This is a genomic window from Paenibacillus sp. HB172176, assembly GCF_011947265.1.
GTDB lineage: Bacteria > Bacillota > Bacilli > Paenibacillales > Paenibacillaceae > Pristimantibacillus.
This window is the reverse complement of the sequence record NZ_JAATHD010000029.1, coordinates 1-57,671: the sequence shown is the minus strand read 5'-3', so window position 1 is coordinate 57,671 and position 57,671 is coordinate 1. Positions and strand designations below refer to the sequence as shown.

The following is a 57,671-nucleotide window of genomic DNA, read 5'->3' as shown; positions in this document are numbered from 1 at the left end:
CTCTCTTGCAGCGCGCTCATGATATGCTTGCTGCTGGCGATCAAGACGGCCTGTCCGATCTCGTTGGTCAGATTGACTCTCGGATAGACAAGATGCTGACGAAACGCTCCGAGGTAGGGGCGAAGGTCAATCGTGTAGACATTATCCAGAATCGTCTCGATGATATTAATATTAATCTGCAAACCGTTCAAGCGAAGACGGAGGACGCGGATATTGCCGAAGTCATTACGAATATGAAGACGGAAGAGAATGTGTATGAGGCTTCTCTGTCGGTCGGAGCTCAGCTTATTCGTCCCAGCTTGGTCGACTTCTTGAAATAGGAGGCCACTATGCAAATTCCTCAAATTCAGATGACGGTGCAGAATGCGCTGCTTTCCATTGACGCTGACGCGGGTGTTCAGCATATTCAGCAGCCGCGCGCGACAATAGATATGAAGCAAATTCGTCCGGAGCAGCAATTTGAAACAACCCAGAGTCGGCTTGAAGTCGATCAGGACAAGGCATGGGACGCTCTCGCATTAGGGAATAATCTGGAGACGATGAGCAAGATCTATTCCATGGCTTCCGATATGGCGCTTCGAGGCTTAGCTCGCATCGTGGAGAAGGGGAATCGGATGGCGGCTATTCATGAGGGAGGCAATCCTATCGCGGAGAATGCGAGGGATTGGCAAAGGACTTTCCCGGAATTTGATTTCCGCGGTCCTGCATCCTGTGATAATGTGGATATTCATTTCACGCAGGGAGGAGTAACCATTAATACGATTCCAGGCAGGGTTGAGATGAATGTTCAGGTTAATAAGCCAATTCTGGATTATGATCGCGGGAAATTGGACATGTATGTAAGCCAGTATGGCAAAGTTACCATCACACCGCCTCAAATTGATCAATATAGGTAGACATTCAAACGGATTGATAACTATAGATTTTTTGCGCTCGACGCATAAGGTCTGTAGTTTTTATTTTTTGTTGCGTGATCAAATTTTTGTGGGAGGTAATCAAGTGAGCGCAGATTTAACGAAATACAACTTTGAGGCAGGCATTCCGGGCTTTGAACAGCTTCGTCATTTCGTATTCGAGGACGTAGGCGATGAGCTCCCGATGAAGCTGATGAAGGCTGAAGAGGATCCGAACATCTCCCTGCTGGTTGTCAGTCCCTTTCTCTTCTATCCGGAATACGAGTGGGAGCTGGCTGAATCAGTCAAACAGGAGCTGGATATTAGAGAGCAAGGGGATGTGGAGATATGGTCTATTATCACCATCCCGACTGATCCGTCCAAGGCGACGATTAATTTGCTGGCGCCGATCTTGTTGAACACCAGAATGCAACGCGGCAAACAACTTATTCTGCATGATCATGCTTACAGCACTCGCGCGCCGCTGGCTCGCCCATAAGGAGGGGAAGGTTATGCTCGTTCTATCCAGGAAGAATCAAGAGTCGATTATAATCGGCTCTAATATCGAGATCGTAGTTGTAGGCATCGAAGGCGATCAGGTCAAGCTTGGCATTCGCGCTCCGAAAGATGTGGAAATTCATCGAAAAGAGATTTATATCGCCATTCAAGAAGAGAACCGCGCAGCGGCCAGTCAGACCTTCTCGCTTGCGGATGTGTCGAAGCTTTTCAAAAAATAAATTTTCGGCAAAGCTATAAACATTCCCTTGAATAATCCGATAAATGTATTAGCGCGGTAATAGGGCGGCCGACCTGTTACCAGTGGCTTCCGCAAGGATGCGGAAAATCGAACATTTCAGGGAGGAAATATTTCATGATTATCAACCACAATATCGCAGCTTTGAACACTTCGCGTCAACTAGGGATCAATGGAGCAAACTCATCCAAAAACTTGGAGAAATTGTCTTCCGGTCTTCGTATCAACCGTGCCGGCGATGATGCAGCAGGCCTTGCCATCTCCGAGAAAATGCGCGGTCAAATTCGCGGCTTGGATCAAGCGACTCGCAATGCGCAAGACAGCATTTCCCTTATCCAAACTGGCGAGGGCGCTATGAACGAAACACACAGCATCTTGCAGCGTATGCGCGAGCTGGCAGTTCAATCCTCCAATGATACGAATACAACTGCGGATCGTGAAGAGCTTCAGAAGGAAATGAACCAATTAACTTCTGAAATCAATCGTATTGGTAACACGACTGAATTTAATACGAAAAAATTACTTAACGGTGATTTGTCGGCAACTGCTGTTGTTTCCAATCCTGCAACAACTGCGGTGGATGATCAAACTATTACGATTCAATATGCTACTGGCATTACATTCACAGGCACTGGAACGCAACCGAATATTCAAAACAGTGGAACGGATAATCAAGTTGCTATCGCGGCTAATGATGGAGCTTCTTTTGATTGGGATAATATTGATGATGCTGAAACAAACGCAATTACTATCACTAAGAATGGTGATAATATTTCGGTAACCATTCAAGGTACAGATGGTGATGGAGATACACTAGATATTACTGATGCTTTCATGACTCATACAGAAGGTTCAGATTACACATTTGATGCTCATGGTGTCAGCTTCTCGATCTCGGAAGAAGATTTTGCTGCTATGGACGATGGAGATAGCGTTGAAATTGATCTGTCAGCCATTGCAACTGCTGCAAGTGATACTGATGTATCAGGTACGCAAGGTACATCTTCGAACTACTCGGCTTACACTACAACAGATGCAACCGCATTGTTCTCGGATGTAACTGTTACTGGTACTGATATGGATCCTAACGCAGCAACAATCGATATCTCGCTAAGTGCTGCTGATGAACTAACAGTAACGATTAAAGATGCTGACGGCAACAATATCTCCGAAGATATCATAGGTGCTACAGATTTCAATTCATATACGTACGATAACCATGGTGTTTCCTTCTCTATTAACGGGACTTGGACTACTGGTGATATCATGACACTTAATACCATTGATTTGGCTACAACAACGACCAACAATGATACCACTTCAGATAACTCCTTGAATTTCCAAATTGGTGCCAATCAGAATCAAACAATGGCTTTGAGTATTTCTGATATGCGTGCGGCGGCACTTGGTATTACAGGTACTGGAACTGGCTTCTCTGATGCAGCTAATGTAACAGACGGTACTAATAATACTTCTGTAGAGAATGCGTTGGATGTTACGACTGCAGCGAATGCAGCGAATGCAATTACAGTTCTAGATTCGGCCATTGCGAAAGTATCGTCAGAACGTTCCAAATTGGGTGCTTCGCAGAACCGTCTTGAGCACACCATCAACAACCTTGGAACTTCCTCCGAGAACCTGACAGCTGCAGAATCCCGTATCCGCGATGTGGATATGGCGAAAGAAATGATGGAGTTCACGAAGAACAACATCCTCTCCCAAGCTGCTCAAGCGATGCTTGCTCAAGCGAACCAACAGCCGCAAGGCGTTCTGCAATTGCTTCGTTAATACCTGGTTTTCTCAAGGAGACTCTAGACCTTCTAGAGTCTCCTTTCTACTTTCTGCAATTAGAGGAGTTGACTGATTTATGAACAAGTACCAAGAGAGCATGGAGCAGACATTGACCTTGTCAGATACCTGTCTGGAAGGAATCGATCATATAAAGAGACGTTTAAGTGAAGGGACACTAGAGAGTACTGTCCCATTATTTAGCGATTTAGTCGAAGCGTTTTTTCAAATGGAAAGATCTATATCTGTGTTTAAGGAGCAGCTGCCTCCCAATCATCTGGCAGAACGGTCTGACGAGCTGCGCGAAGCGATCGATCATGTTGTGACTTCGTATGAATCCAGTGATTCGGCAAAGGCGAAGGAGTTGATTCATTTCAATCTTTATCCGTGTTTCAAGAAGTGGAAGCGGGAACTGCATGATGCGCTTGAGGCGTAACAGGTTAGGAGGGGAATAGCGAGTTAAATAGAAGAATTGAATTTGATATCTACATTTCTGTCGAAGCTTTTCCGATATACATAATAAATAACTATTGGCGAAGGCAGGAATGGCGATGAATACTCCTATTTCAAATTCTGGTCAAGGCAATTCAGTGGAACGCGTGACGCCAGTCAGCACGGGAAGCAGCTCATCAAGCACGGTCAGCCATGAAACTTCATTTTCATCCAAGACGGCAACAGGAATAACGAACATAGACGATCTGAAGCTGGCGGAGCTTCGTGGAGACGGAATCACTTTAAGCGATGAGCAGGCGGTCAAGACAGTGGAACGCGCCATTAAAGCCATGCAAGGAAGAGCGACGAATCTGCAATTCTCTGTACACAAAGAGACGAATCTGATTGCTGTGAAGATTGTAGACAGCGAGTCAGGCGAGGTGCTTAAAGAGATTCCACCGGAGAAATCATTGGATTTTGTCGCAAAGCTATGGGAAATGGCAGGCATTTTCGTAGATAAGAAAGGTTAACAGTGTGATGAGAAGAAAGGAGAATAAAGCATGAGCATTAGAATTAGCGGTCTCGCGTCAGGCATTGATACCGATACTATGGTAAAGCAGTTGATGGCTGCAGCGCGTCTTCCCATGGACAAGCTGGTTCAGAAGCAACAAACGCTGGAGTGGAAACGAGATAGCTATCGGGAGCTGAACAATAAGATTCTTGATTTCAAGAATGCGGCATTCGACATGAAGCTGCAATCGGGTTATTTGGCCAAGAAGGTAAGCTCTTCCTTGGATAGCGTAGTATCTGTAACGGGAAGTGCGAATGCGAATGAGGGGCAGTATACGTTTGAGGTAGTGAAGCTGGCCAAGGCTGCTGGTTTTAGTACCGGCGCATTAGGCGCAGGCGACGGGACTGCGACCATTGGCGAGAAGCTAGCTCTTACAGGAACAGACAATAAGCTTACGATTGCCGGGGCCAAAGGAACTGCTGAAATTACATTGGATGAAGATTATACTTTAAATGAAATGATCGCGAATATTAACAGTAAATCCAATGAGACAGGCGTTAAAGCGGCCTATGATTCTACGATGAATCGAATATTCTTCACAACGACTCAAACAGGAGAAGATTCTAAAATTGATTTGACTCTGACCAATTCTTCCGGTACTGAAACGGATTTAAACTCTATCTTCAACATGAGCGATACCAACAAGAGCATTACAGGCGAAGATGTTACCCCGGCCAGTGCCAATACGATTAATATTAAGGGATTGGACGCCACAATCAAGTTTAATGGCATTCAAACTACCTATCCTTCCAATACGATGACGATTGCGGGATTAACTTTCACAGCCAAACAAGAAAGCACCGAAATTGCAACGGTTGAGGTTTCTCAAGATATAGACAGCATTGTTGATAAGATAAAGAATTTCGTCGATAAATATAATTCCTTGATAAGCGATGTAGACGCAAAGGTTTCAGAAAAGCGTGATCGTGATTATGCCCCGCTTACAGATGCACAACGCGAGGAAATGAGCGAGGATGAGATTAAGCGATGGGAAGAGAAGGCGAAAGCGGGTATGCTTTCCAATGATTCGATTCTCTCTGGCGGTATGAATGCATTACGAAGAGTTTTGACCGATACAGTTGGAGGGTTGCCATCAGGTCAATTGAACAGCTTGGCTGCTATTGGCATTTCCAATACGAATATTGTTGGGTCGACCATTTCGGGAAGCTATGCCGACGGCGGAAAGTTGTATATCGACGAGACGAAGCTTAAGGCTGCTCTGGCGGATAATCCGGATGAAGTAATGGCGCTGTTTACAACAGATGTAACGGATTCAGCTAACGACGGAATAGCGGCTAAGTTATACGACAAAGCCTCAAACTTGTTCCAGCAAATTACGGATAAAGCCGGAGCCTCGACCTCAATTGAAAGCAATTATTTGCTGGGGAAGGAAAATTTGCAAATTGCCGATCAAATTACAAGTTTGACTACCAGATTGCAAGATCTTGAGGATCGTTACTACAAGCAGTTCACCGCAATGGAAACTTATATTAATCAAATGAATTCACAAAGCAATTGGCTTGCTCAACAATTTAGTACTTCCTAGGAGGTAACAACATGCAACAGCTTCAACAACGGAACAAGTACTTGGAGACGACCATTCAGACTGCATCCCCTGCTCAACTACTCATTATGCTGAATGATGCGGCTATTCGATTCTGTAGACAAGGCATTGCAGCTATCGGAGAGAGAAACTTCGACGAGGCCAATCGGAATTTGCAGAAAGTACAAAATATTGTTTCGGAGTGGATGATAACGATTGATAGATCCTCTCCGTTGGCCGATAATTTGTTGAGCTTATACGAGTACTTTAACAATCGTCTAGCCGAGGCGAATATGAAGAAGGCTGTTGAACCTGCCGAGGAAGTGCTGGGCTATCTGATCGAGCTGAAAGAAACCTGGCTGCAAGCTGCCAAACAATCTAACGGGCAAGCGGGGCAAGCGAATGGAAGCACAGTTAAACAAACTCATTCAACTGTCGTCTAATCTCATTGAGAAGATGGAAAGCAGCGATTTGCAATCCATAGAGGAATATATGACACAACGTGACAAATTATTTGCAGATCTGCAGCAGTTGCCGGTCGAACGATATGAGGCTGATGCTCTGCAGCCATTAATTGAACGCATTACGAAGCAAGATTCCGTCATTATACGTACAATGGCTGCTCTGAAGCATGCCGCATTTGTGGAGATTGAGAAGATTAATCGAGGGAAACGCTCGAAATCGGTCTACGAAAGCTCGTCGTATGGAGATGATAGTTTATTCTTCGACCGCAGACGTTAGTATATTCATTCACTTGTGTTTGGCAGCCGTCCTTATTGGGCGGCTATTTTGTTGCAAGAGGTCTTGTGATGACAAAAGGAGAAACCAGCAACATCAACTATGTATTCGCTTTCAAAAAATTGTTTGACAATTTGATGGCGATGGTGGTATAGTCGAAATGTGGGCCAGACCTATAAACGTCTCACAGCATTTTGAAGATGAAGGGAATGTTTGCAGATGCAAGGAAAAGTGAAATGGTTTAACGCAGAGAAAGGCTATGGATTTATCGAGACTGAACAAGGCGGCGACGTATTCGTTCATTTCTCCGCGATCCAATCCGAAGGCTTCAAAACTCTCGAAGAAGGCCAAGCGGTTGAATTCGATATCGTTGAAGGCGCACGCGGTCCACAAGCTGCAAATGTAGTCAAACTGTAATCATCGGTTGAATAATAACCACTTATAGATGGTTCGCTTGACAGTGGCTAAACTTATTAAAGCTCCGGGAAACCGGGGCTTTTTTCTGTCAATTTTAATGTCAGGAAATCTAACATAAGAAGCGCTGGATGATAATGTTAATAATTCTGAAAATTCTAAATTAATAATTAACTATTTTGAAATGGGCACTCGCATATGATATACTAAGTTCATGTAAAGGAGGTTTGCCCATGCAATATATCATTCGAGGACAACACTTTCAGGTGACTGACGCTTTGAGAGATTACGTCGAGAAGAAGTTAAGCCGATTGGAGAAGTATTTCGACGAACCAATCGCCTCCGACATGAACGTTACCTTATCGGTAACAAAGGGACAACACAAGGTTGAGGTGACAATCCCATTATTAGGTGCGATACTTAGAGCCGAGGAGAAGAGCGAAGACATGTATGCGTCCATCGATCTCGTGGTGGATAAGCTGGAGAGGCAAATTCGCAAACATAAGACGAAGATGAACAAGAAGTTCAAAGGCGGAAGCGGTGTCAAAGCCTTGTTCCGCGAAGAAGGCTCGGCCGTCAGCGTGTTGGAGGAAGAAGAAGACCTTGAGCTCGTGCGCAAGAAGAGCTTTAAGATGAAGCCGATGGATGTGGAGGAAGCGATTCTGCAGATGAATATGGTTGGTCATAATTTCTTCGTGTTCTCCAACGTCGACAACAAAGAAGTGAATGTTGTGTACAAACGAAGCGACGGCAAATATGGATTAATTGAACAAGAATAATTCGAACTTCTATTATATATAATGTGGATGTACGCCCCGGCCTGCTTCATGGTCGGGGCGTAAGTTCGTCCGCGTAGGACATACATTGCGGCAGTGGCTGCAAACTGATACAATTTAAAACAAATAGACCTACTACCGAAAGGGGAAAACCATGCTCGGACTAGTAAAGAAGATATTCGGAGACGCCAATGAGCGCGAAGTGAAGCGGCTTATGCGCACGGTAGAAGAAATTAATGGCATGGAGTCCAAGTTTGTTGCGTTGTCCGACGAGGAGCTTCGCGCCAAGACGGATGAATTCAAAGCGCGTATAGAGAAGGGCGAGGAGCTTGACGATTTGCTGCCGGAAGCCTTCGCTACCGTTCGTGAAGCGTCGAAGCGTACGCTAGGCATGCGTCATTTCGATGTACAGCTGCTCGGAGGTATGGTGCTGCATGAGGGCACGATCGCAGAGATGAAGACCGGTGAAGGTAAGACGCTGGTTGCGACTCTTGCCGTATATTTGAATGCGCTGCTGGGGCGCGGGGTTCATGTCGTGACGGTGAATAATTATCTGGCTCAGCGTGACAGCGAGTTGATGGGACAATTGTACACGTTCCTCGGGCTTACGGTCGGCTGTAATCTGCATGGCTTGACTCATGCGGAGAAGCAAGAGGCTTACGCATGCGATATTACGTATGGAACGAACAATGAGTTCGGCTTCGATTATCTTCGCGACAATATGGTGCTGTACAAAGAGCAGATGGTTCAGCGTCCGCTCTATTACGCGATTATTGATGAAGTTGACTCCATTCTGGTCGATGAGGCGAGAACGCCGCTCATTATTTCCGGACAAGCAGCAAAGTCGACGGAGCTATACTATGCGGCGGATCGATTTGTCAGCCGTCTAAAGGTTGAAGAGGATTATACGATCGACGTAAAATTGCGTAATGTGATTCTGACGGATTCGGGCGTTGAGAAGGCGGAGCGCGCGTTCAGCATAGAGAATTTGTTCGATCATGCGAATGTGCTGATTAACCATCATATTCAGCAAGCGCTGAAGGCGAATTGCATTATGAAACGCGATGTCGACTATGTCGTTCAAGAGGACGAGGTTGTCATTGTCGATGAGTTCACGGGCCGTCTCATGTCCGGTCGCCGTTACAGCGATGGTCTTCATCAAGCGATTGAAGCGAAGGAGCAGCTTAAGGTTCAGAACGAGAGCATGACTCTGGCGACGATTACGTTCCAGAATTACTTCCGCATGTATCGCAAGCTTGCGGGCATGACGGGTACGGCGAAGACGGAGGAAGAGGAATTCCGCCGCATCTACGGCCTGGATGTTATTCAAGTGCCGACGAACCGTCCGTTGATTCGGAAGGATATGTCGGATGTGGTCTACAAGACCGAGAACGGCAAATTCAACGCAGTCGTGGATGAGATTGTAGAGCGTCACAGCCGCAATCAGCCGGTTCTGGTAGGTACGATTTCCATTGAAAATTCGGAGAAGCTGTCCGACATGCTGAAGCGCAAGGGGATTGCGCATAAGGTGCTGAATGCGAAGTTCCATGCCGAAGAGGCGGAGATTATCTCCAAGGCTGGACAAGCAGGAGCAGTAACGATCGCCACGAACATGGCTGGCCGCGGTACGGATATTTTGCTGGGCGATTCGGTCGAGGAGCTGGGCGGGCTACATATTATCGGCACGGAGCGGCATGAGAGCCGCCGTATCGATAATCAGCTGCGCGGCCGCGCGGGACGTCAGGGGGATCCGGGTTCGACGCAATTCTATCTATCCTTGTCGGATGAATTGATGCGCAGATTCGGCTCGGAGAATATTATGGTGATGATGGACCGTCTGGGACTGGAAGAGGATCAGCCGATCGAGAGCAAGATGATCTCGAGAGCGGTGGAATCGGCTCAGAAGCGCGTGGAAGGAAGCAACTTCGACACGCGGAAGGTTGTCCTTCAATATGATGATGTGATGAATCAGCAGCGCGAGGTTATTTATAAGCAAAGACGCGCAATCTTGGAGTCCGATGATATTCGCAGCGAAGTGATGGAGATGATAGGGCCGGTCATCGAACGCATCGTGGACGCGCATTGCGCCGAGGATATTCCGGAGGAATGGGATCTTCAAGCAATCGCGGACTTTGTGCATGCCACCTTCCTCGAGGAAGGTGCCGTGACGAAGGACAATCTGTGGGGCAAGGAGAAGGAAGAGATTAACGCCTTCATTCTGGAGAAGGTTGTTGCCTACTACGATCAACGTGAAGCTGAGCTTGGCGCTGAGACGATGCGCGAGTTCGAGAAGGTTGTCGTACTGAGAGCGGTAGACAGCAAGTGGATGGATCATATCGATGCGATGGATCAGCTGCGCCAGGGCATTCATCTCCGCGCTTACGGCGGAACAGATCCTCTTCGCGAATATCAATTCGAGGGCTTCGAGATGTTCAAGGAAATGATCGAGAGCATCCAGGAGGAAGTTTCGAAATATATTATGAAAGCGCGCGTTGAGAACAATATGGAGCGTCAAGAGGTTGTGAAGGGCCAGACGACTTCTACCAGCGGCGGCGGGGAATCGCAAGAGAAGCGGCCGGTCAGACGCGATGATCGCGTCGGCCGCAATGATCCTTGTCCTTGCGGAAGCGGCAAGAAATACAAGCAGTGCCACGGGCAGTAATGACAATATCATTTTGAGGTGAAGCGACAGCTATGTTAGATATATCGGTAAAACAGGATTTAAGGGAAATGGCGAAGCGAATCCAAGAACTTAGGGGGTCTCTTTGACCTCGATCTGAAGCAAGAGATGATCGCCAATTTCGAGGAAAAGATGTCATCGCCCGATTTCTGGGACGACAATGAACGGGCGCAGGGGGTTATTTCGGAGCTGAATGCGGTGAAATCCGTTGTAGAGCAGTACGAGAAGCTGAGCGGAGAGCAAGAGGAGCTTGGGATGATGCTGGAGCTTGCGGAGGAAGAGGAAGATCAGTCCCTCGAGGCCGAGCTTGTCGAAGGAGTTGCAGCGCTGCTCACCAAGGTTAGCGATTTCGAGCTGCAGTTGCTGCTGAATCAGCCTTATGACCGGTTGAACGCCATTCTGGAGCTGCATCCCGGCGCTGGCGGCACGGAGTCACAGGATTGGGGTCTCATGTTGTACAGGATGTATACGCGCTGGGCGGAGAAGCGCGGCTTCAAGGTTGAGGTGCTGGACTACCAGGACGGCGATGAAGCCGGTCTGAAGAGCGTCTCCATCCTGATCAAAGGCTATAATGCCTATGGGTATCTCAAAGCGGAGAAGGGCGTGCATCGTTTGGTGCGAATATCGCCCTTTGATTCGGCGGGCAGACGGCATACGTCATTCGCGTCCTGCGATGTCATGCCGGAGATTGACGACACGATCGAAATCGAGATTCGCTCCGAAGATCTTAAGGTGGATACGTACCGGGCGAGCGGCGCCGGCGGACAGCATGTCAATAAGACGGAATCGGCGATACGGATTACGCATATTCCGACAGGCATCATTGTTGCATGTCAGCAAGAACGCTCACAGATTGCGAACCGCGACCGGGCGATGAAAATGCTGAAGTCGAAGCTCTACGAACGGAAGATTGAGGAGCAGATGCAGCAGTTGGCGGAAATTCGCGGCGAGCAGTCGGATATTGCATGGGGCAGTCAAATTCGCTCCTATGTGTTCCATCCATACAGCATGGTCAAGGATCATCGGACTTCCGTCGAAACAGGGAACGTCGGCGCGGTGATGGACGGCGATCTCGACGCTTTCATCGACGGTTATCTTCGCAATCAAATACGGCATGAATAGGATTCATGCATAGGATGACAGGAGAGTTCCAACACTGTTACAGTGGGGGACTCTCCTTTTGTATGCTTATTATTTTCGGCGGAATAGGTCTCGGCAAATATACATAATCGTGCATATTATGGATGAGAAGGTGGTAGATCGAAATGGCGGTTGCGACAAAAAGGAAGCGCGGAGTTGGAATGTACCGCAGAAATCCCGGTGCTATGATGGTCTGGAATGCTCTGCAATTAATGATTGGTTCCGTCGTTGTCGCCTTGAGCTTCAATATGTTCCTGGTGCCTAACGGGATTGCTTCCGGCGGCGTATCGGGCGTCTCCATACTCGTACAGCGGCTGACGGACATTCCACCTGCCTATACGCAGTGGGCCATTAACATTCCCTTATTCCTTGTAGGCTTGATGCTGTTGGGACGTAAATTTGGAGCCAAGACGGCGTTAGGGACAGTCATGCTGCCGCTATTTGTACTTTTGACGTCCTCTGTTCCTGTGCCGACGAGCAATCCGCTGCTGGCGGCTATCTACGGCGGCATCGGGGTTGGTCTTGGGCTTGGTCTTGTGTTTCGGGGCGGAGGCTCGACAGGTGGTCTGGATTTGGCTGCGCAAATGCTGCATCGTTATACAGGCATGCCGTACAGCCTGGCTATTGTATGCTTCGACGGCTGCGTCATTACGGCTGCGGGGTTCATTATTTCGCCGGAGATATCGCTGTATGCGCTTATTGGGCTTTTCGTGACGAGCAAGACGATCGATTTTGTGCAAAATGGTCTTCAGCTCTCCAAGGTGGCTTTCGTGATCAGCAATCATACGGAAGCGGTGGCCGAGGCGATTCTGAATGATCTTGATCGCGGCTTGACTCGACTTGACGGCCATGGCGGGTTCACGGGCGAAGGCCGAACGATTCTCATGGTTGTTGTCGATCAGAACGAGGTGCCGAAGCTGAAGCAGCTCGTGAGAGGCATCGATTCAGGGGCTTTTGTCATTATCAGCAACACAGCCGAAGTGTTGGGGCAGGGATTTAAGCTCGAAGGATAGGGAATGACGGAATTACGGATAGCGATACATGATAGTTAAGGGGATTTGCTTGTAAAAAAAGCCCAGCTCAATGAATGCTAGTTATTCGATGAACTGGGCATGTTAAGAATTATTTTTTGAGATGCTTGTTAATTTCATTTAAAGGAAGATCCAAGGTCTTCGATACATCTTCCGGGCTGAAGCCTTTGCCTAAAAGCTTCTGAATTGTCGACTGACGCTCCAAAACGATGCCCTCTTCTCTGCCTTCCTCTCTGCCTTCCTCATAGCCCCAACGCTTCCAAGCTGGCATTAGTTCCATAATCGTCACCTCGTACTCAGGGTATTGTTCGCTAAGATCTCGCAGGATTAATTCATCTGTCGCGGGATCGGGTTTAAAATATAAGTCTGCAACTGACATTAAGAGCGAAAGTTTTGCTTGATCGAGCTTTTGTTGCAGCTGTAATATCATTCGGAGATAAGTCTTTCTGACTTCTCGGGCTTCCTCTTCATTATAACCCATTTTGGCCAATAATGCCGCAGCTATCGGGTTGTCAGAATCGATAAATTGTCTCCAATTCTGATTGCGAAGCTCAAGCTTGAGAAACTGGAAGTGAAGAATGATGTGGCCGGGGATCTCCATCGAAAAGGTATCAGGTTCGTAATGGACTTGATCTGCAGTGAAAATGGCAATTGGAATAATAAGCTTATGCTCTTTGCGATGGCGCTCTACCAAGCGGCTGAAATAGATAAACATTCGCTCATTGAAATTGGCTTGTTTGTAGGACTGAGGCTCAAGGTGAATAATGACATAGGCGTCCAATGATTTATATTTGGTTTCAAGCAACAAGTCAACGCTTCTCCGTTCTTCGCCAACAATATCAACAAGGAGTTCTTGCATCAAAAAGCGAGTATGGGAGTGATCAAGCAGTGCATTCACTTCAGGGAAGAAGAGCTCCAGGAACTCTGCGAAGAAGGTTTGAAGAAGCTTTTTGAAAGCCTCATCATGTGAGACGTTGGATGAATCAGTGTAATTAGTCATAAAGGCCCCCTTGACTAGAACGTATGTTCTATTTTATCATGAGGAGGTTACAAATGTAAATAAAAAGGGAGCGGAACATATATTTTTCGTTGTATTAATATTAGTTAAAATGTATAATAATACAGAAACGCGATCTTGTTTCCATCTACTCTTGAATGATGTAAAATATAGGACGGCGGACAAAATCACGGATTACCTACATATAGAATTTTGCAAGTTGAAGGAGTGAATATAGATGAGCAAGAAGCTAGGAGCAGCCATAGTCGGTTCGACCGGATATGGGGGAATCGAATTGATACGGTTGCTGGCGGCGCATCCCATGGTCGAGGTGACTTCTGTTATTTCATCGTCAAGCGCGGGAACCCCCATCACTGATGGATATCCACATTTGCTGGGCATCCGCGAGGAATTACTGGATGATGTGGATCCTGCGGCTATCAAGGCCAAGGCTGATGTGGTCTTTCTCGCAACGCCCGCGGGCGTTGCGTCCAAACTTGCGCCTCAATATCTTGAAGCGGGCCTGAAGGTAATTGATCTTTCCGGCGATTTTCGGTTGAAGGACGCCGCTTTATACGAACAGTGGTATAAGAAATCCCCGGCTGATGAAGCCTATCTGAAACAAGCTGTGTTTGGTCTTGCGGAGATTTATGGCGAGAACGTAAAGGGAGCAAGCTTCGTATCGAATCCAGGCTGCTATCCTACGGCTACTTTGCTTGGCTTGATTCCTGCAGTGAAAGCGGGCTGGATCGATCCTGCGACGATTATTGCGGATGCGAAATCAGGAGTGTCCGGCGCGGGAAGAGGTGCGTCTCTTGGCACGCATTATTCCGAGCTGAATGAGAATTTCAAAGCTTACAAGGTGAACCAGCATCAGCATATTCCGGAGATTGAGATGGTGCTGTCGGACGCAGCAGGCCTTCCGGTAGTAACGACGTTCACAACGCATTTGGTGCCAATGACGAGAGGCATTCTATCGACGATTTATGCGCAGTTAAACGGTAAGCATAGCGTAGAAGCTTTTATTCAGCTTTATAGCGATTTCTATGAAGGACGTCCATTCGTGCGCATTCGTCCGGAAGGGCAGTGGCCTGCCACGAAGGAAGTATGGGGCTCGAACTATTGCGATATCGGCTTTGCGGTTGACGAGAGAACGAATCGTGTTACGATTATTTCGGTCATCGATAATTTGGTGAAGGGCGCTGCCGGCCAGGCGATTCAGAATTTGAATTTGATGATGGGCTGGGATGAGACGTCGGGACTGCAGTTTGTGCCTGTTTATCCGTAATGATACTTTTATACACAGAAGGGAAATCGAATGTTCATGGGTACTAATAACCTTTCTTCCTCCTTCAAGATCGTCGAAGACGGCTCGATCACAACCCCGCTTGGCTTTCGGGCCGGCGGCTTGCACTGCGGCTTGAAGAAGACGACCCGATATGATTTGGGCGCAATTATTTGCGAGGTGCCCGCGGTTTCTGCGGGCGTGTATACGACGAATGTTTTCCAGGCGGCACCGCTTAAGGTGACGCGCGAGAGCTTGGCATCTGAGGGCAAGCTGCGGGCCGTGCTCGTGAACAGCGGCAATGCGAACGCGTGCACAGGCGAGCAGGGCGAGGCCGATGCTTACGAGATGCGCGCGAGGTTTGCGGAAGCGGTAGACGTGAAGGCGGAGCATGTCGCGGTCGCTTCGACCGGCGTCATTGGCGAGACTCTTAAGATGGACAATGTAAGAAACGGCATTGATTTATTGCCTGGTCAGCTTCTAGACGGCATGGAGGGAGCGGATGGCTTCTGCCAAGCGATTCTGACGACGGATTTGGTGCAAAAGATGGTATGCGTGGAGCTGGAAATCGACGGGCAGCGCGTTCATATTGCGGGGGCGGCCAAGGGCTCGGGCATGATTCATCCGAATATGGCGACGATGCTCGGGTTTGTCACAACTGACGCGAAGATAGGCGGCGAAGCGCTTCAGGGTTTGCTGCGTAAAGCGACGGATCTTAGCTTCAATATGATTACGGTGGACGGAGACACTTCTACGAATGATATGCTGATTGCCATGGCCAGCGGGCTTGCGGCGAATCAGGAATTGAGCGAAGAGCATGCGGATTGGGCTGCATTCGCGGCTGCGCTTAGCTATGTATGCGAGGTGCTGGCGAAGGCTATTGCCCGCGATGGAGAAGGTGCGACGAAGCTCGTGGAGGTACAGGTTCGCGGCGCGGTCAGCGATGAATCGGCGCAGGCGATCGCGAAGACGGTCATCGGATCGTCGCTCGTGAAATCGGCAATTTTCGGAACGGATGCGAACTGGGGACGTATTATTGCGGCGGTGGGACGCGCCGGGCAGCCGGTGAATCCGAACACGGTGGATATTCGATTAGGCGATATTGTCACGCTGGAAGCCTCGAGGCCGACAGGCTTTGATGAAGAGGCCGCGCTCGAATATTTGAAGGGCGACACGGTTGTCATCCATGTTGACCTGCATATGGCGGAAGGAGCGGCAACGGCTTGGGGCTGCGACTTGACCTATGATTATGTGCGGATCAATGCCGCCTATCGAACGTAAGAGAATATGGCATAACGGGCCTTGGGCCGGCGTTAGGGGGAACCGGGAGTGAAACAACAACGATTTGTAATGAAATGCGGCGGAAGCACATTGGCGGCTCTGCCAGTAAGCTTCTTCGATGAATTGAATGAGCTTCAACGGGAAGGCGTGAAGCCGGTTATCGTGCATGGCGGCGGACCGGCCATCTCGGAGACGTTGTCGAAGCTGGGCATTGAGACGGAATTCGTGAACGGACTGCGCAAGACGAACGAAGCGGTGCTTGATGTGGTGGAGATGGTGTTGTCAGGCGGCATTAATAAGGAAATCGTTCGCAAAATACTTCAAAACGGCGCGCAAGCGTTTGGCTTGTCCGGTGTCGACGGTCAACTGATACTGGCAAAGCCGGCTGCCAACGCTCATGAAATCGGCTTTGTGGGCGAGGTTACGGAAGTGAATGCGGCTATTATTGAAGTTGTCATGGAGATGGGTTATATTCCGGTAATCGCGCCAATCGGAATCGACGAAGACGGACAGCGTTATAATATTAACGCAGATACGGCGGCGGGGGCGGTAGCCTCTCATCTTGGCGTGGAGCAGATGATTGTAGTGACGGATGTGCCGGGCATACTGAAGACGGTGAACGGCGAGAAGCAGGTGCTTGCCGAGGTGACGGTAACGGAGATAGAAGCCATGATTGCCAGCGGGGAGATTTATGGCGGGATGATTCCGAAGGTGCGGGCTGCCGTGCAATGCATTCAAGGCAAGGTGCGCGAGGTCGTCATTGTAAGCGGGCAAGAGCCGGGCGTGCTCACCCGAGCGGTTCGTGAAGGCGGGATTGGCACACGGATTATAAGGACTAATGAAGGGCGGTTGTCTTAAAATGAGCCATTCGACTACAACGGAAGCGGCTTCAAGCTTGCTGCCCACATATGCCAGATACCCGCTAACCCTTGTGAAGGGGGAAGGCAGTTGGCTGTGGGATGATACAGGCAAGCGCTATCTGGACTTTATGAGCGGCATTGCCGTTACGAATTTGGGCCACGTACCTCGGCGCATCAAGGAAGCGCTTGTAAGTCAGCTTGATCAATTGTGGCATGTGTCGAATTTATTCCATATCCCGAATCAAGCGGAAGCAGCCAAGCTCCTTACAGATAACAGCTGCGGCGATGCGGTGTTCTTCTGCAACTCGGGGGCCGAAGCGAACGAAGCGGCGATCAAGCTTGCAAGGCGCTATCAGCAGTTGATTCAAAATAATGGTCGTTACGAGATCATTACATTCGAGCAATCCTTCCATGGCCGTACGCTAGCGACTTTGACGGCAACCGGGCAAGCCAAGGTGAAGGAGGGCTTTGCTCCTCTGCCGGAGGGCTTCAAGACGATTCCGCTGAACGACATTCAGGCGTTGAAGGCGGCCATCAGCGTGAACACCGCCGCTATTATGCTGGAGATGGTGCAGGCGGAAGGCGGTATACACCCCGTGGATACGGATTTCATTCAGCAAGCGGCAGAGCTGTGCGAGAAAGAAGGCATCTTGCTCATTGTTGATGAGATTCAGACCGGCATGGGACGGACGGGCAAGCTGTTCGCCTATGAGCATTTCGGAATCGAGCCGGACATCTTCACGCTTGCGAAAGGACTTGGCAGCGGTTTTCCGGTTGGCGCGATGGTTGCCAAGGAGAAGCTGCGGGAAGCTTTCTCAGCGGGAAGCCATGGATCGACCTTTGGCGGCACGCCAATCGCAACGGCTGTTGTCAAAGCGACGATTGAGACGATTGTAGGCGAGCATCTGCCGAACAGAGCGGCTGAGCAAGGCGAATATTTGAAAGCTCAGCTCCGGGAGAAGCTGGCGGGCAACGATTTTGTCAAAGAGATTAGAGGAATCGGACTTATAGTCGGCATTGAATGCGCGGGACCTGTTGGAGCGATTTTGACGGAGGCTCAGAATGAAGGTCTTCTGGTCATCTCTGCGGGACCGAATGTGATTCGCCTGTTGCCTAATTTACTCGTTGCGAAGGAAGAAATAGATGAAGCGGTAATGATACTGGCGAAGCTGATCAAGGCTTTCAGTTGAAGGAGGAATTTCGATGCAGGCAGTGAATGAAGAGTTAGCGTTAAGCTTGAAGGGCCGCGATTTTCTTATGCTGGTCGATTTTACGAAGGATGAGTTGCAATATCTGATTGAGCTGGCCATTGATTTGAAGAAGAAGCAGAAGGCGGGCGAGACTTATCATCCGCTGAAGGGCAAGACGCTCGGCATGATTTTTGAGAAATCGTCGACGCGCACCCGCGTATCCTTCGAGGTGGGAATCTATCAGCTTGGGGGACAAGGGCTGTTCCTGAGCGGAAATGATCTTCAGCTTGGACGCGGTGAAACGATTTGGGACACGGCGCAGGTTTTGTCGCGCTATCTGGACGGCATCATGATTCGAACCTTCGCGCATCGCAAGGTTGTCGAGCTGGCGAGAGGAGCTACAATTCCTGTCATTAATGGCTTGACCGACTTGTCTCATCCTTGCCAGGCACTGGCGGATTTCCAGACAATCTATGAACATAAAGGGCGTCTTGAAGGGCTGAAAATGGCTTATATCGGCGACGGCAACAATGTGGTTCACTCGCTCATGATGGGAGCTGCCAAGCTCGGCATGCATATGGCTATCGCGACGCCGAAGGGCTATGAGCCTGATGCGGATATCGTGGAGCAGACGAAAGCGAATACGTTGGACTCTGGCTCGACTCTGTACGTGGGGTATGATCCTAAGGTAGCCATTGCGGATGCGGATATCATCTACACGGATGTGTGGGCGAGCATGGGACAGGAAGCGGAGCAGAAGGAACGCGAGCTGGCTTTCGCGGATTATCAGGTGAATGACGAGCTTGTGAAGCTGGCGAAGAAGGATTATCTCTTCATGCATTGCCTGCCAGCCCATCGCGGCGAAGAGGTGACTGAAAGCGTCATTGACGGTGACCAATCGATTATCTTCGATCAGGCCGAGAACCGCCTTCATGCGCAGAAAGCGATCATGGCTGCCATTATGTCTTAATCAAGATTTTTAATATAGGGACTCGAAAGGATGTATGCTGCATTATGGCAAAAGAAAAAATCGTGCTGGCCTATTCGGGCGGACTAGATACCTCCGTTATTTTGAAATGGCTGAAAGAAACCTATGACGCGGAAATTATCGCTTTCACCGCAGATATCGGACAAGATGATGAACTGGATGGTCTCGAGGCCAAAGCGCTTGCCACAGGCGCTTCGAAGGTCTATATCGATGATCTTCGCGCCGAGTTCGCGAAGGATTTCATCTATCCGATGTTCCAAGCCGGAGCTTTGTACGAAGGACAATACTTACTCGGCACATCGATCGCGCGTCCGTTGATCGCGAAGCGCATGGTCGATATCGCTCGTGCCGAAGGAGCGACTGCCATTGCTCACGGCGCAACAGGCAAAGGAAACGACCAGGTGCGCTTCGAGCTGAACGCGGCGGCGCTGGCTCCGGAGATTAGTGTTATTGCTCCATGGCGTCTCGAAGCCTTCCGCGAGCAGTTCCCTGGGCGCGCCGAGATGATCGCGTACGCCGAGAAGCATGGCATTCCGGTAACGGCATCGGCCGCCAAGCCTTATTCGACAGACCGCAATTTGCTGCATATCAGCTTTGAGAGCGGCATGCTGGAGGACCCTTGGTTCGATCCGAGCGCGGAAGAGAATGAAGAGATGTACGTGCTGAGCGTGTCGCCGGAGCGCGCGCCGGACAAAGCGGAGTATGTGGAGCTGACCTTTGATCAGGGCAACTGCACCGCCCTGAACGGCGAAGCGCTAAGCCCGCTTGCCGTTATGGAGAAGCTGAATGAGCTCGGCGGCAAGCACGGCATCGGCCGCGTGGATATGGTGGAGAACCGCTTCGTCGGCATGAAGAGCCGCGGCGTCTACGAGACGCCGGGCGGAACGATCCTCTTCACCGCCCATCGCAAGATGGAATCGCTCACGATGGACCGTGATGTCATGCATCTGCGCGATTCGCTGATCGCAAAATACAGCGAGCTCGTGTACAATGGCTTCTGGTTCGCTCCAGAACGCCTCGCGATGCAAGCCTTGGTTACGGAATCGCAGAAGAACGTAACAGGAGTCGTGCGTCTGAAGCTCTACAAAGGCAATGTCATCGGCGCCGGCGTCAAGAGTCCGGTCAGCCTGTATAATCCGGATATCGCAACAATGGAGGCCGATCCTTCGCAAGCCTATGATCAAGGCGACGCAACAGGCTTTATTCGTTTGAACGCGTTGCGTTTGAAGGTATCGGCAGCAGTGGAGCACAATAATTAAATGATCGGAGAGCTGAAATACAGTGAGTAAATTATGGGGCGGACGCTTCACGAAACAAACGGATCAACTGGTGGAGGAATATACAGCGTCAATCATGTTCGACAAGGAGCTCGCGGAGGAGGATATTCAAGGCAGCCTCGCGCATGTCACGATGCTGGGCAAGCAGGGCATTCTTTCCGATGATGATGTAGACAAGATTAAGGATGGTTTGCATCGCGTGCTCCAACGCATTAAGCGTAATGATATTGAATTTTCGGTTGGCGATGAAGACATCCACATGAATATCGAGAAAACCTTGATCGACGATGTCGGATCGGTTGGAGGCAAGCTGCATACCGGTCGCAGCCGCAATGATCAGGTAGCGACCGATATGCATCTGTGGCTGCGCAAGCGCGTCGTGGAATTCGTGGACATGCTCTATAAGCTGCAATCCGCATTGGTAGAGCAGGCGCGGGCGAACACGGATACGATTCTGCCAGGCTATACGCATCTGCAGCGCGCGCAGCCGATTCTGTTCGCCCATCATCTGATGGCGTATGTGTCGATGATTGGCCGCGATATCGAGAGACTGCAGGACAGCTACAAGCGCATTAATGTGCTGCCGCTCGGCGCGGGCGCCCTTGCGGGTACGACCTTCCCGATTGATCGTCATTTCGTGGCGAAACAGCTGAAATTCGATCGTGTCTATGAGAACAGTTTGGATGCGGTGAGCGACCGCGACTTTATTTTGGAATTTCTGGCGGATGCTTCGATCATCATGATGCACTTGTCGCGTCTGAGCGAGGAGCTCATCCTGTGGTCCAGCACGGAATTCCGCTTCGTGGAGCTTGACGATGCGTTCTGCACGGGCAGCAGCATTATGCCGCAGAAGAAGAACCCGGATGTGCCGGAGCTCGTGCGCGGGAAGACGGGGCGCGTATACGGCAACCTGGTCGGCTTGCTGACCGTGCTCAAGTCGCTGCCGCTAGCGTACAACAAGGATATGCAGGAGGACAAGGAAGGCATGTTCGACACGGTGAAGACGCTGCAGGGCGCTCTTCAGCTCTTCGCGCCGATGGTCGCGACCATGAAGGTGAACAAGGAGCAGATGCGCCAGGCTGTGAACCAGGACTTCTCGAACGCGACGGATATTGCCGACTTCCTCGTTGGCAAGGGCATGCCGTTCCGTCAGGCGCATGAAGTGATTGGCAAGACCGTGCTGTATTGCATTCAGCAGAACAAATACCTGCTCGATCTGACGCTCGAGGAGTTCAAGCAATTCTCCGGCTTGTTCGATGATCGCATCTACGAGGTGCTGCAGCCTGAGAATGTCGTCAATGCGCGTAATGTCTATGGCGGCACAGCCAAGTCGCAGGTAGAGGAAGCGATTGGCCGCGCGGACGCATCGCTGGCCGAGACGGCGAGCTGGATCACGGAGTATATGGAGAGCAGCAGATAGCTCTTTAGTTCAATTGTTCCAACATAAGGCCGTGCGGCCCATATCGACTGTAGATTGCAGGCGATGATGGGTCATACGGTCTTTTTGCGCTAGATGCCATCCTCCACAATCCGCCGTTTCGAATTGGGTGTCAGAGAGGGTTTTGGCGTGGAGTTAAGCGATGATGGACCTACCTCGATGACAGTGGGCTGCGCTTTGTACGTGTCATGGGAGATTCGCTCGCGCGAGACTTCCTTTCCGTCGATTGATTTGATGCGGTACGTATCCACGATGAAGCCGGGTTTGCCTTGCTTAAGCAACGCCTGACCGCCGACAGGGAGCCCATCGTTCACCCTTTGCTCGACGCTCGGGGCGACGGCATTCTTCGTGAGAGACACGATGTCATAGCTTACATTTTCCGGGATAGAGCCGAACAGCTTGACTGTCAACGTCCGATTCTTTACTTCGGTGCGGATAAGCAGATAGCTGTCTGTGGAGTTGCGGAATTTGAAATCGATCGCGCCGGTTGCATAGGTTGCGTCGTAGCCAAGAGGCAGATAGGGCACGGGCAAAGAATGGTTGCGCCGTTCGACAATATCGAGGCCGGCTCTTAGCGCGGCTTGGTACAGGGTGCTGGATACCTGACAGATGCCGCCGCCGATGCCCGGACTTAGCCTGCCGTTCAATATGACGGGAGCTTCGCGATAGCTGTATTGCTTCTCGGCGGATTCGATTAATTTGCTATAGGAGAAGATTTCGCCGGGGGCCAGCAGCCAGTCATTCAGAGCCTGAGCGGTGACGGTCACATTATAGGCCCTTCCTTCGGCGCTCGTTGCGAAGCTCGTCGTGTAGGACATAATTTTGCGATCAATGCCCTCCCCAAGCAGCTTCTGGAGCGTAACCGCAGGCTCGACGACTTTAATTAGCAGATTGTCCTTGTAGACTCGCTCGCCGTCTGTCAGTGTTAATCCGCTCTGTTCCGGCTGCACCATCATCCAACGGTCCAATCGCTCCATCATAGGCTGAAGCCGCAGGCGGTACGCATTCGTATGCTCCGTGTAGGAGATGTTGTCGTTCTCGTCGATCTTCCGCTCGGCATCGACGGCTTTCTGCCGTTCGATCCAGCTCCATTTCTTGCGTATGGCCGTTTGGAACAGATCCTTGTTCCAGCTCTGAGATAAGGCGAGGCTTCTCGGGAATGCGTTCCGATATCGGACGCGCTCCCATAGACTGCCCTCTTTCAAGCGTAATAAAGCCTCCTTCAGTCCTATGAACTCTCCTCGGTAACCGAGCTCTTCCGCTGTCCAGTGAAGGCTCTGACCGTCCAAACGCGCAGACAAATCTCCAGACGCGGAAGGCTCTGTTTTAATGAATACAGTTCTCTCCCGCAGCGAAATCTCATACTGATTCAGCAAATCAATCGCCTCGTCGATCCTCATGCCCCCGATATTCATCCTGCCCGCATGAACTCCGCTCGGGACGACGTCCTGAGAGGCGTATTTCCATAGCACAGTCAACATTAAAGCGCATAGGAAAAGGAGAATAAGCGACATTCCGAGCAGAAGTTTTCTCCATCTTTGCTGAAAAATTTTTTTTGCTCTATTCATTTCTGACACATCCGTTCACATGGAAATGGAGGTTCTTCGTCCTGATCAGCACAATGGCCAAATAGCAGAAATGGATGGAAATTTGCATAAGAGCCCGTCCTTCATCTATATGCAGTAGTCGCTCCAAATTTGTCCATACGCATAACGAGAGATTATTCGACAAAATCACGGAATATGAGAATTGTGAAAATAGAAGAAACCGCGCCATACTTGAAGGATTTCGCCATACGATGTCGAAATACTAGAACTGACTACATACAGGATGTGATACTGTGATCGAAATGCACGACATATGGAAAACGTACGTTGACGGCACTCATGCCCTTCGCGGCGTTTCGGTTCGAATAGATCGTAATGAATTTGTTTATCTCGTCGGACCGTCCGGAGCAGGGAAGTCGACGTTTATGAAGTTGATTTATCGGGAGGAGGTCCCGTCCAAGGGACAAATTTCCGTGAACGGCTTTAATATTGGCAAGCTGAAGCCTCGCAAAATTCCTTTTATCCGAAGAAATATCGGTGTTATCTTTCAGGATTTCAGGCTTCTGCCCAAGCTGACCGTGTTCGAAAATGTCGCCTTTGCGATGGAGGTTATCGAAGCTCCCCGCAAGATCATGAAGAAGCGGACAATGGAGGTACTCGATCTTGTCGGCTTGAAGCATAAGCATAACAGCCTGCCTTCGCAGTTATCCGGCGGTGAACAGCAGCGGGTATCGATTGCAAGAGCAATCGTTAACAATCCATCTGTTATCGTCGCGGATGAACCGACGGGGAATCTGGATCCGGAAACGTCGATTGGTATTATGAATCTCCTGGAGGAGATTAATTTCAGAGGATCGACCATCGTCATGGCGACCCACAACAGGGATATCGTGAATTCGATGCGCAAGCGAGTCATCGCGATTGAGAACGGGCTTGTGGTGCGCGACGAGGCAAGAGGGGAGTACGGCTATGAAGCTTAGCACGATACTCCGGCATATGCGGGAAGGCGCCAAGAACATTATACGAAACGGCTGGATGTCCTTTGCTTCGATGAGCTCGATCTTTATCTCTCTCTTTATACTTGGCATCTTCGTTCTGCTCGCCATGAATGTGAATGATATGGCCGATCAGATCGAGAGCAAGGTGCAGATTCGCGTCTATATGCAGACAGACGCGCCGGACGAGAAGGTCACGGAGCTGCAGAATAAGATTGGAAGTCTGCCTGAGGTGAGCAAGGTTATCTACGTGTCCAAGGAAGAGGGGCTCAGCATTCTTCGCGATGCGATGGGCGAGGAGAACGGAGATTGGCTTGAGGGTTATACGAACGAGAATAATCCGCTGCCGGTTTCCTTGACGGTAGAGGTTTATGATCCGCAGACCGTCGAGAGCGTTGCCGATCAGATCGATACGATCAACAAGGCGGACGGAACCAATCCGATTGAACGCGTGAAATACGGACAAGGCACGGTCGAGACGTTATTCAAGGTGACGAATGCGGTTCGAAATATCGGCTTCGTCGTGGTGATCGGACTTGCCGTAACGGCGATGTTCCTCATCTCCAACACGATCAAGATGACGATTATCGCCAGAAGACGCGAGATCGGGATTATGAAGCTGGTAGGCGCGACGAACGCGTTTATCCGTTGGCCGTTTTTTATCGAAGGGGCGCTTATCGGCATTATCTCTTCCGTTGTAACGGCGGCGGTCGTCATGTTCTGTTATGCGCAAATTATTGATCTGACCAAGCTGGACTTGTCGCTTATGATGATAACGCTTGTGCCGCTCAAGGAAGCGAGTCTGACATCGGGCGCTTTGATCATCATCATCGGAACGCTTATCGGGATTTGGGGCAGCACCATCTCTGTACGAAAGTATCTGAAAGTGTAGGGGGCAACGCGATATGAAGAAAATCAGTGTAGTGCTAATTATCGCCTTATTGGCGGCTGTGATGACGATAAGACCGGGCGACAGCGGCTCGCAAGCGGAAGCCTCCTCGCTCTCGGATATCGAGAAGCAGATCGCTGCAGCAAATCAGCAGATGAAGGATGCGCAGAAGAAAGCGGCAGAGGCTCAGGAGCAGGCTTCCGCGAACAAGAATCAGCAGCAGGATCTTACGCTGAAGAAGGAAGACTTGCAGAAGCAGATTACGGCGATGATCGCGGAAATCGACAAGGTCGGCAACGCGATGCAGGAGAAGCAAGCCGAGAAGGAAGCGAAGGAAGCCGAGCTGGTGAAGACCGGCGAAGAGCTGGATGCCGCGGTGAAGCGGGTCGAAGAACGCGACGCGTTGCTTCAATCCCGAATGAGACTCATGTATTCGAACGGCTTCGTCTCCTACATGGATGTGCTGCTCAGCGCGAACAGCTTCAGCGACTTTCTGGATCGCTTCGACGCGCTTCAGACCATTCTGAACACGGACAAGGATGTTCTGGAGGAGCATAAGAAGGACAAGGCGCTCGTAGAAGAGAAGAAAGAGCAGGTGGAGACACAGCTGGCAGACGTGAAGGAAATCTACAATGAGCTTCAATTACAGCAAGCGGATATGGTGAAGAAGGAGTCCGAGAAGGAAGTGCTAGTTGCCAGCTATAATGCGAGCATTGACAAGCTGGGCGAGGATATCGATCATCTGGAGGATATTACCGAGGAGCAGCAGAAGGTTGTTATCGCGCTGGCCGCGAAAAAATCGAAGCTTGAAGCGGAGAAGAACCGGATCAAGAATCCTTACTCTGGCGGTACACTGGCGTTTCCGCTCAAGGCCAGCTACCGGGTCAGCTCGAATTTCGGTATGCGCGTTCATCCTATTACGGGCGTGAAGAAGCTTCATACCGGTATCGATCTGGCTGTGCCTCAAGGCACATCGGTCTATGCCGCCGAAGCGGGCATCGTCATTATGTCGCAATGGACAAGCGGCTACGGCAACTGTATTATTATCGATCATGGCAACGGTTTATGGACGCTCTATGCGCATCTGAAGACGAACGGACTGCTCGTGGAAGAGGGTGATTCGGTGAAACGCGGAGATCTTATTGCCAAGTCGGGGAATACCGGCGATTCGACCGGCCCGCATTTGCATTTCGAAGTGCGCAAGAACGAGGTTGCCGTCAACCCTACAGGCTATTTGAAATAGATTTTTCCATAAAATTGAATAATTGCAGCACATACAAGGCAGCCTGTATACTAGGCTGCCTTCGTATACTTTCAAGCAGTTCCCTTGCTCTAATGGATGAGTAGTAAATAATTGTATGCTGCTTGTCATATACTAATTTGGTGTTTTGCAGCGGGAAATCAATTAAGGTGGTGTGCGGGTTGATCTTTAAAGGAAGAACGGTATTTACATTTGTCTTGCTTACGATGATCGCGAGCGTCCTTGTGACATTAACAGTAGCAGACCAATTGATTCAGCCGAATGATCATTCCGCTTCCGTCGTCGCTGCGGCGGCCGACGGACAGGATGATGTCAAGCTTCAAGGGGATGAGCTCGACAAATTGAATGCAGTGCTGGAGCTTATCGAGACGAAGTTCTATAAGGATGTGGATCGCGACGAGCTGATTGACGGCGCTGTCAGCGGTATGATGGAAGCGCTGGACGATCCTTATTCGGTCTATATGGAGAAGGATGTCGCGCAGCATTTCTCGGAAACGATTGAGGGCTCGTTCACGGGCATAGGAGCCGAGGTGACGATCGAGAACGGCAAAATTGTCGTCGTCTCTCCAATCAAAGGCTCTCCTGCAGAGCGCTCCGGCATGCTTGCGAAGGATACGCTGCTCTCCGTGAACGGAGACAGCCTGGATGGTCTGAATCTGCAAGAGGCCGTCGCCAAGATTAGAGGGCCGAAGGGCACGAAGGTGAAGCTGCAGGTGCAGCGTTCAGGCTTCTCGGACCCCATTCAGCTTGTGCTGATTCGCGACGACATCGATCTGGAGACGGTTTATGCCGCGCTCCGTCCAGATGGCGTAGGCGTCATATCGATTACCCAGTTCTCGCTGAATACGGCGGCCAGGTTCAAGGAAGAGCTCGCCAGACTGGAGGGCGAGGGCATGAAGGGCCTGGTTATCGACGTGCGCAACGATCCGGGCGGCGTGCTGCCGGTTGTGATCGATATCGCCCAGCTCATGATGAAGGAAGGCTCGACAGTCGTTCAAGTCGAGGACAGAAGCGGCAATCGGGAGAAGACGGTGGCGAAGGGCGGCGAACAGAAAGCGTATGGGATTGCGGTTCTAACGAACAAGGGAAGCGCGTCCGCATCGGAAATTCTGGCGGGAGCGCTGCAGGAAGCCGCAGGAGCGACTGTAGTCGGAGAGCAATCCTTCGGCAAAGGTACTGTGCAGGTCAGCTATAACAAAGCGCTTGGTGACGGCAGTCTGGTGAAGATGACCATCGCGAAGTGGCTGACGCCGAACGGCAATTGGATTCACGGCAAAGGCATCACGCCGAACGTGAAGGTCGATCCTCCGGATTTGTATACGGTGGCCCGGCTCAATTTGACCGAGACGCTGAAGCAAGACAGTATGAGCGAGGTTGTGCGCAGCGCGCAAATTATGCTTCAAGGTTTGGGCTACGAATTGGACCGCGAAGACGGGTATTATGATGCGGTTACCGCTGCAGCCGTACGCAAATTCCAGGCGGATAACAGCTTGACGGTTACAGGTGAAATTGATGAAAAGACGGCGGAGTCGATCGAGCAGACGGTCATTAAGTGGATACAGAACAAGGATAATGACATCCAGCTTCAGAAGGCGGTAGATATTGTCAGCAGGAAATAAGCTTTTGTTGTCGAATGGTTAAGAGGTTGGCTTCGCGCGGCGAAGTCGGCCTCTTTTTTTGCAAACCTCAAGAAGGGGTGTTGGTATTGGAAACGGTTCAATCTGTGTTGGGGCTGCTGGGAGACGCGGTTGTCCAGTTGGCTCTACAGCCATTCTATTATATAGCTGTTCTTTTCATTATTTTGCAATATCGCAGACAAATAAGTCTGGAGAGGAAATTGTTCGCCGTCAAGCTGCACGACACGATGGGACTTGTGCTCAGAGCCCTGCTGAGTGGTCTTCTCATCGGGCTTGGCGCCTCTATTGTCGGGGCATTCGTCGGGGCAGCATTAACCGCTGACGCCGTTCTGTGGCTTTGGGTCATTGCGGTCGTTCTGATGCTGGTACGCATACGGTATCTCTGCTTCGCCTACAGCGCTGGAATCATTACATTGCTTCAGTGGGGAGCGGGATTCACGTCGCTTGCAGATCGAGACGATTGGCTTGGTTCTCTGGCAAGCTCATTAGCCGACATCGATGCCGCTGGACTTCTGCTGCTCGTTGCTCTTCTACACCTTGCTGAAGCCGTTCTGGTATCTTGGCAGGGCACGCAGCTGTCGACGCCGCTCTTCCTGGAGGGCAAGCGGGGCAAGTTGATTGGCGGTTATATGCTGCAAGGCTTCTGGCCGGTTCCACTCTTTCTGTTCGTGCCGATTGCGGGGACAGGACAGGAGGGAGGCGCAGATCAAGCTTCGGCGCTCCATGCAACCTGGCATACCTTGTTTCAGGGAGGCGGATCACAAGGCTGGACGATCTTGGCATTGCCGATGATTATCGGGTTCACGGAGCTCACAAGATCGATGCTGCCGAAGGCGAAAGCGAAGCATGCCGCCAAGGGACTGATGCTCTACAGCATTCTTCTCGCAGGGGCTTCATTGCTAGCGTGGTGGCAATCAGCAACGCTTCCGCTAGCGGCCCTCCTCTCCATCGTGCTTCATGAAGCCATTACATGGCGCAGCAGCATTGTTGAGTCAAGCAGACAGCCGATGTACGTGCATGACGAACGCGGCTTGAAGCTTCTCGGCGTGGTGCCGGGGACACCGGCAGAAGCTATGGGACTCAGTGCCGGCGAAATTCTCTATAAGGTGAACGGTATGAAGGTGAGCTCGAAGGAGGAGCTTTACGAGGCGCTTCTGCTCAATTCGGCCTTTTGCAAGCTGGAGGTGCTTAACAATGATGGAGAACCTAAATTCGCTCAGCGCGCCCGTTATGCCGGGGAGCATCATCAATTGGGCGTTATTCTGGCGCCGGATGAACAGGCGAATTATTATGCGGCAAGCGGACCGTCCTCGCTTATCCAATTGCTTAAGGGCCGAAGAGCCTCGCATCGCAGAGACAGTACGGCGCCGGCCGAGGGGCAGATTGAAGGTTGAGATCAATGGGCATCGCTTTATAGGCATGGAATGAACAGGCATCGAAGGAGTTTGTATGCAACGAACGGTGACAGCAGCTAAAGGAGACAGCAACGAAAAGAGACAGCTTGTCCTAGTCGAACCGACTAAGACAAGCTGTCTCTTCATTTTTGTCATTAAGCAACAGTTTGTGGCTAGCTTCTGTTGGACTTCTTCCTTCTGCCTGTTGCGACGAGCAGACCGCCGCCAATTAGAACGATACCCAGGGCGTACAGAAGCGAGTAATCGCGTTCCCCGGTCTTAGGGAGCTTGTCGACATCCGGAGATATGGCCCCATTGCCTAGAGGAATCTCTTCCACATCAATATCAAACCAGATTTCTTCTTCCTCGCCATTCTCGTCCTTCACGATAATCGAGAATTCGTCGTTGCCTGTATAACCCGGATCAGGCTTGTAGATGACCTTGCCGTCCGGCGTTGTCGTAACTTCACCATGTCCCGGAGGCGTGCCGATATCTGTCGTACCGCCCGGCGGTACATCGACCTCCAACTCAATCGGAGTATCCTCCGGCGTTTTCCCCGGCTTCGGTGTCGAAGTTGGGGAGATGCTTGGCGCAGGCGACTCGATTCCAGAGGATGCTCCTGGAGAAGGCGTTGGCGCAGGTGTTGCCGAAGACGTCGGTGTTGGCGTCGGTGTCATGCCCGGTGATTCCTCCGGTCCTGCTGAAGGAGTCTCGGAAGGAGATGGCAATGGAATATAAGGGATGAAATAGAACCCTTGATCAATCGTCATATCCTCCCAAACCGTTGCGTCGCCGATTCGAATCACTTCAGTCAGGCCATCAAAGGTGATGTTGGAATCCTCTGCGGCAGCCACTCCTGAAGCCCCCGCTTTTGTCCAAACATAGCCTCCCGGCTTCTCGAAGCTGACATAATAATCGCCGGCTGTCAAATGATCGAACAGATAATAGCCAGACTTGCCGTTCTTATCCGCTGTTACAGTTGTTGCGATTATATGCTTGCTGGAATCGTAAAGCTTCACGGTAAGACCGTTGCGTCCGAATTTCTCATCATCATCCTGCTTGCCGTTATAGTTCACATCCTGCCATACATAGTTGCCGATTTGGCCTTTGCGCACCAGACCGAAATCGATCGTCGGATCATGCCAGCCCTTCGGCCCGGCTGCGTCTATAACAATGGCGGAAGTGAAGCCGGATGCATCGACGCTGTTGGAATCAAGCTCATCGGCTCCCGAACCGCTGCCTTGCTCTGCAGTTGTTGTTTCATAGTTTGAATCAAACAAAATTTGCACATAATAAGTGCCGCTTGCGAGATTATCAAATTCATAGTAACCAGGCTTGCCGCCAGGACCGTTAGCCGTCACCGTCTCGGCATAAGCGTCGCCCGATTTGCTGTCTTTGTACAGCTTAACCGTGAAGCCGTTCAAGCCTTCAGATGCCGGCTCGTCCTGTATGCCGTTGCGATTGCGATCCAGCCATACATAATTGCCAATCGTGCCTTGAGCAGTCAGACCCAGATCGATGCTCGGATTCACCCAGCCGAATGGCGTAGCCATTTCACTGATTGTGATAGGGCCGGTAATGTTATCGGCATCAAGCGCATTCGAGCCAACCTGTGAATCGCTGTCCGTTTCCGCCGTTGTCAGGTTGTACTGCGAATCATAGTCGAATTTCACATAATACGTCCCTTGCGGCAGCTCTGTGAAGCTGTAATAGCCAGGCAGTCCGCCTTCCGTTTTGGTCACATCCGTTTTATATGGCGTACCTGTCGGCGTGTCCCTGTACAGATAGACATTAACGCCGTTAATGCCATGCTCGGAGCCTTCATCCTGAACGCCGTTCCAGTTCCGGTCATGCCATACATAGTTGCCGATCGCGCCCTTGCCGGAGAAGCCAAGGTCGATCGTGAGATCCGACCAAGGATTGAGTCCGCCGATTGGAATCGCATTTTGGGTCAAGCCCTTGTTTGGACCTGTCTCAAAAATGCTGTTCGAATCATTCGAGCTGGAGGAGCCGGCTGATTCGGATTTCGCAAGATCATAGATGCTTGGCGTCTGGAATTTCACATAATAGTTGCCTTCCACCAAATGATCGAATAGATAATAACCATTGCTGTCGGTATATTGCGTAGCCACAAGCGTCAAGCTGCTTGGCGAGGCCCCTTCATAAAGCTTCACTTCAATGTTCGCAATTCCCGGCTCGCCGCTGTCCTGAATGCCGTCGTCATTCGTATCGAACCATACATAGTCGCCAAGCTTGCCTTTGCCTTGGAGCCCCAGATCGATGGTATGGTTAACCCACTTGTCCGGGCCGCCGATTACAATCTTGTCAGTCACATTCGAAGCATCCGTCACATTGGAGCCAAGTCCGGAAGTTGGCAGAGCTTCTTCTCCTGTTTTTATATAGCTGCTCGGAACGGTGAACTGAACATAATAGTCGCCGCCAAGCAGTTGATCGAACAGATAATAGCCTGGCTTGCTGTCAACTGGGTCATCCCCTGTTGTCGTTCTGGCGATCTCCGTGCGAACGCCTCCCGTTTCCTTGAACAGAATAACCTCAATACCGTTGAGGCCTGTCTCGGAAGCGTCTTGAAGACCGTCGCGATCCCAGTCCAGCCATACATAATCGCCGATTTCGCCCTTGGCGACCAGCCCAAGGTCAATACTCAGATCTTCGAAGTTATTGCTCCGATCAAGAGTAATAACAGCCGTTTTGTTCTCGGAATACAGTGGATTAGAATCCACTGTCGGTTGCCCAGCAACATTTTGCGTTGGCTCATAATCGTCTGGATATTCAAATTGAACAACATAGTTGCCCGGAATCAATTCATCGAACAAATAATAGCCATCTTTACCGGCATTCGTTGCCGTCGTTGTTGTTTTGAATACCGTCGTTTCGCCTTCCTTATACAGATTGACGGTAACGCCGTTAATGCCGACTTCACCAGCATCCTGGATGCCGTCGCGGTCGAGATCGAACCACACATAGTTGCCAAGTTTGCTTTTGTGAGTATTCGTAAGTGTAATCTCTTGCTCCGTTGTTGAATTGATGACAATGTCGTGCACCGTCGAATCGAGCAAATAGCCGTTCGGTGCTGTAACCTCAACCAATTCATATTGGTCGAAAGGCAGATCGGAGAAGACAACCTCACCGTTCACATCGGTCGTTTTGGTCTCTACATAGGTGCCGCCGAACTTGGACTTGATTTTGAATGACGCGCCAGCCAGTTTGATCGAGCCGTCATCCCCTGCCACCTTCGTCAGCTTCAAGCTTCCTTGATAGTCTGCGCTGGAAGGGAAGGTGAAGCCTGAACCTGAATTTTTAGTGACCGAGAACTGATGCTCCGTTGACGTACTGACCACATGCTTCTGAGTGGCGCTGAAATCATAATGATTTTCGGTCTGAGGTGTGACGCCGTATGCGAGCAAGGATTGATACGTGAGCCTGTAGGCAGCTTCGATTTCCCCATTGATATCGCCGTCAATCGATAACGTGAACATCTCAAGATGCTGAGCAGTGTCCGGATCCGCGCTAAACGTAATCGTATAATCGGACGGATCAACGGTTGTAAAGGTGAAATGACTATCCTGTGTCGGATTTGGCCGATTAGGAACGGCCTTCTCAAGCTTGAAGGATTCGTGAGCGAGCGTCTGATATTGGTCTGGTTTGTCCACGATCACGACATCGCTTAGCTTCGACTGGCTTCTGTTGATCCATAAGGTCCAGTTCGCGAGACGCATGGCCGATGGATCCTGCTCGAAGCTCTTTTTCAGATACTCATCGCCGTAAGGCAGATTAACGGTTTTCTCAAGCGTGGCCGTATAGCCATTGGTGCTTGTGAACAAAGCCGTATTGTCGATATGATGCGGGACGAGCTTGTCCTCCAGTGTTGTCTTGTAAGAAATCAGATGCGGTCCCGAAATTGTTGGTGATGAGAAGCTGATGGTGAGAACGGGATCGGATCCGCTTGTATCATAGTTTAACGTATAGTCGGTGTCTTTGATAAGCGTTGCCACTTCCGACAAATTGCCATTGGCGTCTGCAGACAAGGACATCTGCTTCACGACAAGAGTTCCTGGGACCAGCTCTTGTCCGGACTCCAGCGTATCCGTAACAACGGCATCTTGAACAGATTCATTATGATAATTGAACAGCACATTCCAGCTTAACGTTTTGTCCGTCGCATCGTAACTGCCGTCCTTATAACCGTTGTAACGGGTATAGTCGTTCGGCGTTACGGTATGGGATGCGTTTTGATTGCCCGCAGTGCCGATTATTGTTGTACCGTCGCTGGCAACAATTTGATTCCAACTGAACTTCCCTGAATTCTGGAAGTTATAATTACTCTCAGTCCAAGGGTTTGTTGGCTTGTACTTGTCATAATCGAATGTTGTTCGATAGGTAATCGTAAGCTTCTTGTTGAAATCATAACTGTTATTGAACGTAATCGTAAAACCTGATTCAAGAGAAGTATACGTTCCGTCATAATTTGTTTGAACGGTATAATCGATACCTTCGGTAAGCGTTGCTCCTCCAGCCTCCTTGATGGCAAGCGTTCCAGGTAAAAGCGTCAATCCGCGGTTCGAGAAAGTATCCTCCAAGGTCAATGGAGTACCCGCGTCTCCTTTGAACCAATAACCGTTTTCGTTGAGTGTAATATTCCATTCGATTTCCTTGTTGCTGTAATCGACAATGCTTCCGCCCTTGGAGATGACTTGTTGTTGATAATTAACGGTGGACGTTTTGTTCCCGGTATATCCGGTCGCCGAGATCGTATTCGTACCACTCCCATTGGAGGTAATCGGAGCATTGTCCTTAGATTCCGTAGCATACGTTATCTTGTAGGCATGCGTAATAGTACCATTAAGCGTTAGATCGAAGGAAGTGCCGTTGTCGTTTAAAGTATACTGACCAGCCGCGACGCCCTCGGAAAGCGTAGTAATGACATCACCAGCTCCGCCGGTAGAGTTGACCTCAACGGATTCAACTGTCAAGGTGCCCGGCACGAAATGATGCCCCGCAGGCAGTGTATCGGTCAACGTGGGACCTGATTCTTCCAGCTCGCCGAAATTGTATAGCACTTCCCAGGTTACGCGATGGTTATTCGCCGCATCGTATCCGCTGTTGCTCTTGCGCAGCATTTGCCCGCGCTGCACGCTCAGCGATGCGCTGTCATCATCTTTCACCGATGCGCCATCCAGCAATTGAGCGGTATTCGTTATCGTTGTCGGCGTTTCGCTGAGCGGCGCATCGCTCTTCACCTTAGTCTTGTATGTAACGCGATAAGCCGATTGCGTCACGCCAAGATTGATGGCGAATTGCCCGGGCGTTGTCAGGTCCAGCGCATAGTCCGCTGGATCAACTAGCGAGCCCTGCGTAATGCTTCCGTTCATGCTGACATTCAGATTATAGACCTTTAACGTGCTCGGATCGAGTTCGACCTCGGACGGCCAGCTGTCTTGAATAATGGCTTGTCCCATGCTCGCGAGATTCGTATTGGCATCGATCGTCCAGTAGATTTCGGAGGTATTAACCGTTCGGTCTACGCCTCCAATGCCCTGCGAAGTATCAAGTCTCTTGTCAATATTGGGCGAGGAGCCTTGCAAGTCAACCGGAATATTAACCGTCAAATTGGCGGAACCGCTAATGGGAATGTTCACAACGATCTCGTTGTTGACGATTTCCGTTGCTTCCTCCAGCCAGGCTTCGATCACTAGGCCGCCTTGCAGCTTAAGTGCGTCGGTCTGCTTATTGAAAGTGATGGTGATCTGTTTCGTCGTTTTGTTCACGCTGAAGCTTCCTGCTGTATCGAGAGGAACATTGTCAATGTCATTTTTAATCATGAATGCGTCCGGCAGATTGAAGGTATAAGTTCCGCCATCCGCAGCCTGGTCCGCCGTAATCTCCCAGTTGTAGGCTAATGTGAATGGATAATCGGCTGCTCCGAGACTGGTCTCGAAGTCGTTCGTATAGCTGACAAGCGATCCGCTGTCATAATAGACGGCTGCGGTTACGGAATTGCAGCTTGTCCTGTCGGTAAAGCAATTTTGAAGATCCGCTTGGGGAATATCTTGCCCGTTTATCAACAGCACCTGCTTGATTACATTGCTGCTGTTGTCGACGGCTTCGGCAGACGTATGCGGCAGCATACCGCCCCAGAACATTGTCTGCAGCAAGAGCAGAAGAGATATCGCAAGCGCGACGTTTTTCCTGGATAAATGAAACCAGTTAATCAAAACTTTCATACTACCATTCCTCTCAATCGCAATAATTCAATGCCTTCGGCGCGGGGATGCGCGCGTTTCCGATCAAAATTAGGCAAATATACCCATTTATTTATAGGTATATAATCCCACGACGACTACATTATACAGCCAATATGGCATAATGAATAGAGTATATCGAAGAGTTCTAGACAAAATCTGAACATTTTTTGTCGAAGGGGATTAAATTGTCGAATAGGACGGAAATTTCGTAAATCTCTACAACTTTTTACAGCAAACGACCGTAAATAATAGAATAGACTCTTCCAAAGAGAATGACGCGCGAGGTGGTAGATGATGAGAATCATGCTTGTGGATGATGAAAGACTGGCACTTGAGCTGCTCGAAATAAAGCTTCGGCAAATCGCTGGGAAGCGAGGAATAAATTTCTTTATGTCATCCTATCTATCGGCGCAAGCTGCGATCTCGTCTGTCGATGAACAGCAGCCCGATATTGTGTTCATGGATATTCATATGCCCGAAATTTCCGGTATTCAAGCCGCGGAAATCCTTCAGGAGCGCTGTCCCGGCACCAAAATCGTATTTTTGACGGCTTATGACGATTATGCCGTTAAGGCGTTTGAACTGCAGGCCGTTGATTATCTGATGAAGCCGTTGCAGTCGGGACGATTGGAGAAAACCATTGACCGGCTCATCGAACAGCACCGAATCAGGCTCTCGGACAAAGCCAAACAAGAAGAAAAAGCCGTCAGCCAAATTTATAGCTTTAAAGGAATTCGGTTCAGCTCGAAGGGCGGAACGCCGATTGCCGGAGCCTGGAGAACCGCGAAAGCTCAGGAACTGTTCGCCTATTTGCTGCACAAACGCGGCGAGGCGGTTCACAAATCGGCACTGACCGAGCTTTTGCTGCCGGATTTAGAGGAGAAACGCGCTCTTACCCAGCTCTATACGTATATCTATCAAATTCGGCAAACGCTGCAGAAGGTGGGCATTTCGGTTACCATTCGCAGCTCTTCCATACAGGAGAGCTACACGCTTGAGCTTGGGGAAGATGTTGTGATGGAAATGGATGAATGGGAGAACGATCTCGTAAAAGCCGGAAGGGGCGGACAGGCGACGCATGGCCGCATGCGAGATTTGCTGGAGGCTTACCGGGGCGATTATCTTTCGGATTACGACTATGTGTGGGCGGAGGGCGAGCGGGAGCGGCTTCGCCAGCTTTGGATGGCCTATGCGCGAAGGTGGATACAGCACGAATGGAGCAGAGAGAAGCATGCGGAAGCTTTGCCGCTGCTGGAGCGTCTGCAAGCCATGGATCCTTATCAGGAACAGGAATGTCTTGCCCTGCTGCAGCTGTACGATAAGCTGGGACAGTTCGACAAAACGATTGCGCATTACGGACAAATTCGTTCTCGATTCAATGAAGAGCTTGGGTTGCCGGTTCCGGCGGCAATCGATGATTGGTACAAGCAAAGGATGATAGAATCGCGGCGCAAGTAAGAACCTGCTTCGGGATGCGCTGCGGGATGCAACTCGTCATTGCAACGAAGAGCGTGAACCGTTATAATGAAACGAGACATGAGAACACATATTCTTATTTTCTCAGATGGGCTTGAATGACTGGGAAATGTTTATAATGTAGATATAGAGCTTGGAATGAGGAGGAGATTGGGAGTGACGGAAGCCGCGCAGGAAGAGAAGGTATTTGAGCTGTTGTCGGAATATTCGCCGCAGGGAGATCAGCCAAAGGCGATTCAGGCGCTGGTAGAAGGCGTGCAGAGCGGCAAGCGGCATCAGACGCTGCTCGGCGCAACAGGGACAGGCAAGACGTATACGATTGCGAACGCGATTCAGGAGCTTAATCGGCCAACCCTGGTTATCGCGCATAACAAGACGCTCGCCGCGCAGCTGTGCAGCGAGTTCAAGGCGTTCTTCCCGAATAACGCCGTCGAATATTTCGTGAGCTATTATGATTATTACCAGCCGGAAGCCTATATCCCCTCCACGGACACCTTCATTGAGAAGGATTCCAGCATCAACGACGAGATTGACAAGCTGCGCCACTCCGCGACCAGCGCGCTGTTCGACAGGCGGGATGTCATTATCGTCGCGAGCGTGTCCTGTATTTACGGTTTGGGATCGCCAACGGAATACGGCAGTCTGGTGCTCTCGCTTAGAGTCGGGATGGAGAAATCCAGGGAAGCGATTCTGCATAAGCTTGTTGATATTCAGTATCAGCGCAATGATATAAGCTTCACCCGCGGCACGTTTCGCGTGCGGGGAGATATCGTCGAGATCTTCCCGGTCGCGAACAACGAGCGAGCGATTCGCGTGGAGCTGTTCGGCGACGAGATCGAGCGAATCTCGGAGATTGATGTGCTGACCGGCGAGATTATGGGGGAGCGCGAGCATATCGCCATCTTCCCGGCCTCCCATTTCGTTACCCATGAGGAGACGATGAAGCTGGCGCTCGTGAACATCGAGCGGGAGCTTGAAGAGAGGCTGGCCGAGCTTCGGGAAGCGGGAAAGCTGCTGGAAGCCCAGCGTCTCGAGCAGCGCACTCGCTATGATCTGGAGATGATGGCGGAGATGGGCTTCTGCTCAGGCATCGAGAATTATTCCGGTCCGCTCACCTTCAGGGAGAGGGGGGCGACGCCGTACACGCTTCTCGATTATTTTCCGGAGGATATGCTCGTAGTCATCGATGAATCCCATGTGTCGCTGCCGCAAATTCGGGCGATGTTCAACGGCGACCGCGCGCGTAAGGAGATGCTGGTCAATCACGGCTTCCGCCTGCCTTCGGCGATGGACAACCGGCCGCTGCGCTTCGAGGAATTCGAAGAGAAGACGAAGCAGCTCATCTATGTATCCGCGACTCCGGGTCCTTACGAGCTGGAGCATTGCCCGACGATGATCGAACAGATTATCCGTCCGACAGCGCTGGTCGACCCGATTATCGATGTTAGGCCTTCGAAGGGTCAAATCGACGATTTGCTGCACGAAATCCGCGATCGCATTGCGAAGGACGAGCGGGTGCTGGTTACGACGCTGACGAAGAAAATGGCGGAGGATTTGACGGACTACTTGAAGGAAGTCGGCATCAAGGTCAGATATTTGCATTCGGATATCAAGACGCTCGAGCGGCTGGCAATCCTGCGCGATCTCAGGCTCGGCGTGTTCCATGTGCTGATCGGCATCAATCTGCTGAGAGAAGGGCTCGACTTGCCGGAGGTGTCGCTTGTGTCGATCCTGGACGCTGACAAGGAAGGCTTCCTCCGCTCCGACCGTTCGCTTATTCAGACGATCGGACGAGCGGCGCGGAACAGCGAAGGCCGAGTCATCATGTATGCCGACAAGATAACGGATTCCATGGATCGGGCGATTAAGGAAACCGAACGTCGGCGTTCCATCCAGCTTGCTTATAATGAAGAGCATGGCGTGCAGCCGCAAACGATCAGGAAGAAAATTCATGCCGTCATCGAGGCGACCAAGGTTGCCGAGCAGAAGGCGGATTACCTGACGGGGGCGGAAGGCAAGCTGTCGAAGAAGGAGCGTCAGGCGTTGATCGAGCGCTTGGAGAAGGAAATGAAGGATGCGGCGAAAGGCCTGCAATTCGAACGAGCGGCAGAGCTTCGTGACGCTTTGCTGGAGCTTCGAGCCGAGCAATAGAGAGAAGAAGAAGGATAGAGGAGGAGAAGCGGTGGCAAGCGACAAGATCGTAGTGAAGGGCGCAAGAGCCCATAATTTGAAAAATATCGACGTAACCATCCCGCGCGACAAGTTTGTGGTGTTAACGGGTCTTAGCGGCTCCGGCAAATCATCGCTCGCGTTCGATACCATCTATGCCGAAGGACAGCGGCGGTATGTGGAATCGCTGAGCGCTTATGCGCGGCAGTTCCTGGGCCAGATGGAGAAGCCGGATGTCGATTCGATAGAAGGGCTGTCCCCTGCCATCTCGATCGATCAGAAGACGACCAGCCGCAATCCGCGGTCTACGGTCGGGACCGTGACGGAGATTTATGATTATCTGCGTCTGATGTTCGCGAGAGTCGGGAGGCCGCATTGTCCGGAGCATGGCATTGAGATTACTTCGCAGACCGTCGAGCAGATGGTCGACCGAATTATGGAGTACGGAGAGAAGACGAAGCTTCAGATTCTCGCTCCGCTTGTATCCGGACGCAAGGGAGAGCATGCGAAGCTCTTGGCGGATATCCAGAAGCAGGGCTATGTTCGCGTGCGGATAGACGGGGAGCTGCGCGAGCTCAGCGAGAAGATCGAGCTGGAGAAGAATAAGAAGCATTCCATCGAGGTCGTTATTGACCGTATCGTAGTGAAGCCTGATATCGAGAGCCGCCTTGCCGATTCGCTCGAAACGGCGCTTAAGCTTGCCGATGGACGGGTGCTGGTCGACGTGATGGAGAAGGAGGAGCTGCTGTTCAGCTCCAATCTGGCATGTCCCGTATGCGGCTTCAGCATTGAAGAGCTTGCGCCGCGCATGTTCTCCTTCAACAGCCCATACGGCGCATGTCCGGATTGCGACGGCCTTGGCGCGAAGATGATCGTGGATCCGGAGCTGCTTGTGCCGGATAAGAGCAAATCCGTTGCGGACGGAGGCTTTCTGGCATGGGCCGGCAGCACGTCGAATTATTACCCGCAGTTTCTGAGCGCGGTCTGCGAGCATTACGATATTCCGCAGGATGCTCCGATTTCGAAGCTGTCGCCGGAGCAGATGAAGAAGATTCTGTACGGAACGGGAGGCGAGAGAGTTCGCTTTCTCTATGAGAATGATTTCGGCCACAGGAAGGAAGCATACGTGCCGTTCGAAGGCGTTGTGAACAATCTGGAGCGGCGCTATCGCGACACGGCTTCCGATATGATGCGGGAGCATATCGAGAATTATATGAGCGCGAAGCCTTGCGAAGGCTGCAAGGGGCAGCGTCTGCGCAAGGAGAGTCTTGCGGTTACCATTAACAACGAGAACATCGCGTACGTGACTTCGCTCTCCATCGGGGATGCGAAGCGATACTTCAGCTCGCTTGATCTGACGGAGAAGGAGCAGACCATCGCTCATTTGATCCTGAAGGAGATTAACAGCCGATTGGGCTTCCTTGTCAACGTAGGCTTGGAGTATCTGTCTTTGAGCCGGGCGGCAGGGACTTTGTCCGGCGGCGAGGCGCAGCGCATTCGACTGGCTACACAGATTGGTTCGAGCCTTATGGGCGTGTTATATATTCTGGATGAACCGAGTATCGGTCTGCATCAACGGGACAATGATCGCCTGATCGAGACGCTCGAGCATATGAGGGATCTCGGCAACACGTTGATCGTGGTCGAGCATGACGAAGATACGATGATGGCAGCGGATCATATTATTGATATTGGACCCGGAGCGGGCATTCACGGCGGTCATGTGATCGCGCAGGGCACGCCCCAAGAAGTGATGAAGGACGAGAGCTCCTTGACTGGTCAATATCTGAGCGGCAAGAAATTCATCGAGGTTCCAATGGAACGCCGTGCGACAGGAGAGAAGTGGCTGGAGGTTCGCGGCGCCAAGGAGAATAATCTGCGCAATGTGAATGTGAAGATTCCGCTTGGCGTGTTCACGGCGGTGACCGGCGTATCCGGTTCGGGCAAATCGACTTTCGTGAACGAAATCTTGTACAAGACGCTCGCAAGAGACTTGAACAAGGCGACGAAGGTTCGGCCAGGGCAGTACAAGGAGCTTCGGGGTATCGAGCATCTGGAGAAGGTCATCGATATCGATCAATCCCCGATTGGCAGAACGCCGCGCTCGAATCCGGCGACCTATACCGGTGTATTCGATGATATTCGGGATCTCTACGCCAGCACGAATGAGGCGAAGGTGCGGGGCTACAAGAAAGGCCGTTTCAGCTTTAATGTGAAGGGCGGACGCTGCGAGGCATGCCGCGGCGACGGCATCATCAAAATTGAGATGCATTTCCTGCCGGATGTCTACGTGCCTTGCGAGATCTGCAAGGGCAAGCGATACAACCGCGAGACGCTCGAGGTCAAATATAAAGGGAAGAATATTTCGGAAGTGCTGGATATGACGATCGAGGACAGCTGTACGTTCTTCGAGAATATTCCTCGAATTCATCGCAAGGTGAACACCTTGCTTGATGTAGGACTAGGCTATATGAAGCTGGGTCAGCCTGCCACCACATTGTCTGGCGGGGAGGCGCAGCGCGTGAAGCTGGCCGCCGAGCTTTACCGGCGCAGCACGGGCAAGACGCTCTACATTCTGGACGAGCCGACAACAGGTCTGCATGTTCATGATATCGATCGCTTGCTGCATGTGCTGCATCGCTTAGTCGATTCGGGAGAATCAGTGCTCGTCATTGAGCATAATCTCGATGTAATCAAGACGGCGGATTATTTGATCGATCTTGGACCGGAGGGCGGCACGGGCGGCGGCACAATCGTGGCGACCGGAACGCCGGAGCAGGTCATCAAGGTGAAGGAATCGTACACGGGCAAATATTTGCAGCCGGTATTGGATCGCGATCGCCAACGTACAAACGAACGTTATCAGCGGGAAGGTATGGCGGAAACGATAAAATCATAAGCTGCCGGACATAGAGCATGCTGGGGCTGGGCAACATAAATTCGTGACAAAGTTGTTAAGATTACACATTCGGACTTGCAACAGAGGCGTCAAAAAGCTAACATATATGATAATGAGGCTACGTGTGATAAAGAGGAGGTCCCTGTAATGTTTTTGGCAGAAGAAGCAGCAAAGGCATCGACAAGCACCATTGATCCGTTTGACTGGTTTATGCTCGCATTTACCGTAATCATCGCAATCGGTTTTGTTCGTTTGCTGATGGTGCGTCCGAAGAAGAACGTATTTGCAATCGGTTTTACAACCGTCGCGCTTGCTATGTTTTTGTTTATCGATTACGTGATGATTTTCAAGATTTGGACGGCTTAGCAGGCAATCGAACCAGGCTAATGGAAGAGGAAACAGCTTGCAGGGAATGCTCCCGGCAGGCTGTTTTTGTGTTGTTTGAGGAAAGGGAAGAAATCCGGTGAATACAGCGAGTCAAGATTGTCCGGTATTCCGCTCGAACGCTACAATCCATTCTCCCTTTGTAAGCGCATAGCCGGTATCGCCTTCGGCAACGAGGCCGTACAGCTTCTTCACATCGAGAAATTCTCTGCGGGAGCCATTGTCGAATTCCAAGGTGATATAATAATCCGTTCGGGATGAGCCCGAGCTGTGCGAGATGCCGCTGTCTCCATGGTGATGATGCCCCGATGAGCCGCTTACCTCCATCCGCTTCGATATAATGCGCGCGTAAGAGCTGATTTCCTCTGATTTTGCATTGCGGGCATAACGTACAATGGAGAAGATAATGCCGCCGATAATCAGTGCGAAGACGAGAAAGAAGAAGATCGGGAAGAGAGAGAACATCAGGTCGAAGCTTGAGCCCCCCGGTGTTGGATTGAATCCGCCGCCCATATGCATAACCTCCTATAGCTGTTTTGATACAAAGTAAGTACGTGGATGCGCTGGGAAAAGTTGCAACCAAGGTGAAACGGCCGTGCTTTTATGGCGGCGAGATGTGTTTCATTCCGGGCATTTCTAAGCACTGATGAGGTTCAAACATATCAAACTTGGCATGAGAAAAAGGGAGGCGTGATCGCCCCCCTGATAGCTGAATATTCGCTAAATGCCCTCATAGCAGAGCTCAGTCGCTATGTTTCGCGCGGTGAAGCTAGGAGCTTTAAACCCACCACATCTCGCCCAGCGGTTCGCGGATGAGCACGCCTTTCAAATTCTCGACGGCTTTCGTGAAGCCTTCGTCAACGGACATCAAGCCGTCTTCATGCTCGATGCTGACGACATAATCGTAGCCAACGAGACGAAGGGCGCTTATAATGTCCGCCCATACCTTCATGTCATGGCCGTAGCCGACGGTGCGGAACTGCCAAGCGCGATCCAGCATAAGCGCGTAGGACTGCATGTCCGTTACACCGTGGCTGTTCACGTTGATAGGGTCGATCGTGGTATCCTTCGCATGGAAGTGATGGATTGCGCCGGCGCGGCCAAGGATATGAACGGCTTGCACCGGATCAATGCCCTGCCACCACATATGGCTCGGATCAAGGTTAGCGCCGATTGCATTGCCTGCCGCTTCGCGAAGGCGAAGCATCGTAGCCGGGCTGTGCACGGAGAAGCCGCCATGCAGCTCAAGACCGATCTTCACGCCGGCCTTCTCCGAAATGCCATTGATCTCGGACCAATAAGGAATAACCTTCTCTTCCCATTGCCATTTCAGAATTTCTTGGTAATCATTAGGCCATGGAGCGACCGGCCAGTTCGGATATTTCGCATCCTCATGATCGCCCGGGCAGCCCGAGAATGTATTCACAACGCCTACTTCAAGGCGGTTTGCAAGCTCGATTGTTTTGCGAATGGTCGCGTCATCGGCGGAGGCAAGCGCCTTCTGCGGGTGAAGCGGGTTGCCGTGGCAGCTAAGCGCGCTGATCATCAGTCCGCGGGATTCCACTGCGTCTTTGAATGCTTTCAGCTTGCCGGCGTCCCCGAGCAGGGTGTCCGGATCGCAATGCGCGTTGCCCGGATATCCGCCCGTGCCGATTTCGATGGCGTCAAGGCCCTTGGAAGCGATATAATCTAGTGATTCTTCGAACGATTTTTGTGCGAAAAGCACGCTGAATACGCCTAATTTCATTGTTTTAATACCCTCCCGAATCCATGAAATGGATTATAATCAAAACCGCTATTAGTATACCACTTATTGCGAATTGAACACATATCCTTGTATGGATTTTGGCAAAATTGCATAATAACTAGGCAAAAGCGGCATGAGAGGCGATGTGCTGGCAACAATGTATGGTAGAATAGCGATGCGGGGTTTGGTACACTGAGGGTAACGACGCAAGACAGACGGCAATGATTATAAAGTGCGCAAAATGCTGAATAAAGGCGCCGAGAGGAATTGGAACACATGACAGAATCAACATTAACAAGATCACATATAGAATTACTGGCTCCGGCTGGAGACTGGGATTGCATGCGCGCGGCTGTCGCGAACGGAGCGGACGCAATCTTCTTTGGGGTGGAGAAGTTCAATGCTCGCGCCCGCGCGAACAATTTCCGGAGCGAGGAGCTGCCGGAGATTATGGCTTTCTTGCATACGTATGGCGTGAAGGGCTTCCTGACCTTCAATATACTCGTATTCGAGGACGAGCTTCGCGATGCGCAGCGACTTATCGAGATGTGTATCGAGGCCGGCGTTGACGCGGTTATTGTGCAGGATCTGGGACTGGTGAAGCTTATTCGCGAGCTGTCGCCGGACTTTCCGATCCATGGCTCGACGCAGATGACGATTACTTCGCCGGAGGCGGTGGAGTTCACGAAGCCGTTCGATATCGAGAGAGTCGTGCTTGGACGCGAAAATAATCTGAAGCAAATCCGTACGATTGGCGAGCAAGCGAAGCTGCCGATGGAGGTGTTCGTGCATGGCGCATTATGCGTCTCCTATTCGGGTCAATGTCTCACCTCCGAGATGTGGGGCGGACGCTCGGCGAACAGAGGCGAATGCGCTCAGGCCTGCCGCCTGCCGTATGATTTGATGGTCGACGGCGAGCATCAACCGATGGGAGACATAACGTATCTGTTGTCGCCGAAGGATCTGGCGGCAATCGATCTGGTGCCGGAGCTGATCGAAGCGGGCGTCACGTCGTTCAAGATTGAAGGGCGGCTCAAAAGCCCGGAATATGTGGCCAATGTCGTGAGCAAGTATCGGGCGGCGATCGACAAATATTTTGACGGCGACGACTCGAAGCCGTCGAAGGAGGATGTGCGCGAGCTGCAGCAAAGCTTCTCTCGCGGCTTCACGCATGGCTTTCTGGATGGGACGAACAACAAGAAGCTTGTGGAAGGAACGTTCCCGAAGAGCCGCGGCGTTTATCTCGGCAAGGTGGAGCGCGTCATGAGAGACGCGGTGACGATCAGGCTGAACGCGCCGGTGAAGCGAGGCGACGGCATCGTCTTCGACGCCGGCGACCCGACGAAGAAGGAAGAGGGCGGCCGCGTCTATGATCTTCGCCGGCAAGGCGTGAAGCTCGAGGGCGAGGCGGCTGAAGGCACGCTGATTGAGCTCGTCGCTGGACGAAATGATGTGGATTTGCGCAAGGTGCATGTCGGCGACCGCGTTTGGAAGACGAGCGATCCCGCGCTGGACAAGCGCCTCAGGGCGACCTTCGAGACGGAGAAGCCGTATCGCGTCTTCCCGCTTCATGTCCGCGTGGCTGGACGGGCGGGCGAGCCGATGCGCACATGGTGGACGGATGTGCAGAAGGGCGAGACGGTGGAGCTTGCCTCCGAGCTGTTGCTCGAGCAAGCGCAGAAGCGGCCGATGGATAAGGCGCTGCTGCAGGATCAGCTTGGCCGATTGGGAGGAACCGTGTATCAGCTGGAGGAACTGAAGGTGGAGCTGGAAGGCGAGGTTATCCTGCCGATTCGCGAGTTGAATCGTCTGCGCCGCGAAGCAGTGGAGAAGCTTGCGGGAGAACGGCCGAAGCCGCCGAAGTATGTGTTGCGCGAGGTAGACGCTTTCGCGGACGCGGTGGACAACAAAGCAGGCAGTTTGCCGGAGGTGAATGTAGACGGCAATCTGAACGCTTCTGGAGCATCCTCTGCCAGTCGTCGCGCGCCAGAGCTGACCGTGCTCTGCCGCAGCCTCGCCCAGGTGGAAGCTGCGATCGAGGCGAATGCGTCATACATTTATGCCGACTTCGAATTTATCAAGCAATTCCCGGCGGCGGTGGAAGCGGCTCGGCGTGCGCACACGCCGATTGCGCTGGCGACGCCGCGCATTCACATGCCGGGAGAGAACGGCTATCATGCCAACATACTGAAGCTGAAGCCGGACGCGGTGCTGATTCGCAACACCGGCGCGCTCTACTATTATTTGCGCGCCCGCGCTTTGAAGCCCGGAGAGCCGTTCCCTAAGCTGATTGGCGACTTTTCGCTTAATGTGGCTAATCATAAAGCGGTTCAACTATTCAGCGAGGCGGGATTGGATCTCATCACGCCGTCCTACGATTTGAACATTCAGCAGATGGTCGATCTGCTCGAGCGTTCGGATACGTCCAAGCTGGAGGTCGTCATTCATCAGCATCTGCCGATGTTCCATACCGAGCATTGCGTCTACTGCACCTTCATGAGCGAAGGAACGGACTTCACAAACTGCGGACGTCCTTGCGAGGAGCACCGCGCTTCGCTGCAGGACCGAATCGGCATGTCCCACCCGGTCAGAGTCGATGAAGGCTGCCGAAATACCGTCTATAACGCGATTGAGCAATCCGGAGCCGAATATATCCGCAATTTCGTTCAGCTTGGCGTATCCAGCTTCCGGGTAGAATTCCTCGAGGAATCGAAAGAGCAGGTTCAAAAGGTGCTCGGTCTGTATCGAGACGCGCTCGACGGTCGCATTAGCGGCACGCAGGTGTGGCGCAGCCTGAAGGCGACGAATCAGCTTGGGGTTACTCGAGGGCAATTGGTGAAATAATAATGAAGGCTCGTTATGGAATAACGGCGGAACGAGCAAGGCTGATGGAAGCAGATAGCAAACAACAAACAACAAACAACAAACAACAAACAACAAACAACAAACAACAAACAACAAACAACAAACAAACAGCAGCTCCCCGGCTTCAATCGAAGTTGGGGAGTTTTTTCTCATTCGGTGCAACCCGAATAGGTTGTATAGGCATCTATATACATAGAACGCAACGAGCGGTCGGCGAATGGCAGTTATGGATCAACGACAGTATTGGCAAGATCGTTCATCTTTTATGACATAAAGTATCTGCTATATAGGTCATGTATGGATTAATGATGGCAGGAGAGAAGAAAGCAATGGCGGGCAGGTGGGGGAATGAGTGAAGAGGGACAAATGATACAGATGCTGCGCCGAGGCGATCACCTTGCCTTGGAGGGGCTGATGAATCGGTTTGGCACAGATGTGCTGCGCACAGCGGCGCTTCTGCTGAAGGACCGCCACTTGGCGGAGGACGTGAGTCAGGAGGCATTCCTTCAAGCGTTTCAACGCATCTCTCAGTTCAGAGGCGAGGGTACCCTTCGAGGCTGGCTGCTGCAAATCACGGTTAATTTGTGCCGGGCTCGAATGCGGCGGGCTTCCTGGAGAAGGCTGCTCTTTCCCGGAGAGCGGGGAGGGGCAGATAAGACTGCGGGCTCTGCCGAACAGCCAATCCTGTCTGCCGAGCTGGCGGAGCCTGGATCTACGAGACACATGGATGGCATGACGCTTCGTCAGGAAGTGGAGAGCTTGCCGAGAAAGTATCGCGAGGTCGTGGTTTTGTATTATTTTCAAGAGCTGACGGTGAAGGAAATAGTGGTTGTGCTAGGCGAGGCGGAGGGCACGATCAAGAGCAAGCTGAGCAGGGCGAGAGGTCTGCTGAAGCAGCAATTGGAGGAGGGAGGCTGGGAGCATGGGCAATCGCTCGGATGAAAACGGAATGGCGGGCAAACCTGCCAAAGTGAGCAAAAATCGCGCTTATGACAGAAACGCAGATAATCGTGAAAGGCTAACGAGGAGGGCATTCAATTGTAAAACAGGAAGTGAAAGCTGGAGAGAGGAGCTTAACAAGGAGTTGTCCCCTTTGCAGTTCAATGATCGAATGAAGCGGGAGGTACTTCAACGGGCCAAGCCGCAGCCTTCCTTCTGGAATCGCGAAATATCGATTCCTCTGCCGGTCGGCTTTCTCCTCCTTCTGCTTCTGCTGGCTGCTCCGGTGTCGGTGGGCATACATTTCATGCAAATACAGGTCTCTCCTGGCACAAGCGCAATTCCGCTGCGGAATCATGATCATGAAGTGGCAATGGATTCGGCGTTTTCGAGCGAAACTAAGGAAATTTATGGAAATTTATTCTTCAAGCGCGATTTGACGACGGGATGGGAGGATGCGCGATGAACAGCTTGCGAATACGCATGAAGATTAAGACGTTTGCGGCTGTTCTGGGGCTCCTCCTCCTGATGGGGATGGGCTGGTTCGCATATAGCCAGCTGCCATCGCTTCTGTATTATAACGGCTATGAGCAGCAGCTGATGAAATGGTTCCCGAAGAGCGAATATGGGAAGCGGGCAGCGCAAGCTTTCGCTTACGACTACTATAAAGACTATAATTTCTATCAAGATGATCATGTATTCATAGGAGCAGACGGCAGCTATGGGACTTCTTCCGTAGTGGGCGTGAATCAGGAACAGGCAGATCTGGATGAGGGAATTGGGCTGCTTGAGGGTTATCTCTCGGAGCATGGGGAGCTGGAGCGATCAAGCGGGTTCCTGCATGTGCTTGCCTGGTTATATCTGCGTGTAGATGATTGGGATCGGGCCGAGGAATTATTCCGGCAAGAGCTGGATCTGAGCGGGTCTGACGGAAATGCAATGGAGGCGAAAGCCTGGATTGAAATTCTTGAATCTCGAACGTTGAGGCTGGGAGAGACTCCATCGATTCAAGGTGAGCTGAAGGTAGGAGGAAGAGCAGAGCCGAATGCGTATGTGGTGCTGCAGGCCGCGGAGGACAATGGTTGGGACTCGAATCCTGTCATGTTTCATCCCATGACGATAACGGATGCGCAAGGTCGATATCGCTTCTATGACGTCGAGCCGGGTGAGTATAAGCTGCGCGTTGGTCTCTTGTCGTCGAGGCTCGAAGCGTATTCGCTGTCTGAGCCGCAGGAGAAAACCGTGCAAGTCGTAGCGGGTGCGGATGATGCGGCGGCATTCGACTTCAACTTCCTGCCGCGAGCCGTTGCGAAGGCTCCCGCGAATAAGGAAACGATAACAGGCGACGTGCTTCGCTTCGAATGGGAGCCTTACGAGGGGGCGGCCTTCTACCGAATCAACCTCGTGACTCTGATCCGAGATGGAGACGGCGATGTTTCTGGATCGGGCAGTCGTCCGTTACCTGGCGATTATGAAGGTACGGAAGCCGTCTTCTCCCTCGAAGAACTTCGCGCGCAACAAATAGGACAGACAAGATCCTATGACTCCGAAGGCAATATCGGCTATTCGCCGGATTCTTTGCTGGGTCCGGCGTATCCCGGCGGCGAGTTCATGTGGTCGGTGGATGCTTTTGATGAGCGTGGATTGAAGCTGTCGAGCTCGGGAGGGACATTCCTGGGCGGTGATCGGCGAATGCCCTTGTTCCGACTATGGGATGAAGGTATGCAGGAGGGCGACCGTCTGGTCGTAGCCGGGAAGTACAAGGAAGCGATTCAGGCTTATGAACGGGAAGGCAATGATCCTCATGCGCTGCGTGTTCTTGCGAGGATTACGGAAGAAGGGACGAAGAAGGGCGAAGCGGACGCAGATAAGGCATTAGCCTATCTGGAGCGCATACAAGAGCCGACCGAAGCGGATCTTTCGGAGATGGAACGGCTGCGCGAGAAGATGGCATCGGCCGCAGCGATTGATGGGATCGGCAGTAGGGAGAGCGCGGCGCATGACTTGCAGCTCCTGAATGCGTATCAGAAAGAAAAGCATGAATGATTTTATTTGAGTAAAATTTTCCCATGAGTTGTGCGGTGAAAGTGTGTCGGCAGGCTTTTGTTCATTATCCCTTTGGCTCAGGAACGAATTTAATGCTCCTAACGCTCTTAATGAGGCTGTCGATTCATAATGGACGGTATCGTTTTTATTCATCTTATAGCGTATAAAATTTCGATGGAAATGAATGCTTGCGACGGTAAAGGACATTTTCGAAGACCGCTAGCTGGTTTTTAAGGACATCCGCGACCGTTACGCGACGATATCCACGATTTTCAGAATGTAAGGGTCGCATTTGACCGTTAGCGTCAGAAATTAGGGTTGAACCCCCTCATTACCTCCCCTTACGGTCATCCGCGACCGTTAAAATACCCGTTAGGCGTGATTACGGCTTCTTACGGTCAATGGTGACCGTTACGCTACACGCCTTGTGTTGCGTTACACGTATTGCGTTGCGCGACACACCTTGGTCAAATGGCCACATGCTCACGGACTCACAATGAATCGGCAGCCTCCTAATGTTCCTCCAAGTGCTCCAAGTGCTCCTAATTCCCCTCCTTTGTTAACGATCAAACTGGGGAAGCGAGCCGGTTGGGTCCGGTAGGCGGTTATGCTGGATTCGGGTAAGCCGGTGGATTGCCAATGCAAAGTGCATGCTGGTCCAATAGGTTGGTAAGGAAAGATTCCTAATGGTCCAGGTTAAGCGCAATAGGAGAGTTCTTCCTGATTTAAGGGGAGAGTGCTTCCAGGCGGCGTACTTCCAGACCGTGCTGTTGACAGTCTGCCCGCCCTGACTTAGCATAGAGAGGTTGGCTAATATGAACGGGCTATTGAAGAGTGAGGATAAAGCGAGGCGTACGAGTAGATGAATGGAAATTGGCATTCCCATTGGCGGCATGTGTTCAAGCTGGACCCGGAGAGGGATATATCCGATGAAGCGCTGGAGGCGGTCTGCCTATCCGGCACGGACGCAATCATCGTTGGCGGTTCGAGCGGCGTGACGTTCGAAAATACCGTGGAGCTGATGTCGCGCATCCGGCGCTATGAGGTGGATTGCGCGCTGGAGGTTTCCACCCTGGATGGAGCGGTGCCCGGCTTCGACGGCTACTTCGTGCCGCTGGTGCTGAACACCGATCGTGCGGAGTGGATTCTCGGACATCAGCTTGAAGGTCTGCGGGAATATGGCTCCTTTGTTCCGTGGGAGGAGACGGCGGCTCAGGGTTATATTATTTTGAACGGGGAGGCTACAGCGGCGAAGCTTACCGGAGCGAAGACGGCGCTGACGGAAGAGGAGTTGGTCGCGTGCGTGCGAATGGCGGATCGGCTGATGCGCTTGCCCGTTGTTTATCTCGAATATAGCGGACGGTTCGGCGAGATGGCTATGCTCCGAGCGGCTAAGAGGGCGGTGAACGGAGCGCAGCTGTTCTATGGCGGCGGCATCGATTCACCGGAGAAGGCGGCTGAGGCTGCGGCGTTGGCGCAAACGGTCGTCGTGGGGAATGTGTTGTATGTCGATTTGGTGGCTGCTCTGGCAACGGTCGGCGCGGTGAAGAAGGTTGACGGGATTAATCGTTTATAACATGAAATAGTAAACAGGGCCGGGTTCATGCTCCTGAATGCGAATGGGCGGATAGTGTGAGGCATATGGAATCGTAAAATACATGCGAGATAGTATAGCAGCTTTGGGCAGACGCCCAAGGCTGCTTTCTTTTTCGAGAAGCGCGGGAGCCTGGGCGGAACGCTGGACTCCGCCCGGGTCGGGCTTTTGCCGGAAATGGGAAATTGACAGGTTTACGGTCCTTCTTTAAACTGTGAATAGGCGAACAAAATGGCGAACAAAGGAGTCCAATCATGTTCAATCGAATTGATATTGAAGAAGCGGTGAAGAAGCTGAATCCGCCGCAGCAGGAGGCGACCAAGACGACGGACGGGCCGCTGCTGATCATGGCCGGAGCGGGCAGCGGCAAGACGCGCGTGCTGACGCATCGCATTGCTTACTTAATAGAGAAGAAACGAGTAGCGCCATGGAGCATTCTGGCGATTACCTTCACGAATAAAGCGGCAAGAGAAATGCAGGAGCGGGTCAGCGCGCTGGTCGGCCCGTCCGGCAGGGATATCTGGGTGTCGACCTTCCACTCTATGTGTGTACGCATCTTGAGGAAGGATATTGACCGGATCGGGTTCAACTCGAACTTCTCGATTCTCGACTCCTCCGATCAGCTCTCCGTTATCCGCAATTGCATGAAGGAAATGAACATGGATACGAAGAAGCTGGAGCCGAAGGCGGTGCAAGCCGCCATGAGCAGCGCGAAGAACGAGCTGATTTCTCCGCAGCGGTTCGAGGAGAAGGTCGGGGATTATTTTGACGGCATTGTGGCCAAGGTATACGCGCTCTACCAGAAGAAGCTGAAGAGCAACAACTCGCTCGACTTCGACGACCTGATCATGATGACGATTCGGCTGTTTAAGGAAGTGCCGGAGGTGCTTGACTTCTATCAGAACAAGTTCCGCTACATTCATGTGGACGAATATCAGGATACGAACCGGGCGCAATATATGCTTTGCCGGATGCTTGCGGACAAGCATCAGAATATTTGCGTCGTCGGAGACAGCGATCAGTCGATCTATCGCTGGCGCGGGGCGGATATTACGAATATTCTTAATTTCGAAAGCGACTATCCGAACGCGGTGACGATCATGCTCGAGCAGAATTACCGCTCCACCTCGAACATTCTCGACGCCGCGAATGCGGTGATCAAGCTTAACACGGGCCGCAAGCCGAAGAAGCTGTGGACGGAGCAGGGGCCGGGCGATATGATTTCGCTCTATCAGGCGGATTCGGAGCATGACGAGGGATATTTCGTCACGGGCGAGATTCAGAAGAATGTGCGCAAGGGCAAGAGGTACTCGGATCACGCCATTCTGTACCGCACGAACGCGCAATCCCGGGTCATCGAGGAAATTCTGATCAAGTCGGATATTCCGTATCAAATCGTCGGCGGCATTAAGTTCTACGACCGGAAGGAAATCAAGGATTTGCTTGCGTATCTGCGGCTTATCTCGAATCCCGACGATGATATCAGTCTGCGGCGCATCATAAATGTGCCGAAGCGGGGTATTGGCGATACGACAGTGGGCAAGCTGGAAGAAGAGGCCGCGCGAAGAGGCGTGTCGATCTATCAGGTGCTGGCGGATCTGGGCCACGGCGAGGTGGATGTGAACGGTCGGACTCGAACGCTGCTGGGCGAATTTTACGGACTTATCTATAATTTGACGGCGATGGTCGATTATTTGACGGTCAATGAGCTGGCGGAGAAAGTCATCGAATTGTCTCAGTACAAGCTGGAGCTGCAACGGGAGAATACGCTCGAATCCAAGGCCCGTGTCGAAAATATTGAAGAGTTCCTATCCGTCACCCAGGAGTTCGAGGAGCGGAACGAGGACAAGTCGCTGGTCGCTTTCCTGACGGATCTCGCGCTTATCGCGGATATCGACACCTTGGGCAAGGACGCCGAGGAGGAAGAGAAGAAGGATGACGACGCGATCGTTCTGATGACGATGCACAGTGCGAAGGGACTGGAATTCCCGGTCGTGTTCATCATCGGGATGGAGGAGTCGATCTTCCCGCACAGCCGCGCGCTGAATGACAACGAGGAGCTCGAGGAGGAGCGGCGTCTCGCTTACGTGGGCATCACCCGCGCCGAGGAGCGGCTGTACTTGACCTGCGCCCGGATGCGGACGATTTTCGGCCGGACGGGCATGAACCCGCCATCGCGCTTTCTGGAGGAAATCCCGGAAAGCGTGAGGGAGGCCGTGTCGACCGCGATCGGCGGTCGCGGCGGCAGTGGAGCAGGGGCGGGCGGCTTCGGTCGCCCCGCCCAGGACCGCTTCGGCGGCGGCGCTCCGCGAAGCGGCGCTTTCGCCGGCCGCGGCGGCGGTCCCGCCGCGCCTAGCGGCGCTGGCCGCACGCCCGGCTTCGGCGCGGGCAGCGGCAGGGCCGCCGCAGGCGGCCCTCAGAGCGGCGTGCGCGTCAGCTCGCCGCTCGACGCCGCGCGCGCGGCGCGGGGCGGGGCAGCGCCGGCCGGGCCTGGCGCTGCCGGAGCCGCCTCCGCCGGCGGAGGCAGCTTCGCCCCAGGCGACCGTGTTGCCCACGGCAAGTGGGGCGAAGGCACCGTCGTTGCCGTGAAGGGAACCGGCAACGACATGGAGCTGCAGATTGCCTTCCCTGCGCCGGTCGGCATCAAACGCTTGCTTGCCGGCTTCGCTCCGATTACGAAGCTGTAGCCGTCCGCAATCGCAACTGGCTGAGCAGCGCTATTTTAACGATGAACGTCAACTATTGCTTTATTGTGCCCTTGTGCCCGCAGATGAGAAATCAACTTAATGTCGAGGAGGATCATTCGTGAACGCTGCTTCAGATCGGATGAACGAGCTTATCGCTCTTATTACAGAGCACAATTATCAGTATTACACGTTGGATCAGCCAACGATCAGCGACGCCGAGTACGACAAGCTCTATGACGAGCTTGTCGCTTTGGAGTCCTCCGAGGGCATAACGCTGCCTCAATCTCCGACGCTCCGAGTTGGAGGCAAGCTTCTGAAGGGCTTCGAGCCGCATAAGCATCGGGCGCGCTTGTGGAGTCTGGACAAGGCGCAGAACGAGGAGGATTTGCTCGCCTGGCATGCGCGCGTGCAGAAGTCGGTGGGGGATTACAACGCCAAAAACCCCGATGCAGAGCCGCTTCCGCAGCCGACCTACGTGATCGAGCTGAAGTTCGACGGATTAACCTTGAACCTGACCTATGACGACGGCCAGCTCATCGAGGCTTCCACCCGGGGCAACGGCGTTGTCGGAGAGGGCATTTTGCCCCAGGTACGCACCATTCGATCCGTTCCTCTGACGATTCCATTCTCCGAGGGCATTATTGAAGTGCAGGGCGAGGGCATCATGGGCCTATCCACGCTGGCTCGATACAACGAAACCGCCGTCGAGCCGCTCAAGAACGCCCGCAACGCAGCGGCTGGAGCTCTTCGCAACTTAAATCCTGCCGTTACGCGCGAGCGAAAGCTTGACGCGTTCTTCTATAATATCGGTTTTGCCGACGGAGTCAGCTTTGAGAACCATCAGGAGATGCAGCAGTTTCTGCGCGACAATCGCTTCAAGGTCAATCCGTATGTGAAGTATGTCGATACGATTGAAGAGGTGCTGGCCGAGATGGCGGAAATCGTCCTGAAGCGGGAATCCTTCGACTATCTCATCGACGGCGCCGTGGTGAAGCTGACGGACATGAGAACGCGTGAAGCGCTGGGCTATACAGATAAATTCCCTCGCTGGGCGGTTGCTTACAAGTTCGAGGCGGAGGAAGCGACAACGATACTGGAGTCCGTTTCCTGGGAAGTAGGCCGCACTGGCAAAATAACCCCAGTCGCCCGAGTCGCAGCCGTCGAGCTCGCCGGAGTCACAGTCCAGAACTGCACCTTGAACAATATCGGCGACATTGAACGCAAAAATCTAAAGCATGCGCTCGGATCACTCGTGCTAATTCGCAGATCGAATGATGTCATTCCCGAAATTCTCGGGAAAGCCGGAGACGAACCCGGCGAAGAGATCGTCTTTCCTGAGGCTTGTCCTTCTTGCGGTACCGAGCTCGAGCAGCGGGGGGCTCATCTTTTCTGCAACAACAAGCTGGGCTGCCGTCCTCAAATCATAGGCAGAATTACGCATTTCGCCTCGCGCGACGCCATGGATATCGAATCGTTCAGCATTATGACCGCCGAACAGCTTTATTCAGACTGCGAGGTACGCGATCCTGCTGATCTCTATGCCTTAACCTTCGACGATCTGATCAAGCTGGAGCGATTTGGAGAAAAGAAGGCGCAGAAGCTGCTGGATGCGCTGGAGAAATCCAAGGAGCGAGACCTGGCGGCCTTTCTGTTCGCGCTGGGCATTCCGAATACCGGCAAGGCCACGACGAAGATGCTCGCGGATCATTACCGGGACCTTGACGCCATTATGTCCGCGAAGGCGGATGATCTGATCGGCTTGCCGGATATCGGCGGTATTGTAGCGGAGAGTATTGTAGGCTTCTTCGCGGATCCCGTCATGCAAGAGAGTATTTCACGTATGCGCGGTTACGGAGTGAAGGCGGAAGCTGAGCAGCAGCCGGAGGTGCGCGAGGATAGTGTGTTCAGCGGCAAGACGGTCGTGCTGACCGGCACTCTGCCGACGATGACTCGCGAAGAGGCAGCTCGCAGGCTTGAGGCTTGTGGAGCGAAGATTACGGGCAGTGTTTCGAAAAAAACCGATTTCGTCGTTGCGGGGGAAAGCGCTGGAAGCAAGCTAACCAAAGCGCGTGATCTTGGCATCACGGTCATTGACGACGAGGCGGAGCTGCTTCGATTGCTGGGCGAGGAATAGTTGAAATCTTCTTAAAGTTAGAAGACGGTCCTGGTTCAATGCTGGGCCGTCTTCTTTTGTTTAGAACCGTATTTGGACGAGTTTTTTAAAAGCCTCAAAAAATAGTTTGCATTCATTTTTTTGTTATGGTATATTATTTCTTGTCGCTTCGGGGACATCAACGTCAAAGCCAATTACACTTTCTAAAAGAAATGAAAAAAAGCTTGACGAAGCTGCTCGAAGATGATAAAGTATCATCTTGTGACGACGAGAGTCGTAACAACAAGTTCCTTGAAAACTGAACAAATGGATCACGTCAAAATCCATGTTTTTTAAAAGCTAGTTAAGAAATGAGCAAGTCAATCTTTCTTTTATGGAGAGTTTGATCCTGGCTCAGGACGAACGCTGGCGGCGTGCCTAATACATGCAAGTCGAGCGGAGTTACACCTTCGGGTGTAGCTTAGCGGCGGACGGGTGAGTAACACGTAGGTAACCTGCCTGTAAGACTGGGATAACATTCGGAAACGAATGCTAATACCGGATACACGGTTTGATCGCATGGTCGAACCGGGAAAGACGGAGCAATCTGTCACTTATAGATGGACCTGCGGCGCATTAGCTAGTTGGCGGGGTAACGGCCCACCAAGGCGACGATGCGTAGCCGACCTGAGAGGGTGATCGGCCACACTG

The 57,671-nt window shown here is 51.8% G+C and carries 44 protein-coding genes and 1 rRNA gene (1 of these 45 running past the window's edge); 40 read left to right on the top strand and 5 right to left on the bottom strand.

Annotated features, from left to right (window positions below):
* The 15 genes from flgL to HFP08_RS25295 all read left to right on the top strand — a co-directional run.
* Window positions 1–320, top strand: partial view of a flagellar hook-associated protein FlgL gene (flgL, locus tag HFP08_RS25365; protein WP_168123429.1) — the 3' portion only. The gene continues 652 nt to the left of window position 1, outside the view; the window shows 320 of its 972 coding nt (coding positions 653–972); the start codon falls outside the window, past its left edge; the stop codon is at window positions 318–320.
* A gap of 9 nt (window positions 321–329) precedes the next feature.
* The gene (locus HFP08_RS25360) at window positions 330–896 is read left to right on the top strand and encodes a DUF6470 family protein (RefSeq protein ID WP_168123428.1); all 567 of its coding nucleotides are present in this window, start codon (window positions 330–332) and stop codon (window positions 894–896) included.
* 103 nt (window positions 897–999) lie between these two features.
* The gene (fliW, locus tag HFP08_RS25355) at window positions 1,000–1,392 is read left to right on the top strand and encodes a flagellar assembly protein FliW (protein WP_240941867.1); all 393 of its coding nucleotides are present in this window, start codon (window positions 1,000–1,002) and stop codon (window positions 1,390–1,392) included.
* 13 nt (window positions 1,393–1,405) lie between these two features.
* Window positions 1,406–1,630: a carbon storage regulator CsrA gene (gene csrA / locus HFP08_RS25350; RefSeq protein WP_168123426.1), complete on the top strand. Its 225-nt coding sequence runs from the start codon at window positions 1,406–1,408 to the stop codon at window positions 1,628–1,630.
* A 134-nt stretch (window positions 1,631–1,764) separates the two neighbouring features.
* Window positions 1,765–3,435, top strand: a complete 1,671-nt coding sequence (locus HFP08_RS25345; protein ID WP_168123425.1) for a flagellin N-terminal helical domain-containing protein — start codon at window positions 1,765–1,767, stop codon at window positions 3,433–3,435.
* Between the two features lie 79 nt (window positions 3,436–3,514).
* Window positions 3,515–3,871 carry a DUF8042 domain-containing protein gene (locus HFP08_RS25340; RefSeq protein ID WP_168123424.1) on the top strand — a complete coding sequence of 119 codons (357 nt, stop codon included), beginning with the start codon at window positions 3,515–3,517 and terminating at the stop codon, window positions 3,869–3,871.
* Window positions 3,872–3,986: 115 nt separating this feature from the next.
* Complete coding sequence (locus HFP08_RS25335; RefSeq protein WP_168123423.1) at window positions 3,987–4,397, top strand: flagellar protein FlaG; 411 nt, start codon at window positions 3,987–3,989, stop codon at window positions 4,395–4,397.
* Between the two features lie 30 nt (window positions 4,398–4,427).
* Window positions 4,428–5,984, top strand: coding sequence for a flagellar filament capping protein FliD (gene fliD / locus HFP08_RS25330; RefSeq protein WP_168123422.1), 1,557 nt, complete (start codon window positions 4,428–4,430; stop codon window positions 5,982–5,984).
* Window positions 5,985–5,995: 11 nt separating this feature from the next.
* Window positions 5,996–6,424: a flagellar export chaperone FliS gene (gene fliS / locus HFP08_RS25325; protein ID WP_168123421.1), complete on the top strand. Its 429-nt coding sequence runs from the start codon at window positions 5,996–5,998 to the stop codon at window positions 6,422–6,424.
* Window positions 6,384–6,722, top strand: a complete 339-nt coding sequence (locus HFP08_RS25320) for a hypothetical protein (protein WP_168123420.1) — start codon at window positions 6,384–6,386, stop codon at window positions 6,720–6,722. Before fliS ends, HFP08_RS25320 begins: the two co-directional genes overlap by 41 nt.
* Window positions 6,723–6,938: 216 nt before the next feature.
* Entirely contained in the window at window positions 6,939–7,136 is a 198-nt protein-coding gene (locus HFP08_RS25315; protein WP_087569424.1) for a cold shock domain-containing protein, read from the top strand.
* A 230-nt stretch (window positions 7,137–7,366) separates the two neighbouring features.
* The gene (hpf, locus tag HFP08_RS25310; protein WP_168123419.1) at window positions 7,367–7,912 is read left to right on the top strand and encodes a ribosome hibernation-promoting factor, HPF/YfiA family; all 546 of its coding nucleotides are present in this window, start codon (window positions 7,367–7,369) and stop codon (window positions 7,910–7,912) included.
* Between the two features lie 151 nt (window positions 7,913–8,063).
* Entirely contained in the window at window positions 8,064–10,571 is a 2,508-nt protein-coding gene (secA, locus tag HFP08_RS25305) for a preprotein translocase subunit SecA (protein WP_168123418.1), read from the top strand.
* 32 nt (window positions 10,572–10,603) lie between these two features.
* A protein-coding gene (prfB, locus tag HFP08_RS25300; RefSeq protein ID WP_168123417.1) for a peptide chain release factor 2 occupies window positions 10,604–11,711 on the top strand; the annotation gives its coding sequence in 2 pieces (ribosomal slippage) (window positions 10,604–10,675 and window positions 10,677–11,711; 1,107 coding nt in all).
* A gap of 143 nt (window positions 11,712–11,854) precedes the next feature.
* Complete coding sequence (locus tag HFP08_RS25295) at window positions 11,855–12,742, top strand: YitT family protein (protein WP_168123416.1); 888 nt, start codon at window positions 11,855–11,857, stop codon at window positions 12,740–12,742.
* Window positions 12,743–12,851: 109 nt separating this feature from the next.
* Here the strand turns inward: HFP08_RS25295 and HFP08_RS25290 are convergent, their stop codons facing one another.
* Window positions 12,852–13,760 carry an Rpn family recombination-promoting nuclease/putative transposase gene (locus HFP08_RS25290; protein ID WP_168123415.1) on the bottom strand — a complete coding sequence of 303 codons (909 nt, stop codon included), beginning with the start codon at window positions 13,758–13,760 and terminating at the stop codon, window positions 12,852–12,854.
* 235 nt (window positions 13,761–13,995) lie between these two features.
* Between HFP08_RS25290 and argC the strand changes: the two genes are divergently transcribed.
* From argC to argH, 7 genes are all read left to right on the top strand, one after another.
* Entirely contained in the window at window positions 13,996–15,045 is a 1,050-nt protein-coding gene (gene argC, locus HFP08_RS25285; protein ID WP_168123414.1) for an N-acetyl-gamma-glutamyl-phosphate reductase, read from the top strand.
* A 30-nt stretch (window positions 15,046–15,075) separates the two neighbouring features.
* The gene (gene argJ, locus HFP08_RS25280; protein WP_481856610.1) at window positions 15,076–16,323 is read left to right on the top strand and encodes a bifunctional ornithine acetyltransferase/N-acetylglutamate synthase; all 1,248 of its coding nucleotides are present in this window, start codon (window positions 15,076–15,078) and stop codon (window positions 16,321–16,323) included.
* Window positions 16,324–16,392: 69 nt separating this feature from the next.
* Window positions 16,393–17,181 carry an acetylglutamate kinase gene (gene argB, locus HFP08_RS25275; RefSeq protein WP_168123442.1) on the top strand — a complete coding sequence of 263 codons (789 nt, stop codon included), beginning with the start codon at window positions 16,393–16,395 and terminating at the stop codon, window positions 17,179–17,181.
* A gap of 1 nt (window position 17,182) precedes the next feature.
* Window positions 17,183–18,373, top strand: a complete 1,191-nt coding sequence (locus HFP08_RS25270; RefSeq protein ID WP_168123413.1) for an acetylornithine transaminase — start codon at window positions 17,183–17,185, stop codon at window positions 18,371–18,373.
* A gap of 13 nt (window positions 18,374–18,386) precedes the next feature.
* Window positions 18,387–19,343 (top strand): ornithine carbamoyltransferase, encoded by a 957-nt coding sequence (gene argF, locus HFP08_RS25265; RefSeq protein ID WP_168123412.1) that lies wholly within the window; start codon window positions 18,387–18,389, stop codon window positions 19,341–19,343.
* A gap of 44 nt (window positions 19,344–19,387) precedes the next feature.
* Window positions 19,388–20,620 carry an argininosuccinate synthase gene (locus HFP08_RS25260; protein WP_168123411.1) on the top strand — a complete coding sequence of 411 codons (1,233 nt, stop codon included), beginning with the start codon at window positions 19,388–19,390 and terminating at the stop codon, window positions 20,618–20,620.
* A 22-nt stretch (window positions 20,621–20,642) separates the two neighbouring features.
* Window positions 20,643–22,058, top strand: a complete 1,416-nt coding sequence (gene argH, locus HFP08_RS25255; RefSeq protein WP_168123410.1) for an argininosuccinate lyase — start codon at window positions 20,643–20,645, stop codon at window positions 22,056–22,058.
* Window positions 22,059–22,147: 89 nt separating this feature from the next.
* Here the strand turns inward: argH and HFP08_RS25250 are convergent, their stop codons facing one another.
* A complete protein-coding gene (locus HFP08_RS25250; protein ID WP_168123409.1) occupies window positions 22,148–23,644 on the bottom strand; it encodes a VanW family protein in 1,497 nt (498 codons plus the stop codon).
* Window positions 23,645–23,916: 272 nt separating this feature from the next.
* On the opposite strand from HFP08_RS25250, the gene ftsE reads away from it, so the two are divergent.
* The 5 genes from ftsE (at window position 23,917) to HFP08_RS25225 (ending at window position 29,799) form a co-directional block, all read left to right on the top strand.
* Window positions 23,917–24,603 (top strand): cell division ATP-binding protein FtsE, encoded by a 687-nt coding sequence (gene ftsE / locus HFP08_RS25245; RefSeq protein WP_168123408.1) that lies wholly within the window; start codon window positions 23,917–23,919, stop codon window positions 24,601–24,603.
* A complete protein-coding gene (gene ftsX, locus HFP08_RS25240) occupies window positions 24,593–25,510 on the top strand; it encodes a permease-like cell division protein FtsX (RefSeq protein ID WP_168123407.1) in 918 nt (305 codons plus the stop codon). The genes ftsE and ftsX overlap by 11 nt, the downstream gene beginning before the upstream one ends.
* A gap of 13 nt (window positions 25,511–25,523) precedes the next feature.
* Window positions 25,524–26,750: a murein hydrolase activator EnvC family protein gene (locus tag HFP08_RS25235; RefSeq protein WP_168123406.1), complete on the top strand. Its 1,227-nt coding sequence runs from the start codon at window positions 25,524–25,526 to the stop codon at window positions 26,748–26,750.
* A gap of 182 nt (window positions 26,751–26,932) precedes the next feature.
* On the top strand, window positions 26,933–28,387 hold the full coding sequence (locus tag HFP08_RS25230) for a S41 family peptidase (protein ID WP_481856613.1): 1,455 nt from the start codon (window positions 26,933–26,935) through the stop codon (window positions 28,385–28,387).
* A gap of 86 nt (window positions 28,388–28,473) precedes the next feature.
* Window positions 28,474–29,799: a PDZ domain-containing protein gene (locus HFP08_RS25225; protein WP_240941864.1), complete on the top strand. Its 1,326-nt coding sequence runs from the start codon at window positions 28,474–28,476 to the stop codon at window positions 29,797–29,799.
* A 173-nt stretch (window positions 29,800–29,972) separates the two neighbouring features.
* Here HFP08_RS25225 and HFP08_RS25220 read toward each other — a convergent pair whose 3' ends face one another.
* Window positions 29,973–36,041, bottom strand: a complete 6,069-nt coding sequence (locus tag HFP08_RS25220; RefSeq protein WP_168123404.1) for an SdrD B-like domain-containing protein — start codon at window positions 36,039–36,041, stop codon at window positions 29,973–29,975.
* Between the two features lie 312 nt (window positions 36,042–36,353).
* Here HFP08_RS25220 and HFP08_RS25215 point away from each other — a divergent pair, with 312 nt between their 5' ends.
* The 4 genes from HFP08_RS25215 to HFP08_RS25200 all read left to right on the top strand — a co-directional run bounded on the left by HFP08_RS25215 (window position 36,354) and on the right by HFP08_RS25200 (window position 42,972).
* Window positions 36,354–37,520, top strand: a complete 1,167-nt coding sequence (locus tag HFP08_RS25215) for a response regulator (protein WP_168123403.1) — start codon at window positions 36,354–36,356, stop codon at window positions 37,518–37,520.
* A gap of 174 nt (window positions 37,521–37,694) precedes the next feature.
* A complete protein-coding gene (uvrB, locus tag HFP08_RS25210) occupies window positions 37,695–39,689 on the top strand; it encodes an excinuclease ABC subunit UvrB (protein ID WP_240941857.1) in 1,995 nt (664 codons plus the stop codon).
* Between the two features lie 31 nt (window positions 39,690–39,720).
* On the top strand, window positions 39,721–42,606 hold the full coding sequence (gene uvrA, locus HFP08_RS25205) for an excinuclease ABC subunit UvrA (RefSeq protein ID WP_168123440.1): 2,886 nt from the start codon (window positions 39,721–39,723) through the stop codon (window positions 42,604–42,606).
* A 147-nt stretch (window positions 42,607–42,753) separates the two neighbouring features.
* On the top strand, window positions 42,754–42,972 hold the full coding sequence (locus tag HFP08_RS25200; protein WP_168123401.1) for a hypothetical protein: 219 nt from the start codon (window positions 42,754–42,756) through the stop codon (window positions 42,970–42,972).
* Between the two features lie 111 nt (window positions 42,973–43,083).
* Here HFP08_RS25200 and HFP08_RS25195 read toward each other — a convergent pair whose 3' ends face one another.
* The gene (locus HFP08_RS25195; RefSeq protein ID WP_168123400.1) at window positions 43,084–43,503 is read right to left on the bottom strand and encodes a DUF2500 domain-containing protein; all 420 of its coding nucleotides are present in this window, start codon (window positions 43,501–43,503) and stop codon (window positions 43,084–43,086) included.
* Window positions 43,504–43,768: 265 nt separating this feature from the next.
* Window positions 43,769–44,737 (bottom strand): sugar phosphate isomerase/epimerase family protein, encoded by a 969-nt coding sequence (locus HFP08_RS25190; RefSeq protein WP_168123399.1) that lies wholly within the window; start codon window positions 44,735–44,737, stop codon window positions 43,769–43,771.
* A gap of 276 nt (window positions 44,738–45,013) precedes the next feature.
* Here HFP08_RS25190 and HFP08_RS25185 point away from each other — a divergent pair, with 276 nt between their 5' ends.
* The 9 genes from HFP08_RS25185 to HFP08_RS25145 all read left to right on the top strand — a co-directional run.
* Window positions 45,014–47,581 (top strand): U32 family peptidase, encoded by a 2,568-nt coding sequence (locus tag HFP08_RS25185; protein WP_168123398.1) that lies wholly within the window; start codon window positions 45,014–45,016, stop codon window positions 47,579–47,581.
* 2 nt (window positions 47,582–47,583) lie between these two features.
* Window positions 47,584–47,871 carry a hypothetical protein gene (locus HFP08_RS25180; protein WP_168123397.1) on the top strand — a complete coding sequence of 96 codons (288 nt, stop codon included), beginning with the start codon at window positions 47,584–47,586 and terminating at the stop codon, window positions 47,869–47,871.
* A gap of 79 nt (window positions 47,872–47,950) precedes the next feature.
* On the top strand, window positions 47,951–48,544 hold the full coding sequence (locus HFP08_RS25175; protein ID WP_168123396.1) for an RNA polymerase sigma factor: 594 nt from the start codon (window positions 47,951–47,953) through the stop codon (window positions 48,542–48,544).
* Window positions 48,525–49,007: a hypothetical protein gene (locus tag HFP08_RS25170; protein WP_168123395.1), complete on the top strand. Its 483-nt coding sequence runs from the start codon at window positions 48,525–48,527 to the stop codon at window positions 49,005–49,007. The genes HFP08_RS25175 and HFP08_RS25170 overlap by 20 nt, the downstream gene beginning before the upstream one ends.
* Window positions 49,004–50,587 (top strand): carboxypeptidase-like regulatory domain-containing protein, encoded by a 1,584-nt coding sequence (locus HFP08_RS25165; RefSeq protein ID WP_168123394.1) that lies wholly within the window; start codon window positions 49,004–49,006, stop codon window positions 50,585–50,587. The genes HFP08_RS25170 and HFP08_RS25165 overlap by 4 nt, the downstream gene beginning before the upstream one ends.
* Before the next feature lie 862 nt (window positions 50,588–51,449).
* Complete coding sequence (gene pcrB / locus HFP08_RS25160; RefSeq protein ID WP_168123393.1) at window positions 51,450–52,163, top strand: heptaprenylglyceryl phosphate synthase; 714 nt, start codon at window positions 51,450–51,452, stop codon at window positions 52,161–52,163.
* A gap of 272 nt (window positions 52,164–52,435) precedes the next feature.
* Window positions 52,436–54,868: a DNA helicase PcrA gene (pcrA, locus tag HFP08_RS25155; protein WP_168123392.1), complete on the top strand. Its 2,433-nt coding sequence runs from the start codon at window positions 52,436–52,438 to the stop codon at window positions 54,866–54,868.
* Between the two features lie 139 nt (window positions 54,869–55,007).
* On the top strand, window positions 55,008–57,002 hold the full coding sequence (gene ligA / locus HFP08_RS25150; RefSeq protein WP_168123439.1) for an NAD-dependent DNA ligase LigA: 1,995 nt from the start codon (window positions 55,008–55,010) through the stop codon (window positions 57,000–57,002).
* Window positions 57,003–57,351: 349 nt separating this feature from the next.
* A 16S ribosomal RNA gene (locus HFP08_RS25145) occupies window positions 57,352–57,671 on the top strand; the annotation flags it as partial.

What these genes read in the sequence shown, in the direction of transcription:
- HFP08_RS25360 (WP_168123428.1), top strand. Translation starts at nt 330, where the DNA reads ATGCAAATTCCTCAAATTCAGATGACGGTGCAGAATGCGCTGCTTTCC.
- csrA (WP_168123426.1), top strand. Translation starts at nt 1,406, where the DNA reads ATGCTCGTTCTATCCAGGAAGAATCAAGAGTCGATTATAATCGGCTCT.
- HFP08_RS25345 (WP_168123425.1), top strand. Translation starts at nt 1,765, where the DNA reads ATGATTATCAACCACAATATCGCAGCTTTGAACACTTCGCGTCAACTA.
- HFP08_RS25340 (WP_168123424.1), top strand. Translation starts at nt 3,515, where the DNA reads ATGAACAAGTACCAAGAGAGCATGGAGCAGACATTGACCTTGTCAGAT.
- HFP08_RS25335 (WP_168123423.1), top strand. Translation starts at nt 3,987, where the DNA reads ATGAATACTCCTATTTCAAATTCTGGTCAAGGCAATTCAGTGGAACGC.
- fliD (WP_168123422.1), top strand. Translation starts at nt 4,428, where the DNA reads ATGAGCATTAGAATTAGCGGTCTCGCGTCAGGCATTGATACCGATACT.
- fliS (WP_168123421.1), top strand. Translation starts at nt 5,996, where the DNA reads ATGCAACAGCTTCAACAACGGAACAAGTACTTGGAGACGACCATTCAG.
- HFP08_RS25320 (WP_168123420.1), top strand. Translation starts at nt 6,384, where the DNA reads ATGGAAGCACAGTTAAACAAACTCATTCAACTGTCGTCTAATCTCATT.
- HFP08_RS25315 (WP_087569424.1), top strand. Translation starts at nt 6,939, where the DNA reads ATGCAAGGAAAAGTGAAATGGTTTAACGCAGAGAAAGGCTATGGATTT.
- hpf (WP_168123419.1), top strand. Translation starts at nt 7,367, where the DNA reads ATGCAATATATCATTCGAGGACAACACTTTCAGGTGACTGACGCTTTG.
- secA (WP_168123418.1), top strand. Translation starts at nt 8,064, where the DNA reads ATGCTCGGACTAGTAAAGAAGATATTCGGAGACGCCAATGAGCGCGAA.
- HFP08_RS25295 (WP_168123416.1), top strand. Translation starts at nt 11,855, where the DNA reads ATGGCGGTTGCGACAAAAAGGAAGCGCGGAGTTGGAATGTACCGCAGA.
- HFP08_RS25290 (WP_168123415.1), bottom strand. Translation starts at nt 13,760, where the DNA reads ATGACTAATTACACTGATTCATCCAACGTCTCACATGATGAGGCTTTC.
- argC (WP_168123414.1), top strand. Translation starts at nt 13,996, where the DNA reads ATGAGCAAGAAGCTAGGAGCAGCCATAGTCGGTTCGACCGGATATGGG.
- argJ (WP_481856610.1), top strand. Translation starts at nt 15,076, where the DNA reads ATGTTCATGGGTACTAATAACCTTTCTTCCTCCTTCAAGATCGTCGAA.
- argB (WP_168123442.1), top strand. Translation starts at nt 16,393, where the DNA reads ATGAAATGCGGCGGAAGCACATTGGCGGCTCTGCCAGTAAGCTTCTTC.
- HFP08_RS25270 (WP_168123413.1), top strand. Translation starts at nt 17,183, where the DNA reads ATGAGCCATTCGACTACAACGGAAGCGGCTTCAAGCTTGCTGCCCACA.
- argF (WP_168123412.1), top strand. Translation starts at nt 18,387, where the DNA reads ATGCAGGCAGTGAATGAAGAGTTAGCGTTAAGCTTGAAGGGCCGCGAT.
- HFP08_RS25260 (WP_168123411.1), top strand. Translation starts at nt 19,388, where the DNA reads ATGGCAAAAGAAAAAATCGTGCTGGCCTATTCGGGCGGACTAGATACC.
- HFP08_RS25250 (WP_168123409.1), bottom strand. Translation starts at nt 23,644, where the DNA reads ATGAATAGAGCAAAAAAAATTTTTCAGCAAAGATGGAGAAAACTTCTG.
- ftsX (WP_168123407.1), top strand. Translation starts at nt 24,593, where the DNA reads ATGAAGCTTAGCACGATACTCCGGCATATGCGGGAAGGCGCCAAGAAC.
- HFP08_RS25235 (WP_168123406.1), top strand. Translation starts at nt 25,524, where the DNA reads ATGAAGAAAATCAGTGTAGTGCTAATTATCGCCTTATTGGCGGCTGTG.
- HFP08_RS25220 (WP_168123404.1), bottom strand. Translation starts at nt 36,041, where the DNA reads ATGAAAGTTTTGATTAACTGGTTTCATTTATCCAGGAAAAACGTCGCG.
- HFP08_RS25215 (WP_168123403.1), top strand. Translation starts at nt 36,354, where the DNA reads ATGATGAGAATCATGCTTGTGGATGATGAAAGACTGGCACTTGAGCTG.
- HFP08_RS25200 (WP_168123401.1), top strand. Translation starts at nt 42,754, where the DNA reads ATGTTTTTGGCAGAAGAAGCAGCAAAGGCATCGACAAGCACCATTGAT.
- HFP08_RS25195 (WP_168123400.1), bottom strand. Translation starts at nt 43,503, where the DNA reads ATGGGCGGCGGATTCAATCCAACACCGGGGGGCTCAAGCTTCGACCTG.
- HFP08_RS25190 (WP_168123399.1), bottom strand. Translation starts at nt 44,737, where the DNA reads ATGAAATTAGGCGTATTCAGCGTGCTTTTCGCACAAAAATCGTTCGAA.
- HFP08_RS25185 (WP_168123398.1), top strand. Translation starts at nt 45,014, where the DNA reads ATGACAGAATCAACATTAACAAGATCACATATAGAATTACTGGCTCCG.
- HFP08_RS25180 (WP_168123397.1), top strand. Translation starts at nt 47,584, where the DNA reads ATGAAGGCTCGTTATGGAATAACGGCGGAACGAGCAAGGCTGATGGAA.
- HFP08_RS25175 (WP_168123396.1), top strand. Translation starts at nt 47,951, where the DNA reads ATGAGTGAAGAGGGACAAATGATACAGATGCTGCGCCGAGGCGATCAC.
- HFP08_RS25170 (WP_168123395.1), top strand. Translation starts at nt 48,525, where the DNA reads ATGGGCAATCGCTCGGATGAAAACGGAATGGCGGGCAAACCTGCCAAA.
- HFP08_RS25165 (WP_168123394.1), top strand. Translation starts at nt 49,004, where the DNA reads ATGAACAGCTTGCGAATACGCATGAAGATTAAGACGTTTGCGGCTGTT.
- pcrB (WP_168123393.1), top strand. Translation starts at nt 51,450, where the DNA reads ATGAATGGAAATTGGCATTCCCATTGGCGGCATGTGTTCAAGCTGGAC.
- pcrA (WP_168123392.1), top strand. Translation starts at nt 52,436, where the DNA reads ATGTTCAATCGAATTGATATTGAAGAAGCGGTGAAGAAGCTGAATCCG.
- ligA (WP_168123439.1), top strand. Translation starts at nt 55,008, where the DNA reads ATGAACGAGCTTATCGCTCTTATTACAGAGCACAATTATCAGTATTAC.